The organism is Paenibacillus sp. 01T442, assembly GCF_056398345.1.
The window spans coordinates 1-57671 of sequence record NZ_JBFTPF010000030.1; the positions used below are offsets into that span (position 1 = coordinate 1).

Genomic DNA, 57671 nt, shown 5'->3' on the forward strand with positions numbered 1-57671 from the left:
AGCGCACAAATATTGTGCGCAAGGGAAGTACCTCCGTCGTCCGTCGGACGCTAGCGCACAAATATTGTGCGCAAGGGAAGTACCTCCGTCGTCCGTCGGACGCTAGCGCACAAATATTGTGCGCAAGGGAAGTGCCTCCGTCGTCCGTCGGACGCTAGCGCACAAATATTGTGCGCAAGGGAAGTACCTCCGCCGTCGGACGGACGCTAGCGCACAAATATTGTGCGCAAGGGAAGTACCTCCGTCGTCGGACGGACGCTAGCGCACAAATATTGTGCGCAAGGGAAGTACCTCCGTCGTCCGTCGGACGCTAGCGCACAAATATTGTGCGCAAGGGAAGTACCTCCGTCGTCCGTCGGAAGCTAGCGCACAAATATTGTGCGCAAGGGAAGTACTTCCGTCGTCCGACGGACGCTAGCGCACAAATATTGTGCGCAAGGGAAGTACCTCCGTCGTCCATCGGACGCTAGCACACAAATATTGTGCGCTAGGGAAGTACCTCCGCCGTCGGACGGACGCTAGCACACAAATATTGTGCGCAAGTGGGGTACCTCCGTCGTCCGTCGGACGCTAGCGCACAAATATTGTGCGCAAGGGGGTACCTCCGTCGTCCGACGGACGCTAGCGCACAAATATTGTGCGCAAGGGAAGTACCTCCGTCGTCCGACGGACGCTAGCGCACAAATATTGTGCGCAAGTGGGGTACCTCCGTCGTCCATCGGATGCTAGCGCACAAATGTACGCAACACAAAAGAACCTGAGGCTCTGCCTCAGGTTCTTTCTCATGCTCTTTTATCCAGCAGATGTGTTCTACGGTACTCGCCGGGGGAAGAGCCTGTGCGGTTTTTGAACATGCGATTAAAGGAAGAGATGTTGCGGTAGCCGACTTGGATGCCAATGTCTTGAATGTTGGAGTCGGTATGGACCAGCAGCTCTTGCGCGTAACCCACGCGGCGATCATGCAAATGTTCCATGAAGTTGGCTCCAGTTTTCTCTTTGATATACGTAGAGAGGTAGGAACTGCTCAGCGTTAGTTGATCAGCGAGAACATCAAGTGAAAGATCCTCAGCATACTGATCCTTAATGACGTTAAGCACATAATCAATGATGGGATCATTCGTTTCTTTCTTCTCACGGATGAGCTGCGTGACGATATGGAAATAAGAGGCGAAGCTTTGTTTATACTCGTCCAACGTACAGCATTCCTCTAATTGAAGCAGGATGGACCGCAGCTGCAACGTATCGTCAGCTTGAACTTTGTAATGGTCGAGCACCATTTTGGCCTTATCGGTTACAGCAAGCACCATATGCTTAAACATATTCACAGACGCTTCCTTCAGGTCAAGCTCGTCCAGCCAAGGAAGGAAGAGGTCTAGCGTTTCCTGCTCTTTGCCTGATTTGAGCGCTGCGGTCAGTTCTTGCTCCTGTGTGAGAGTAAGGAAGTACGTAGACCGATCTGAACGATATTCAACGACAATTTGCGTTTCTTCCAGTAAGCGGGCATGCGCAGCTAATTCATTCACCTGTCGGTAGGCATGACCGAACTGCAGAGAATGCTCGAACGCCGAGCTGATGGCGGCCGTCACCAGACAGTAGCGAAGGTCATCGTCTAGAACCAGTTTCAACTCTTTGACCATAAGCAGGATACGCTCCCGCTCATTGCCAGGGAACACCGTTAGAAACTGATGGTGTTCCATTTGCAGCGTATGGGAATCAGGAAACCACTGATAGGTCATTCGTTTGATATGCTCGCCAATCGTTTGCGAAATGTGTTCTCTGCTCATCGGGACATCAATGAAAGCGGGTGAGCGGAACCGAAGCTCGTACAGCACGATGGTGTAGGTCCCCTCGGTGCCTTGAATATGCTGCCAATCATCKGGATCAGGATGGATATTTTTCAGCTTATTCATGAAATGATAGTTGATTAACTCCGATTGTTGATCCTGCAGCTCCTGCTGAATCTCGCCTTTTTCTTGGATCAGTTGTCGGACCGGTTTATGGAGTCGTTTGCTGAAAAATAAAGAGACGAGGAAGGCGATGGCAATAGAGACGCCTAACAGAATCATCATGAGATTGTCCAAACGAAGGATTCTAGATGAAAATTCAGGACTCGTCATCTTCATGACGTAACGCAAACCATCTTCATCTTGATAGTCAATCTCAACCGGCTCTCGAAGCTGGCGGGAATCCTTATTTGTCTCATAGATGACCGTTTGATTCGGTCCTAGTATCGTGATATTCAGATCGGGATTTTCCTTCAGAACTGCGTCACGCAAGCGGTTGCCGTCGATCATCGCAATCATCATATTGTCAGCCAGTGCAGGCTTAATGGAATAAGGAATTAACATTCTTCCTGTTGATTCTCCTGATGGTGAGGGGCTGCCGAATAAAGTCGCCGGATGAAGCACGTAATTGTCACTGCGATCAAATTGCGATTGCCAGTAAGAGAACGGATATTGTGTGCTTTGGTAGATGCTGCTGAACAAATCGACCGTCGTTCCAGGACCTAGTTTACTCAGAGTCAGATTCGTAGATCGGAACATCAGGATCAAATTGTCCACATACAGTTCCGAATCGCTCGCGATGCTTTGCATGTTCAGCACAATAGGACGGGTAGAAAGTGACTCCGGATCCTTCTTTAAAATCACTTGATTGTTAAGTGTAATGACACTCTTATCGGTAAATTGCTTATACAAAGCTTCTCGCACTTTATCCAATTGAAATTGATAGCGCTCCGCCACTTTCTGCAGAGTTAGACGATGCTGTGCCATCATCTCGCTGCGGAGGTGGTTTTTGACGAGCCAGAAAATCAAGAGATTAAAGGAACAGAAGATGAGAATCAAGATCATAAAGCTGGCTAGGATGTTTCGAAATAGGGATCTCTGATTGGAGAAAAGTTTCATAAGTCGCAGGCTCCTTCTGATTGCTCCGCTGCCATGCTTCCGGCGAGTTATATACCTCAATTGTAGATGAAATCTGAAGTGAAGGGTATGGGCTTTTTATTGGAAGTTGGGCGCTTTTATGCTATTTCCCGCTTTATAAAAGCTTAAAAGAAGAATCGTAACAATCGCTCAGGAACGCAAATCATGTGTATAGGCAAGGCGTGGAGGGCTGGATATGATGGGCATGTATCAACGAAGTCGAAGGAAAGGAGACGTCAGCCAAATTTCAAAATGCGTATGTGCAAATGAATGATGAGGGGAATAGGCATGTGTTGAACATTAGAAAAAGCATCGTCGCGTTAGCTTTACTAGTTATCGTATCCCTGACCGCAGCAAGCTCAGTTGGGGCTCATTTCTCTTCGAGTGGTTATTCCGATATCCAAATAGGTTCAAATACGATGGCGTATCATCTATCTCTATTGGAACATGATCTTCTACAAATCTTCCCCGACAAAGCAGATGGGGGCGACAAGATCAGTGATAAGCAATTGGCCAGTTCCTTGGAAGCCATCGGCAAGCTGGTCGATGATGGGATCATCGTTACCGGCGATGGCAAGGTTGGCACAGGTGTCATTGTTAGTGCCAAACATGAGAAGCGGGCCAGTATGGATATGATCGGCATCGATATCCACTATACATTTGCGTCCCCCGTGAAACGATATCTCATGCAGTACAATTTCTTCTGGTACAGCGGGGTTGATCCGAATCATAGCAATTATGCGACCATTCAGGTCGGCGGGCAGACCATTGAGCAGGTCCTTGGCAGTCAGAATTATATTGTACAGATTCAAGGGCCAGGAGCGGTAGCGGGGAATCCGACCCAATCAACAACAGCAGCAAAGCCAGCAGACGATACGTCTTCCACTCCTACTGGATCTTGGCAAAGCACACTTCAGACCTATATTCTCATGGGGATGAAACATATCTGGTCAGGGCTGGATCACATGCTGTTTCTATTTGGACTATTGCTTGCAGCCGAACAAAGAGTTTGGAAAATAGTTAAGCTGATAACGGCATTCACAGTGGGACACTGCATAACCCTTGTTTTGTCTTCCTTACAAGTCGCGTATCTCTCACCTAGCATCGTTGAACCTTTAATCGCGCTTAGTATTCTCTATGTTGCTGCTGAAAATATATGGAAGAGGAAAGAGAGTGCCAGAGTCGTCGTCACGATGTTGTTTGGACTGGTGCACGGCTTTGGGTTCGCCGAGGTGCTAAGAGGGACGCTGTCTGGACATATGGCGCTGCCCTTATTCTCTTTCAATTTAGGTGTGGAGATTGGACAGCTTGTCGTGGTTGGCGTTCTGATTCCGCTACTCGTATTGATACGCCGCGTACCGCTGAAGATCAATTGGAACTTATATGCCTCGGGCATCGTTGGCGTGTTCGGGTTGTACTGGTTCATAGAGCGCATTCTTACTCAATAGATAGCAGTAGAAAATTTGCACCATTTTATAATGAGAGGGCGTTACCATGTTGGTTAAAAAGAGTTTAAAACAATTGATTTCAGGGGTCACCGTAGCTGGCATGATGTTCAGCATGCTGACACCTATGGCTAGTGCCGTTGGCAATGACGTACAGGTTAACGCTGTAGATTATTCGAAAGTACCGAAGCTATTGATAACGGAGCTTGTTCCAGATACCGCTAATGTGGGCGGCGCGGATGCTTATGAGTTTATAGAGGTGTATAACAATACGAACAAGGAGATTGAATTTAAAGATTATAACTTGGTCTATCGCAATGCAGGTGTGGATACCGTTTGGCCAGGCATGCATGATACAACCCCCTATGCCACGATGAAAATTCCTGCGCAATCCACGATTACCTTATGGGTAACGAATGCGCAAAATGGAGCTAAAACGGTAGCCGATTTCAATACGAACTTCAATACGAATCTGCAAGAATATGTGAACCTTTTCCGTGTGGATGGCGGTGGAGGCATGGCAAATACGAGTCCAAGAGCCCTCGTCATTCAAGAGAAATCTGGCAGTGATATCTCGATCGCAAGCTACCAAACTAGCGCCGTAAACGGGGTTTCGAAACCGGATAAAGGTATCCTATATCGCTATCCGTCAGACAGTACGAAGAATATGACGATGTATTCTGTCGGGGAAAATGCTGCAACGCCAGGGATTGTCGATCCCGCACAAGTTCCTCCCGTACCGCTGAACTTCTCGGAGCCTCCGGTCGTCAGCCATACACCAGTTACGCAAGCAGATCAGAAGAACGATCTCCTCCTGCAAGCGCAAATTGCCAACACAGAGCAGAACGAAACGGTATCCGCAGCGGTGTATTATCAAATGGGGGCACAGACGACCTATGATTCGGTCCCGATGACCGTAACAGGCAGTAACCAGTATCAAGCTGCTATTCCGAAGGCCAAGCTAACCGAGAGCCAACTGACTTATTATGTGCAGGCGGACGATGGTTTTAATACGGTGAGATCGGACGTTTACCGTGTTGATGTGGCACTCGATCATTTTGACTATACGAAGGTACCACCACTTCTTGTAACGGAGGTTGTACCTGATTCTACGAATATAGGCACACCGGATGGTTATGAGTTTATTGAGGTGTACAACAATTCGGATCAACCGATTAATTTCAAAGACTATCAATTGATCTATCGTTATACCGATACGGGACCAGATGCGGATGTTATTTGGCCTGCTGACAAGGAAGACATGGTCATCCCGTCTAAGGGAACGCTCGTCTTCTGGGTTATCAATGCGGGGAACGAGAATGCGACCGAGGCTGACTTCAATGCGAACTACAATTCCCATGTGGTTGAAGGCACCAATATGGTCCGTATTCACAATGATGGTATGGCTAATGGATCCAATAGAGGGATTCTCGTTGCTACAAACACAGGCATCGAAGTGTCATCCGCTTATTACGTAACTGGTGATGCCAAGGCGAATAAAGGGATCCTATATAAGTATCCACAAGACGGCGGTAAGACGATGGTTAAATACAGTGCCGGTCTAGTGGCGGCAACGCCGGGAATTGTGGAGCCAGCTCAAGCACCTGATCACACGATCATTGTGACACCAGATACCATCAAGCCTGTCATAACCGATTTGACCAAAGTGACCAGCATTGCACAATCGAACGATCTCGAAATGATCAGTGATGTCAAAGATGAAACAGCGGTAAAAACGGCAGCACTCTACTATAAGACTGAGAAGCAGTCCACGTTTAACAGAAAGTTTTTGAAAGAGAGTTTCGCGGATACGTTATACCATTACACCATTTTCTCGCCAGAACTCATTGGTAATGCGTATGTAGATTACTACTTTGTTTCTTCCGATGGTCAAAATGAGACGACAACAGCCACCAAGCGGATTGCCATAAATGGTGGTTCAGATCACTCGGCTCTGCGCCTCAATTTCAAGGACGGTGACATTGTTGCCGGGTCCAAAGTGATTAAAGGGACAGGTGAAGGACTTAGCGCAGATGACCTGAAGCTTGCCATCGATGGGAACGAGCTAACAGCTTCTACCTTTCATGCGGTTGAGCATAATGCGTACTTTGCTTTTGAAGTGACAGGCGTGAATTACTATTTCAAAAATGCCGTTACCCAGGGGCAAGATATTCTCTATACGTTTCAAGATACAGTGAATAGCTACACAACGTTGTCGACGCCGATTCAAGCAGACCGTTTGAAGGAAGGCAGCAATCTATTCGCCATTAGAGCGGGTTCGAAAGCTTCGCCTTTCGACGAGAATCCGTTGGAGAATAAAGATAATTTCGATGTGAAGAATGTACGTCTCGTTTTTGACGATGGTACCGTTATTTATGATCCCAAATATAACAATCCGGCCAAAGTGATTAAAATGGGAGATTCGTCCGGGAAACCTCCGGTTGTGGATTTCGATTTCGTTATTCCAGCAGGACTGCTGGCTTCTAAGGCTTATGTCTGGAACACACCAACGATGAATGATGGTGACCATCAGATCACAGTCAGCAATACGAGTGCAGGTACCGTTACCTCGCATGTCATCGTGGATAACTCCGCTCCAAGCATTCAACCGTCTATCGAAGAGGGCAAAATGTACCGAGGTCCCTTCACGCTGGATGCAGAAGTAACCGACCTACTTGCTGGTGTGGACAAGGTTGAGGCAACGCTTGACGAGCAACCGATCACGTTGCCGCTTGCAACGTCATCTGCACAGCTTCAAGGCGGCAAGCATGTATTCAGCCTGAAAGCGACGGATAAAGTCGGAAATGTCTCGACTCAGACGATTAACTTCGAGGTGCCAAATGAAATTCCGGATACACCTGCGCTAGTTGCGCCAACGCAAGGTGCGGCGGGCTTGAATAGCGATACGACACTAACCGTGAAAGTCTCCGATCCGATGAATGACGACTTGAACGTATCCTTCTACGGGGGATTTAAGTACGACGCCAGTACTCCAGGCCAGTTCAAGGGATACCGCAATGCTTCTGATACGGAGCCTCCGAAACAGGAGAAGCCTGATGGAGAGACTGCTTTTACCCAAGAAGATTATGAGAAAGTGAGTAAGCTCGATGGGAATTATCTAATTGATGATTCCGATGAGAAATTCCCTTACCAACGGTTTGAAGTTTCACTAGATCCAACTATCAAAAGTTCGGACAAAGTGGAAATTAACTGGAAAGGGAAATCGCTCGAAGGTCGTAAAGTGACCTTGTATGCCTGGAGTCCAAGCGGGCAATCTTGGAGTCCACTGAAGACGGTTATCGCCGGTACGGAGGATTTTGAGTTGAAGGCTGTGGTTACAGCTGGTGATTATGCAAATAAAGGCAAGATTCAGGTGATGGTACAGGATCAGATAGCCGTCGTTCAAAATAATCAGCCGGTAGAGACATCTGACTACGATTTCTCCTTTGTATGGATGTCCGATACGCAGTATTATTCCAAAAGCTACCCGCACATCTATCAACAAATCGTCAAGTGGATCGCGGATCACAAAGAAGATAATAAGATTAAGTATGTCATCCACACCGGTGACATCGTTGATAACGCGGATCAAGAGTACCAATGGATCGAAGCGGATAAAGACATGAAAGTCTTGGAAGATGCCAACATTCCTTATGGGGTACTGGCGGGTAACCATGACGTAGGTCATCAAGACAACGATTATAGCTACTATGCGAAGTGGTTTGGGGAAGATCGATTCAAGAATCAGCCAACGTACGGCGAATCCTATGATAACAATCGGGGACATTATGACCTCGTTTCCTCGAACGGTAATGATTTTATCATTATTTATATGGGTTGGGGCTATGGGGATAAAGAGATTGATTGGATTAATGGGGTTTTAAAAGAATTCCCGAATCGGAAGGCGATCTTGAACTTCCATGAATTCATGCTCGTTTCCAATAACCGCGCGCCGATGGCGGAGAAAGTGTTCGAACGTGTCATCAAACCGAATAAGAACGTTATCGCTGCTCTTTCCGGCCACTATCATGATGCGCAATTGAAAATTGATGCCATTGATGACGATGGGGACAACCAACCAGACCGCAAAGTCTATCAAATGCTAGCGGACTACCAAGGCGCTCCTGAAGGTGGACTGGGTTATATCAGACTGATGCAGTTCGATATGGCACATGGCAAAATCAACATGAAGACTTATTCACCGTATCTAGATGATTACAATTTCTATGATCCGACCGAACATCCTGGTAAAGATGAGTTCACCATTGACTTGAATCTGCAGCCAGTAACGAAACGAGTGGCTACCGACTATATTGGAGTCAACGTGTATACAGATAAGAAGATTGGAAGCGTTGAGAATGTGTTGAGCGGACAACAAGCATCTGTCGTTTGGCGCGGCCTTGCACGGAATACAGGTTACCAATGGTATGCAGTTGCCGAAGATATGTTCGGAGGCAGGGCGCAGTCGGATATCTGGAAATTCACGACTCTACCGGGAGACACCGATTCTGGTGATAGCGGTAATGGAGGCAGTGGAGGTACAGGTGATCCAGCGAATAACACGGAAACGACCATTCCAACGAATGGCGGAACAGCGACCTTGGGTGGCGTGCAACTTGTTATTCCAAATGGCGCTGTAACGAGTGCTATCAAAGTAACTGTGAATAAACTGCCAGAAGCATCATCTCTACCGATTGAACCAGCATCCAAGCTAGTCAGTGATGTGTATGAGATCAAGAAAGATACAGCTGGTGAGTTCAGCAAAGCGATCCAAATTACCTTACCTTTTGACATAACCAAAGTAGATCTAGATCAATCAGCAGTTAGTCTATACTGGTTTAATGAAACAACGCGCAAGTGGGTGCAACTAGAGAACATTGTGGTGGATAAGGTGAAGGGGACTGTGACGGGATCCGTTACTCACTTCACGAAATTTGCTGTCATGGCTACACCGAAAGATAAGCCTGTAACTGGAAATCCTGGATCAGATGGAGCCAATCTGGCTGATATTAAGGGACATTGGGCAGAGGCTAACATTCGTGAATTGATTGGACAGGGAGCGATCAATGGCTATCCGGATGGAACTTTTAAACCCGAAGGTCGCATTACAAGAGCAGAATTCGTCTCTATCGTGGTCAAATTCTTGAAGCTCAGCGATCAGGGCGGAAGAACATTCAATGATACTACGAACCATTGGGCTAAGAATGCGATTGCTACAGCGGCAGCCAATGGGATCATCTCAGGATACACAGATACGACATTCGGTCCGGATGATACGATTACCCGCGAGCAAATGGCTGTCATAATTGTACGGGCAGCACATATGAATGATAAAGGCGCAGAAGGCATGGAATTCACCGACAACGCATCTATTTCGGAATGGGCACAGGCGGCAGTAGCGGTCTTGACTTCGAAAGAGTTATTGAATGGTTACCAAGACGGCACCTTGAAACCGCAAGGGATATCAACGCGTGCGGAAGCTTCAGCCATCATCTTACGATCATTGAAAAAATAGCAACAAGTAAAGAGGCTCCTCCGTCTATGAAGACGGGGAGCCTTTTACGAATGAGTGGGAGTAGATGAGACTATCTGCGCTTGCGCTTAGCCGTGCCAGATGTGGAGCGGCCTTTGCGTCTTTTACCCGTGCCGGATTTCTTACGGCGTTTGCGTTTCGGACGGAAGACTTCCGTTACCTCGTCAGATGCAACCTTGCCTTTGCCGATAGAGCCAAGGAGTGTTTTCACCATCGGTGCCATTTGCTGAAATGTCGACATGAACTTCTGAACCTTGCCCATCGTGCCGATGATGCCGTCAATACCACCCATCCGCTCAACGAAGCCGGAGATTTGTTTAATATTTAAGCCGCTTAATGGGTTTGAAGAACCTCCAGCGGAACCACCGCCACCGCCAAGGAGATTGCTCAGGAAGTTACCGCCGCCACCGCCACCACCGGTATTGCCTCCGCCACCGCCAAATAAACCACCGCCTGCATTACCGCCGCCACCGCCGCCAAAAAATCCACCACCAGCATTACCACCTGCTGGAGGGCCGCCGAAGAAGCCACCTCCGCCTTCAAAGCCGCCACCACCGAAGGGATTGCCACTGCCTAAGCCTGGGTATTGACCGAAGCCTTCACCTGGAAGGGTTAAGCTCCTTGTTTCCACTTCAGGACGATTTCCGCCATTACCAATAATTTGTTGTCTTGGGTTGCTCACTGGGATTCACGATCCTTTTTATCAGATTTGTCTCCTACAKGATATGTCACTTGCCTACCTTTGGTATGGACGAATGTCACGGGTCATGGGGATTTGTTGCTTTTTAGCCAATTAACGCATAGAAATTTTAACGTTCTGCAATCCTAAAGGAAGGAATTGCTTAGGACGTGTCGAATGATACACAGGAGCTTAGAGAACCATGAAGCCAACATGCTTTTTGACCGGGAGTTGACAGCAGATGCAATTAAAAAAATTAAATGATAAAGCCATAGACCAGCTTTTCGAAGCTGTACTAACGTTGAAGGATATTGAAGAGTGTTACGTCTTTTTTGATGACTTGTGTACGGTGAATGAGATTCAGTCACTGTCGCAGCGCCTTGAAGTGGCTCGTATGCTGCGCAAAGGGTGTACGTATAACCAGATCGAAGCGGAAACAGGGGCTTCTACAGCAACTATTTCGCGGGTCAAAAGGTGCCTGAATTACGGGAACGACGGTTATGTACTGACGTTGGATCGTTTAAATCGTTAAATAATTGTGGGCTTGCAAGGTGCGCTAACACCTCTCCCATACCATAGATTACCTCAGTGGTGATCGGCCGCAGTTGAATGATAATAGACCTCCAAAGCCGCGAAGCTCAAGGGAGGTCTATTTCTTTTGTTAGTAAGTATTACAATAGTGAGCAGCTTCAAATTGACATAGGTGACCACTTTCGTTAGCATAGGAAGATAGGCTTAGTTTGTACGGGTGGGGGAAGTTAGAATGAGGTTGTATGGTGTGCTGGTCATTAGCCATGGATCCCGTGATGAGGGTTGGGTTCAACTGGTGGAAGATGCCGTGAATGCGGTGCGAATGCCTGATGGTATGCCCATTTATGCGTCATATTTGGAGCTCGTCGAGGGTAAATTGATACAAGATGGGATTTATAGTCTAGAGGCGCAGGGCGTGACCGATATTATCGTCGTTCCGCTATTCGTGTCCTCTGGGAGTACACATATAGATGAGATTAGTTACGCTTTAGGAGTCATTCCTGAGCCCGTGCTCGAAACCGACATGGAGCTCTTAGACATACGCGCGCGAATTCACTTCACGTCGCCGATTGATGATCATCCCGATATTGCAGCTATTCTTTATGGCAAAATCGCAGAGCTTTCCGAGTCGCCCCAGGAAGAGATTCTGCTATTGGTGGGGCACGGGAGTAAGGAAGAGGGMTTCCACCAGAAGTGGCGCCAAGGCTTGGAGCAGCTCGCGGAGCGGGTGAAAGTGCTAGGCGGCTTCGCCGAGGCGGATATTACTATGCTTTTGCCGGATCAACTAGCAGAGAAGATGGCTTGGTGGGCTCGTGAGAAACCAACGTATAAGGTGATAGTAGCACCGCTTTTTCTGAGTGAAGGGTATTTTACACAGAAAGTGATTCCTTCCCGATTGGAAGGGTTCGCATATAAGTATCATGGACGGGCCTTGTTGCCTAGTCCGCAAATTTCCAAATGGATTGAGGGGCAGATTGCCTCCGTATTCCCATACGATGAACAGGGGATGACATAGAGTGGTCAAACGAGCACGATTGATCTATAATCCGACTTCAGGCCGGGAAGAAATGAAGAAAAGATTGCCCGAAATCCTTCAGCGCCTAGAGCGCGGCGGGTTCGAGACCTCCGCTCACGCGACCATCGGTGAAGGAGATGCCACACTCGCAGCGGCCGAGGCTGTGAGTCGCGGGTTCGATTTAATCATCGCAGCAGGCGGTGATGGGACGATTTGCGAAGTCGTCAACGGCATGGCCGAAAGAGAAGGCAGACCGCCGCTCGGCATTTTGCCGCTCGGGACGACGAATGATTTTGCGCGTGCGCTCGGTATCCCCAAGAACTTGGAGTATGCCTGCGACCTCATCATTCAGCAGTATTCAACCTCGATCGATGTAGGCAAAATCAACAACCGCTACTTCATCAACATCGCTGGGGGCGGCTCGATGACCGAGCTGACGTATGAAGTCCCGAGCAAGCTCAAAACCATGATCGGCCAGTTGGCCTATTATATGAAGGGACTCGAGAAGCTGCCTAGGCTGAAGCCGATCGAGCTCTATATCAAAGCAGGCGATCGTGAGATGCATGAAGAAGTCATGCTCTTCCTCGTAGGCAACACCAACTCCGTAGGTGGCTTCGAGAAGTTAGCTCCGGAAGCCAACATTAATGATGGCTTGTTCGATGTCATTATTTTGAAGAAGTGCAATCTGGCAGAATTCATCCGTATCGTATCACTGGCGCTGCGAGGCGAGCATTTGAGTGATCCGAATCTGATATATTTTCAGACGAATCATATTGAGATTAACTCCCCGGACTACGTCCAGCTGAATCTCGACGGTGAGTTTGGCGGGACACTGCCTTGCGTGATGACCAATTTGCAGAGCCATTTGCAGGTGATTGTGGATGAGTCGGGCCAGTCGATTTATAAAAAGAAATTTCTTGAGGCTTTGACCACGCCGTTTCATTTGAAGGGGCATGGAAATGGGCATGATGAGGGTGAGTAGGGAAAAGGCGAGTGCAAGTGCCCAACCCTCCCACTTGGAAGGTTAAAAGATGAAGTGAGGTTATTATGAAAACAAAAGGTACATCTGGCTCCGCGCCAGGTAAACATAGAGGTATTGGCAGGTCGGGATCCGCTGAAAGAGCAGGGGGATCGGCAGGGAATAAAGGGAAGAAAGAAGTGCCAGCTTGGATGGCAGGCTTGCCTGTGCAAATCGGACAGCAATACGAGGCTGAGATCATTGGGATCAGCCATGATGGCGAAGGGGTGGGCCGTGTGAACGGCTTTACCCTTTTTGTCGCTGGGGCGCTGCCAGGTGAGCGTGCATTGGTTAGGGTAGGGCATCTGAAAAAGCAGTATGGGTACGCTACTTTGGTGGAACTGATTGAGAAGAGTGCGGATCGTATTGCTCCCGACTGTGTGATTTATGATGAGTGCGGCGGCTGTCAGCTGCAGCATTTGAGTTATGAGGCGCAGCTGCGGGTGAAGCGGCAGCAGGTTGTTGATAATTTGGTGCGGATTGGGAAGTTGGCGGTGGCGGGCGAGCCAGGTGGAGATCCAGATCAAGGAATCGTCGTTCATTCCACGTTGGGGATGAGCGATCCGTGGAGATATCGGAACAAGGCTCAGGTTCCTTTTGGGGAAGAGCGGGGCGGCCTCATCGGCGGATTCTATGCGCAGGGCAGCCATCGCATCATTGATATGGAGGCTTGTCTGATTCAGCACGAGGCGAACGACGAAGTCGTTGCGCGTGTGAAAGAGATCGGCTCGCGCTTAGGCATTCGCGCTTATAGCGAAGAGACAGGGACTGGGTTGCTGCGCCATGTCGTCGTCAAAGTCGGCTTCCGCACGGGTGAGGTCATGGTTGTTCTTGTGACTAATGGTGTTGAGATTCCTCGTGTCGAGGAATGGATTGCTGGCATTCGCGAGGCTCTGCCTGCGGTGAAGAGCATTTGTCATAACATTAATGTGAGACAGACCAATGTTATTTTTGGGGATGAGACGCGTGTCCTGTGGGGCAGCGAGGTCATCTATGACTATATCGGCGAAGTGAAATTTGCTATTTCCGCGCGATCCTTCTTTCAAGTGAACCCCGTCCAGACGGAAGTCTTGTACGGGAAAGCCTTGGAGTACGCCGCGTTGACCGGCGATGAGGTTGTGGTCGATGCCTATTGCGGCATCGGCACGATTTCCCTGTTCCTGGCGCAGCGCGCGGGACAGGTGTACGGTGTCGAGATCGTCGAAGAGGCGATCTCCGATGCACGTAAGAATGCCGAGTTAAACGGCATGACGAACGTGCACTTCGAGGCAGGACCCGCCGAGGTCGTCCTGCCGGAGTGGACACGTCAGGGCGTTCGGCCTGACGTGATCGTGGTCGACCCACCGCGCAAGGGCTGCGACCCTGCGCTGCTGACGACCATCCTCGAGCTGCGGCCGCGGCGCGTGGTGTATGTGTCGTGCTCCGCATCGACACTGGCGCGCGACCTGCGCGTGCTGGTCGATGGCGGTTACGGCGTCGCGGAGGTGACGCCGGTGGATATGTTTCCGTGGACGGTACATGTGGAGTCAGTGGCGGTGCTAGTACGGAATAATATAACCAAATTAGTAACCCGTGACAAAGACAAACAGTAAATTTGTTAAAACTCAACTGTAGCTGAGAAAAAAGATAAGCAGAGAGTTCTACTTGAAATAAATACACTATTTATTGATTTGTTAATTCATATGGGTAAGCTATTTTAATTATAAAAGGGATCTCTAGCTCAATGGAGAGGTCCTTTTTATAATCTTGTCAAACATCGTGCAAATATCATTTATTGTTAATAACGAATGAAGTTCACTTACAGCACGCTCCGGAATTGAATTGATATTTGCAATTGTATGCGTAGCAGCAGTGCGAAAAGCAGTCTCGTCTGCTTTAGAATAGCCTTCGCTAGAAGCTCCATGGTATTCGAAATTTATACTGTTATTCCAATTTCTTGTTTTAAGATGTGCGAAAATAGATTTTAATATATTACCTTCATGAACAAGTTGTAAACGTCTGTCAGGTCGTAGAGATGTAGTTAACCCTATACCAGCTCTAACTGATTCCCAAGGACATTTACCTTTAATTTCTTTATAAAAAGAGTTAACTCTATCGGAATTCTCAAGACGTAAATTAGATAAATGTGTGTTTGAATCAATACTTACTGGTAAAGCATTATTTTGTATAATAATTAAATCTGGGTTTGGTGTTATTAAACTAACAGTTGTACCATGCCCTTGTAGAAACTCTTCTAAAGAATCTAGTGCTTTTTGAGTGTCAGAGCGAAATATCTTGTAAAGTTCGAATACTTTTACATTTGGCATTTTTACTATGTAATACTCAGGGATACCCCTTTCTATTCTGTAATTCCATGCTACGGCTGCAACTATCATTTCAAACCAACTTCCACGAGTATTGGAAAAAGCAGAGTTACTCGGTTGGATCCAGCCCTCTAACCTCACCACATTTCGCACATGTTCTTCTAGGTTATCTAAGATGTCTTTCAATGTTCCCGTAGGAAATGAGTTTTCAAACACTTCTGAAATGGCAATGGTGGGTTTAATTCTCGTTTTTAACTTATTGCCGTCTTTAAACAACTCGACAGAATTACTCTTATTCATTTTTTTCTCCTTCTAATTTGTTCTCAAGTTTAAATAGCTCTCCAGCTATTGTTATTAAAACTTGTTTGCCGCTATCCGATAAATGATGGAATTTATCGAGTAATGAGACAGTAAGTTTATCATCTACTTTTGAAATATCGCTAAGAATAAAACTAGGTGATATTTCTAAGGCTGTGGTTAGTTTTATTAAAGTTTTTATTCGGGTAGATCCTCTTCCTTGTTCAATCTTTTGAATTTGTGCCACAGAGAGGTCTACTTTCTCGGCAAGATCGTCACGTTTAAGGTGACGTAATTTCCTGTACTCCATAATTCGAAGTCCGATATTTTTGGTAAGATCATTTTCATCCATTTATTTGTACCTCCATAAAATTAATAGTAAATCATTTATACCCGGTGTAATAGTCAATTAAAGTAATAATTAGTAAACAAAAGTGATACTAAAATTACCATTAATTATTTTTTTCTTTGATTTAATTGAAGTTTAAACAAATGGTGTAATGATAATGTCTTTGGATAAAATATCTAGGGAATATATGTTCGTTGTTGGGTAGGAAATTAWAGAAAATAGTCGTATAATAAATATAAGTAAACTATTTGAAGTGGAGCAAACATAAAAGTGGATAACAAGCCTAGTATTTTTTCTTTTTTCTCAGGTGCAGGATTTCTAGATATGGGTTTTGAACAAGATTATGAAATCGTCTTTGTAAATGAATATCACGAGCCATTTTTAGAGACATATAAATATTCCAGAAAAAAAATGAATATTGACAAACCTAGATATGGATATCATTGTACCGATATTACAAAATATGTAGATAATCCAGCTCGTAGTGAATTAAAAAAATATATCGATCTTTCTCGTAACGAGCAAAAACTCATTGGCTTTTTAGGAGGCCCACCATGTCCCGATTTCTCCGTAGGGGGAAAGAATCAAGGGAGCGAGGGAGAGAATGGTAAGCTAACAGCAACATATGTTGAGTTAATTTGTCAGCAGCAGCCAGATTTTTTTATTCTTGAAAACGTAAAAGGATTATGGGGAACTAAAAAACATCGTATATTTTATGATTCGATGTTAGAGAAGCTTAAACTTAATGGGTATGTAACAACCGATCGGCTGATAAATGCACTTGAATATGGAGTACCACAAAATAGAGAGAGAATAATATTGTTTGGTGTTAAAAGTAGCAATCTATTGAATCAAAGTATAGAAAGTGATCTAAGTGAGATATTTCCTTGGCAACGACATTTGAAACATACGATGGAAGCAATAAAATTAATTCAGTGGCCAACGCAAGAGCAATTTGTTATCGATGGTACAAGAGAATGTCCTGAGGGGGTAAATAAAGAATTAACAGTAGAGCATTGGTTTGATAAAAATAATGTTGAATCCCACCCAAATCATAGAACATTTACTCCTAAGGCTGGTTTAGTTAAGTTTTTGGTAGTGCCTGAAGGAGATGATTCCAAAAAATCTTACAAGCGACTGCATAGGTGGAGATACTCACCGACAGCTGCATATGGAAATAATGAAGTTCATTTACATCCATATAAAGCCAGGAGGTTAACTATATCTGAGGCTTTAGCAATACAATCTTTGCCAAAAGAGTTTGAATTGCCATTGGACATAACGTTATCAAATGCATTTAAAACAGTAGGAAATGGAGTTCCTTTTCTAGCTGCTAAAGGTATTGCTAATACTGTAATGGATTTTTTGCAATTAATATCAAAAAAGAGACCGTAGATTTAAAATAGCGGTCTCTTTTTTAATTATAGTAATTCAGATGGTAAAGGAGAAAGATGTAATTTGTCGAAAATATATAAGCTCATTAGATTGCGCGGAGGATTTAATCATGTTTAATAACTTGTTACAGTCTTCAGTTAAAAACTCATTCAGTACGCCTATCCCTATACTTTCTTTTTTCACAGGAGCAGGATTTTTAGACATGGGATTCATGCAGGCTGGTTTTCGGACCATTTGGAGTAATGAATATAATGAGAATTTTGCCAAGGGATACTCTTATGCATTTTCTAATATGACTGGTAATGTTCATCAGATTTCGAATACATCTTCAATAGTTGATTTAGGTCCGAATCAAATTGCTAAGGAGGCTTTTTTAAATTTAAGGACTCCAGATATATTCGGAATGATTGGTGGTCCTCCTTGTCCTGATTTCTCTGTTGGCGGAAAAAATAGGGGAAGAGAAGGTGACCACGGAAGGTTATCCCAGGTTTATGTGAGTAGAATAATAGAATTGCAACCAACATTTTTTCTTTTTGAAAATGTCCCAGGATTATTAAGAACTACTAAACATAGAGAATTCTTTGATTATTTAAGGTATCAGTTATCACATGATTATTTAATTGAGTACAAGGTTCTTAACGCATTAGATTTTGGAGTTCCACAAGACAGGGAAAGAGTAATCATGGTAGGAATAAAAAAGAAATGGTTGAAGAAAAAACTTGGCTTGAGGACAATACCGAGAAATTATGTGTGGTTTCATTGGCCTGAAGATCCTAGATACACTAATGCAAAGACCCGTTTCAATTGGCCAGGAGAAGTTCCATTTGGCTCAAATCCTTGTAAACCGATGGATGTCCCTGAAGAATTAATGGTTGGCAGTTACATATGTGATATAGATGAGATTTCTTCGTTACCAAATGGTTTAGAAGGATTTAGTCCAAGAAGTAATAAGTTTACAATCATACCCGAAGGCGATGTTTCAAGAAAGAGCTTCAAAAGGCTTCATCGGTGGAGGTATAGCCCTACTGTCGCATATGGGAACAATGAAGTTCACCTTCATCCGACACAACCAAGACGTCTTTCTGTCCGTGAAGCGTTAAGAATTCAAAGTGTTTCAGATAGTTATATTCTTCCGGAAGACATGGCCCTGACTCATAAATATAAAACTATTGGTAATGGGGTTGCAGTAAAAGTAGCGTATGCAGTAGCTTGTTCAATTCGAAAAATGATTGAGGAGGAGTCCTGAGATGCATTCAGAGATTTTTTTTGATTTTACTCCAGATCCTAGAGTCCTTATTGCTTTGACACATACTCCAATGTTGCCATTGGATGCGCTTTGCGAGCTTATTGATAATGCTATTGACTCGTTTCAACTTGCAAAACTTACAGGTATTAAGATTGATAATCCCTTAATTTCGATTGAATTACCTAAAATGGCGGATCTTAACAAAAATACTGGAAGGGTTAGAATTCGAGATAATGGACCTGGTATGACGTCAAAAATGGCAGAAAATTCTATTAAAGCAGGTTTCTCTGGTAATAATCAATATGATAGCCTAGGTCTATTCGGAATGGGTTTCAATATATCTACTGGAAAGCTGGGGAGAGTAACCCGTTTATTGACTGCACGTAAAGGTGAAGAAAATGCAATTGATGTAATAATAGATTTGGATAATATCAATCAAACTAAGGACTATGAATTACCAGTGTTTATTATTGATAAACCTCAAGAATTATCTCATGGTACTTTGGTTGAAATTAGTGAATGGTGGCCAGAAGGAAATGCAAATAGCCAATTTGTTAAGCGACTTGTTCAATATGGACTCCCAAAAGTAAGAGCCGAATTAGGTAGACGCTATGCTTCAGTTCTTTCAAAAAGAGAGATAAGAATACTTGTTAATGGTGAGCTGTGTGAACCATTCGAACACTGTGTATGGGATGCTTCAAGATATGTAGAACGTAAAGGTAGCGGGAAGATCCAAGCGAGATACGATTTTGATCATATTATTGGTGTTCAAAGAAGGTGTGGTAGCTGTATCGCTCTTGTTCCTAATGATCAGAATGAATGCCCCTCGTGTAAGTCTTCAAGTATCAGAAGTGTTGAAGAACGGGTAAAGGGCTGGGTTGGAATACAAAGGTTTGATGATAGTACTGAATATGGAATAGATTTAATACGTAATGGGCGCTCAATCCGAATTGCTGAAAAGACAGCTTTTTTTGAGTATGTTGATGAGTTCAAAAAGACAATAAAAGATTATCCTATAGATGGTCCCTATGGGCGGATCGTGGGAGAAGTTCATTTGAATCACGTCCCAGTGGATTTTTTGAAACAGGACTTTCAAAGAAGTAGCCCGGAGTGGCAAAGAGCGATGGCTTTTTTAAGAGGGGAAAGTTCCTTGCAGCCCACTCAACCTGGTGCAGATCAAAATGAAAGCTATATTTACAAGCTCTTTCAAGGATATAGAAGAGTAAGGAAACCTGGGAAAACGGATCTATATATGGGATTCTGGGACAAGGAAGCAAATGAACCAAAACGGATTTCTAGAGATGTAGAAAAGGAATATTATGAAAAGTTTCTAAATAAGCTCCCGGGTTACTACGATGATTCAGAGTGGTGGAAAATTTTGGAGACTGCTGATTCTCCACCACTTGAAGAGCTTGTTGAGTGTCCATCATGTACAGCACAAAATTTAAAAGAGCATGATACATGCTCTGTATGCGATTTTGTTCTAATTGGTAAGCCATGTATCAATCCTGAATGTAATAACGAGATTCCGAAATCAGCACATCAATGTCCCCACTGCGGATTGTCACAATCACCAAAGGTGGAAGAGCCTTGGTCATGTCAGATATGTGGAACTAGGAATAGGGCTAGCGATAGAATATGTACATCCTGTGGAGAGGTAAAAGGCAAAGAATTTGCTCTTTCACATGAATATCTTTTGAAAAACGCAAATAAATCTGATGAATTATCTATCCCTGGGTGTTCCATCAAATTGGCCGATGGTACATATAGTTCACCTGTTAATGTTAACGCTTATATTACTCATCAACCAATTATTCCGTTCCAACAAAAAGAAGGAATTCCTCTGATAACATTTAAGGACGAAGAAATAAATGTGTTCATTGACAAGACCCATAAGGTATTTAAATCATTCAGAATTCGTACTGAGCAAATGATTGCTGCTGAGATTGCTCTGTATATCTATGATACGAATAGAAGGCTATCAGTTAAGCAGTTCCAAGGGCAGCATACATTATCCAATATTGAATGGCAGATTTTAAACAGCAGATGGGCAGAAAAATTGGAGGATAGCCCTGAGAAAATTAGAGAAGATACCATTTCATTTGTTGCCCAATTGAAAGAAAAGCTGCCTGGCTTGCTTAAGGAGTTGGCCGTCGACATTTTTAATGAGCTGACGGAAGAACAGAAGAAGAGCTTAATCGATAATATGCTTAACCACGGTGTTGATATAAGCCAACTTGGCGAAATGAAAGAAAACGGAATATTCCTCCTGTATATCGATGAGGAAGCTTTAGTTGACATTTTCCGTAAGTACCCGCATGTATTTTTTGACGGTGGAATATGGGATGTTTCTTACTCACATTCAAGCGAACTGGCAGGTAATATTCTGCTGCAGGCACAAATTAGAATCAGAAATCTATATCTTAATTGTCTGAATGATGCCACGAACTTTATCAAATACCGTACACCAGAGCTGGGTATTGCCCAAAAAACAAGGCTGTCTTTAGAATTCTTACAGCAAAAGGTGATAAAGTGAGTGTATTTATTAGTGAAGAGAATTTGAGGTTTGGCACATGGCAGGCATTTGAACGGGTTGTTTCCAGATTATTGGCACACGAGGGTTTTGAGGGAATAAGGCTTGTTGGTCAATCAGGTGACCGAGGGGCTGATATGCTGGCTCATCGTGCAGGAAAAAGATGGCTGTTTCAAATGAAACACTGGCGGAATAAAGTCGGGTTAGATGTAGCAGATCAAACGCTTGAGGCCATGCGCATATACAGGGCTCAGGTGCCGGTTATAGTGGCATTAAACGGGTTTGACGAAAAAATAAAAGAACATCAGAGAGCGTTAATGAGCAGAGGCATACCCCTACAGTTATGGGATACAAAGTCCTTGATTGCCCGGGCGGAAAAACTCCCTGGAATGTGTGCATTAATCAAAGAGCCAAGAGGATACCAAGAGCACGCAATACGTTCTTTAATTCAGGTGTACAACGAAGAGAAGAAAAAAGCACTTGTTGTTATGGCCACTGGCCTCGGTAAAACGTTCGTAGCATGTGAGACAGTAAAGAGAATTAATACAATTTCTCCGGTGCGGATCCTTGTGATTGCCCATACCAACGAATTGGTATATCAAATTGAAAAATCATTCTGGCCTTTTTTTTCCAAGCACCAAGATTCCGTAGTATGGAATGGCTATGAACAACCAGGTCAAGAGCGGATTGAAAAGGCTGATGCAGTTTTTGCATGTTTAAATACTGTGGCCGATTATGTCCAAAGGGGATACGAACTGCCTAATTTTGATTTAATAATTATAGATGAATGCCATCATGTTGGCGGGCAAATGTATAATGCCATATTACAAGATACACGTGCGGGTTTGGATAAAGGTCCCTTTCTTTTGGGACTGACTGCAACACCATGGAGACCAGATGATGTTGATATAACGGATTATTTCGGGGACCCGTTGGTGCGTGTGGACATTGTTACCGGTCTGAAAAAAGGTTTCTTATCAAATGTAGATTATAGAATGTACACAGATAACATCAACTGGGAAGCGCTAGGGACATTAAAAGGCAAAAATTTCTCTCCGCGGCAGATTAACAGGACGTTGTTTATTACTCAGTGGGATGACGAAGTCGTATTTGAACTAAAGAGAGTATGGCAAGAGCAAGCTAAACCGAGGGCAATTGTCTTTTGCGGCACGATAGATCACGCAGTAACAATGAGGGACCGAATAAATTCTCTTGGTTTTTGTAATGCTTCCGCAATATACTCACAAACTTCTACTGGACGGACAATGGATCCGGCAGAACGCAATAGAATTCTGTGCGATTTTCAGGATGGTGCAATTGATGTCTTGTGTGCGGTTGATATTCTAAATGAAGGTGTTGACGTGCCTGATGTCAACATCATTGTGTTCCAACGGGTAACCCACAGTCGAAGGATATTTGTCCAACAATTAGGCAGAGGACTAAGGCTTTCGAAAGATAAGGATAAAGTAATAGTATTGGACTTTGTATCCGATATTCGAAGATTTGCCGCCGGAATAGATCTTAAGAATGGTCTTTCTGAAGACGGACCGGCACCAGGTAATCCAGTTAGAATTAGTCTTCCACACAAGGTTTCCTTTAGAAAAGTCGGTGGTGAAGATCCCCAAACAGAATCATTTATGAGACAATGGCTGGAAGATGTTGCTGCAGTAGAGGGTGCCGGGGAAGATACAAGTGTTCTTAAATTTCCTCCGGAATTACCGGGAGGTAGAAAATGACATTTGATGAAGTAATTAATGATATTGAGAAGATGGTTGGCCTTGAACTGGAAAGTATTAAAAAAGGCGCCAATTTAAAATTAACCGGGGTCGACAAGGAAAGTAAACGGGTGGAGTTGACCACTTCATCCGGCCAGATCAAAACACGCCCCTTTTCAGAGTTGAAAAAAATATGGGATAAGCTCTGTTCATCCCCTGCCGCACATGTTGATAGTGTGCTTGGTGGTTCGGGTTCAAGCAGAAATCAGCCAGAAACTATTATGGCCAATCTCCCATATATAGAGTGGTTTTTCCTGGACAGCAAAAAACACTTGTCTTTAATGAAAGCACCAACCCATGATTATGGAACGCTTTTAAAAATGGATGAAATAAGAGCAGTTGAAATCAAAGATAGACTTCAGAATATGTACAAAACTGCGTGTGAAGTAGTTGTAATAACTGATGATATAAGATCTGCTGCGTTGACATATGAAGAAATAACTGGTTCGCCTTTAAAACCACTATCACCTGGATTATATGAGCAATACAAGGACAATGTTAGATACATTTTAGTTTCCAAGAGCAGTCTAACTGAACAGGCTGATTCTGGTACATACATTGTTGTAAAAGGAAATGGTAACCCAGGATCCGGACGCCACATAATTATTGATGGGAAAGAATATATTTTATTGCAAAAGAGCGGATTAAATATAATGGTATTGATATCATAACAATTAGAAGAAGCTTGGCTTTTATAATAATCTTTAGGATGTGAATATGTATGCTTGCACGGAAGGGGAGTTTTGAAACTATTGAGGATGTGAATAACTGGATCAACCAATGTGCCAGTATTATTAAATCACATCGGACTAAAGACACAGTTAAGGTTGATTTAAGTCAATTAGGATGGCTGTCCCCTGCGGGCTGTGCTGTACTAATATCAACTTTGGATTTCTTTAATCAAAATTTTTGCCTTGATATAGCTATCCCTGAAAATGGAGAAATTATCGGATATATGGAAAGAATGAACTTTTTTAAAGTATGTCGAAAGGAAATAAGTGATCAGTTTGAGAGTAAGACAGATATGGAGCGTTATTACAATCGAAATCGTAATAATAAAGAAAACAATTTGTTTGAAATAACAAAGTTTACTGATCCGGATGATGTAGATATTTTTTATAATTCAATAATGAAAATTCTCCGGGATAAGTCTTTACCACGGGACCGGGTATCTGATATTGCAAATATTTTTTCTGAACTTGGAAATAATGCACTGGAACATGCAGAGTGTTCACCTTATTCCTGTATACAACATTATGAAGCTTCAAGTACTGTGAGTATTGCAATATGTGATACAGGCTTAGGAATATACAACAGTTTGAAGCATACATTTTCACCTTTTTTAACTTCGCATGCAGTCATAAAAAAAGCTATACTCACCACTGCTTCCTCGCGCGTGAATGAAAATAGGGGGAAGGGCTTAATCGATGTTACATCAAGAGCGTATAATTTCAAAAATGTAAATTTTTATTTAAGGACGCACAATTCAGCTTACATTATAAAAGAAGATAATCTTGTCCTAATATCACAGGATGAATTTTTTTATGGAACATATTTTTATTTAACAATTCAAGTATAGCTTCTATTGACATCGTGGGAATAGTGAAGTAAACTAAAAACAGATTTCGATTTCAAAAATTAAATTGAAATCTATAGAGAGCGGTGTTTTATGGAACGTATACATCTTTTAAGCCCAGAATACAACAAGCGAAACTTTTTACATCGGCCTTCATTACAACAATTGAATTCAAGAATAAAGTCGGAAATTTCTAATGCTTCCAAGGGTACAGTGTTCTTTTACGACATGAGCGAGGTCGATGGCATTAACGTATCGGGTGTTGATGAAATAATAGTAAAGGTTGTTTTATGGATGAGGGATAATGCTAAGACGCACGATAAGTACCTCTTTCTTGACAGTTTGAACTTAGAATATGATCATGAATACAATATTGGGAGTTCTTTGGAAGGCCTCAAAGATTGCATCATGGCGAGGAAAGGTGCCGACCACTTACTTCTCGGCCACTTAGGAAAAGTCCTTAAAGAGGTCTTGGATATCGTATATGAAAAGAAAAAAATAAGTGCAAGGCATCTGTCTGATGAGTATGGGAAAAAGTTAAACCTCGCTAGTACACAGCTGTCTGAATTATATAATCTTCGTCTAATTGCTCGTGATGAAGTTTTACTGGAAGAGGGCGGAAGGCAATATATATATAGAAGTCTTTTTTAAATGGGCTCAGAGAGCTCTTTTTAAAAAAGTTGGTTTCAAAAATAAAATTGAAAACTCATGGAGCTTAAAATGCTCCATTTTAAATAATGTGGTTTCAAAAATAAAATTGAAAACGAAAGGTGTGCTTAAAATGAATAAAAAAAATCAACATGTAACTCCTCATCCAAATGGAGGATGGCAGGTTAAAGGGGCAGGGAATTCTCGGGCAACGGTAAGATCAGAAACACAAGCTGCAGCAATTACAAAGGCTACACAAGTTGCGAAAAATCAGCGTTCTGAAGTGATAATACATCGTCCAAACGGTCAAATCAGAGATAAAAACAGTTATGGGAATGATCCATTCCCACCACGCGGGTAGAGATTTTAAAGAGACATTCGATATTGATCCTCTCGATTCATGCTACAGGAGGAATATGGAAATGGAGTATAGAATAGCTATTTATAAATATGGTCATAAAGTACAAGGAAGATAGCCAATGTCAATTAATAACAAGCGGTTTTTTTATAATTCGAACAATGACTGGGTACCAGTTCACGAGTGGTTTAATTTTTTTATTAAGACCGGCTTCTATTTTTCGACACAATCAGAACAAAATAGAAAATCAGTGATGAGTATTTCTGTTCCGGCTACACATTTTCTCCCGTCTTTACTTGCACTTGGCGTAATAGCTGGAATTATCGAGTCTGTACCCCATGACAGTTTGCTTCATAACCATTTTTCCGCTCTAGTCCAGTTAAAGGTGGGTACGCTGGTACGTTTCCGTGACGGTGGCAGACAAAAAATAGCTAAATTTATGGGTGTTAAAGTAATTAATGATGAAACCCGACTAATTATTCAGTCACAAAACCCTCGTGCTGGTGGGTTAGTAGACTATGTACCCAAAAAACGCGCATTTGATATTAGTGTGAGTAATAATCAACATCTTCAAATACCAAACAATCAGGTCGGAAGAGTAGAAGAAAAAGGGTCTGCTTTCTTAGATTCATTGTTTAATAACGTAGATAAGCAAGTATTTCGGTTTTCAGATCCAAAAGTATGCTTAATTGGTAATAAAGATACTTTGGAGGTCGAAACAAAGGAAACCCCATTTGCAGTAATATCTGGAGATGCTTTTAATATCGGTTACCTTAACGAAATACTGAAAATTCGACAATTTCAGGGAGCAACTGATACTTACCAATCTGAAGTATTTGCTTCACAGTCAAAAAACAGTGATGTAATCTTGCAGCCATGGACGGTAATTATTTATTGCAGTGCGGTCAGCTACTTGAACTGGTCTCATAAATTTCCGGATAATAATTCTATCATTCTTCTTGATCGGTCGGAAACCCAATATCCATTGGCGATTGACGAAATAAATAATAGATATTTAGAGAACATGCACTGTTTGGAAACAGTACGACCGAATTTGTCTGAGATACCTCAGGGGATTGAAATCTTAAATTGGAAGGAAGATCGACGATGAACAAACTGGAAACTATGAACAGTATGTTTGAATTATCACAACGTTACATGCTGAATTTCCATGAAATTTCGTCAAGTTCATTGTCTGTTTTTTCAGTCATGCTGTCGCAGTTTGAACGGATGTTAAATGAGGAAGCTAGGGGAGATGCATGTATCTGCGAACTTGTAAATGATTTAAGGAGGTTCCGCTTTTATGTAACGGCAAGCCCTTTGCCTTTTATAAATTCGCAGGATCAGTTAGATCGTTTAAAGTTAAAGCGTCTTGCAATACAATGTGGTTTATTGTTTCCAAATCTCAAAGAAGCTACGATAAAATTAGTTGATGCTAGTATTGCAGTCATTGAATCCAATGAGAAACCAATTTTGGATTTTCTTAACGATCGGGTACAGGATGGCGTTTACACAGGATTAGTAGTAAAGGTGGCAAAAAACGTAGACTTGGTTAGTCGGATAATACGAGAATCTCTATCATCTTCTGTTACGGTTGTCAGTCCATTAGCTTTGAAGCAAGGCGCATTCTTTGAACAAATAATTATTGTCGGTCCACCTCATTGGTACCCGGAGCATTTGTACAATTGTCCCCGAGCTCGCTCAATTGATACTGTTACTTATGCATGGCAACAATGGAGTCATAATACAAGCCCCCATTTAAGTKGGGGGGACTCCAGGTTATCGACTCTGTATGCCGGCTGTACAGTTACGGAACAAAAAAACATTACTAAGTCCACCAATAAAATAGCAATTGATCAAATAGATAGAAACTACTTGGTACTAGAAGAATCCATTTTGAGAACATCTAGTAACCATGAAAAGCCTAATCAAGTAGCAGCCACTTTGGTGGCTTTAGCAGGTGGTAAGTGTATTTTTTTTGAAAAACATACTATTAGTAATATATGGGTTCTCGCCTTTAATCAGGAGGAGAAAGTTACACGACTCCCCGTACAACAACTGGATACGGAATGCTATTTACTTATTCGTACGGGTACTGAACGGGATGTGATACATCTCATTGCCGATAAACTACTGGGTGTGGAAGCTCCTTCTATTCGTAATAGACATAGTGAATGGAAAAAAGGTTTGCAGAAACTTGTTTATAAGTACGGCCACGATCGAGTTATTCGTGAGTTGCGGAAAAAAGGTTCATCTAGAGCAAACTACATAAATTTACGAAATTGGATGTCTGAGGACAATATCAAACCACGTGACCGTGAAGACTTCTCTGCAATTATCAATATATTAAAATATGGCGAGCGTGAAACGAGCTTATGGAAAGAAGCAGAAATATTGGCGAAGTGTCATCTTCAGGCAGGGACTGCCATCAGACAACAGTTGTTGAAGGTAGTAAACCAGGCAGATCTCTCTAAACTGGAACTTGAACATACTATGGTCTTCCCTTTACCTGGAGCTGAAGAGGCTAGTTTTACATCCTTTAAAGTGGAATATATTTTCAATAAAGATTTTTATGTAGAAGAACATAAAACTCGTATACTTTTAGATTTGGAAGGGGCGTAGGCATTATGAAAACTGAATTACAGAAAAACATGGACAACAGGGATTTACTGTATGATGCGTTGAGAAGGGAATTTATCGGCCCATCAGTAGCAACCAATAGCACGCCGATTAGTTGCCTGTCTGATATATTATTGCAAAATAAACAGGATCTTTACAAGCCGTATAAAAGCAAGGAGACAGGAGAAGAAATCTTACATGAACATCCTACTAGACGATACGGGGCAGCAGTACTTTACCCTAACGGGATTGGTCGAGATGAAAATGAAGATCACCAGGTAAATCCAATGGCAGATTTGGATGCTGTAGAACTCGTAAACTGTAAAGAGCTTGAGATAATTGAAACGCGTAACAATTCTTCTAATAAAGTCGATGAGCAATCGGAACTCGATATTTCTTCTGCTAATGACTATCAACAAAGCAGTATGGCTGTGAGTTTTCGGGCCTTCTTTGAACATGGTTCTGAACTCAGAATCTGTGTGAGCGGCGGACGATATTATCCAGTGAAAGTACGGATAAACGGGGATAAAAGGGATAGAAAATGGTGGGTTCGTTCTCCTGTTAATTTTAAAGTAACATGTGCGGCTGAACAGTTAAATGCAGAAGGTCAAGTTTTGACCACAGGAAATATCATCGAAGCCACCAATACGGATGGGTTAAATCTTCATTTGCAAATACTCTCAAGACCAATTCAAGATGGAAGCCGTCTAGTGACTGTCTGCTTGGTTAACCGCTCAGATTGTGAAGGTAACACAGCGATTGATAGTGTTTGTTTTTACCAATCACAATTTACAGTAAACGTTTTTCATCCAAATAAGTTAAATGAAACAATCGGAATCCTGCCGTATCCTGAAGTAGTGGATTCTATGGTAACTGATGAAGAGGAACAATCATTAGCGTTATTATATCGGTCCATGAAAACATATGCTATAGGACATGGTTGCTCAGCAGATTGGGATGTATCAGGAGATAAAGTTGGAAGCGTACGTAGTGAGTTTCTGCCCTCCCATGAGACAAAAAGTATGACACCCGATATAAAACGTGAGGATGGTTCCGCTATCGAAGTTTCTATGCGGACTCTAGCAGGTTTCGACTCCACAAGTAATTTTGGTTTTAGAGAATTGGAGGAAATAATATCCTTATATAGGGAATGGGTTGAGAAGAAACGAAAAACAATACCAGTGTTGGATAAACATCTACGTGAAGTAGCTGAAAGAAACTTGCGTCTTTGTTGTGAATGCGGGGATAGGATGGAACAAGGGCTCAATTACCTTAAAAATAATTCGGAGGCTTTTAGGGCTTTCCAATTGGCCAACCATGCAATGCTGCTCCAGCAGAAAACTGGTACAGATGTCCGGGAATCAGAAGTTACCGAAAGTGGCATTCTTTTTAGCAGACCTTACATTAATCCGGACATTGTTAACACAGACAAGGGTAAATGGCGTGCATTTCAAATTGCGTTTATTCTGATGTCAATTGAACCCACTGCTAATTTCTTTTCCGATGAGCGCGAAACTGTCGAATTGATTTTTTTTCCGACAGGTGGGGGTAAAACAGAAGCATATCTAGGATTAGCAGCATTCTCCATGTTCTTACGCCGATTGAGAGACCCTTATGATACAGGTGTCCAAGTACTCATGAGATATACATTGCGGTTGCTAACTGCAGACCAATTTCAAAGAGCATCGAGACTTATCTGTTCTATGGATTATATCCGAAAGTTAAATGAGAATGATCTGGGGGAAGCTTCATTTTCAATTGGCATATGGTTGGGAACTGATACAACTCCCAATACGCACAAAAGTGCATTGGTTGATTTAAAAGCATTGAAAAATGGAACAAGCGAAGATAATCCGTTCCTGGTTCGTTCTTGTCCTTGGTGTGGAGCACAAATGGGGAAAATACCGGATAATCGGAAAATTGAGAACGGTCGAAAAAACGAACGAGGTAAGAAAAAAAGCATGCAATACAGCATTAATGGCTATAAAGTATCTGCAGGCCAAGTGGTCATTCACTGTCCAGACCGTGATTGTATCTTCAACAAGGAACTTCCTGTTTATGTAGTGGATGAAGATATTTACTCAAAAAGGCCAACTTTGGTTATTGGTACAGTCGATAAATTTGCATTGCTTGCTTGGAATTCCAAGCCTCGCACCATGTTTGGTATTGGAACGGATGGGGAGCGCTTTTGTTCTCCACCAGGATTAATTATACAAGACGAACTACATTTAATTTCAGGTCCACTGGGATCAATGACTGGTTTGTTTGAAGTATTAGTGGAAGAATTGTGTACGGACTATCGTGCAACAGTACCAGTTCGTCCTAAAATTGTCTGTTCTACTGCAACCATACGAAGTTTTGAAAAACAAGTCAAGGATGTTTATGCTAGAGAGAAAACACGGCTTTTTCCAACTCCCGGACTTGAAGCAGACGATTCATTTTTTGCTCAAAATGCTACCGATAATAACGGCAATCTGATGCCGGGGAGAAAGTATGTCGGAATTAATACACCAGGTTTGGGATCAATGCAAACACTTCAAGTAAGATCTCTTACTGCACTACTACAAGGGCCCATTGAAATGGAAGAGAAGGAACGGGATCCATGGTGGACTTTGTTAGTTTTCTTTAATAGTCTACGGGAACTGGGTACGACTGTCACGTTATTACAGTCAGATATTCCCAACCATCTTAAAGTAATCAAAAATAGAGAAGATATCGGTTATGATAAATTGCGTCGATTGAACCGGATTAAAGAATTAACATCCCGATTAACCAGCGATGAAGTTTCTGCTGCTATCGGTGAACTGAAAACGGATACGAAGCGTGGCACTGCTATTGATGTATGCCTTGCTTCCAGTATTATTGAGGTAGGCATAGATATTGACCGTCTTTCGTTGATGGCAGTGATAGGTCAGCCGAAGACCACAAGCCAATACATCCAGGTCACCGGTCGTGTAGGTCGTCGTTGGTTTGAACGGCCAGGGCTAGTGGTGACATTATACAGTGCTTCGAAGCCGCGTGATCGTTCACACTATGAAAAATTCAGGAGTTATCACGAAAAACTCTATGCTCAGGTAGAACCGACTAGTGTAACACCGTTTTCACCTGCTGTAATAGACCGCTTACTCCATGCTGTGATGGTAGGTTATGTGCGTCAATTGGGCGATACTGCTAAGGTTGACACACCGAGGCCATTGCCAGAGGAGATTTTGAACCAACTAAAAGAAATAGTAATACGGCGTGTAGAACGCACTGATCCCGAGGAACTAGAGAATGTTAAGCGCATCTTTGAAAAAAGACTTGAGCTCTGGAGAAGACTTAGCCCCGTGGATTGGTCGGGGAAAGCCGAAAACGGTAATTATCCGCTGCTACGAGTAGCAGGGGAATACGCTGATGAGCGTTCAAGTAGACTATCCTGGGCCACACCAATGTCCTTAAGGAACGTTGATGCCCAATGCCAAGGGGATATTTCAGTGTTATATAAACTTGAAGAATTGGAGGACTTAGAATAATATGGTTTATCCGATACGTAGAGCACAATTGATAGCCCCATTTGGTACGGGAGCAATGTCTATATCTAAGAATGGAATCTCAGCTATTTGTGGTGGGCTTGACCATTGGTACAAGGATAAAAATGGATCATCGGAACGGGTTGATTTATCGCAGTATATGATCAAAGAGTGGAGATTGGAGCGTTTGTTGGGAGTAGACCATTTTCGTCTCCCGCCTGATTTCCGCTATAGAGGTGAGAGTGATAATAATAAGTTTTTAAATGTACCGTTTTTAAGATTTCCACAGTGGCATTATTGCACATTCTGTGGGGATATGAAGAAGACAGAACTGACAACGAAATCCAGAGAAAAATGCACTTCATGTGAAGCTAAGAATATAAAAAAGTTTATGGTACAAGTACCTTTTATAGCGATATGTGAAAACGGCCATATACAGGATTTCCCATGGAGGGAATGGGTACATCGTTCGGCAAACCCATCTTGTACTGCAACAATGAAGTTGATAAGTACCGGTGGGGGTGCTTTGACAACTATGCAAGTTAAGTGCGGTTGTGGAGTGGAACCCCGTATGCTCAATAAAATAACAACTGCACATCCGGACGGCACGACTGATCTTAGTAAAGAGTTAGTTGGTGGAGAGAACGTATTTTATTGTCAAGGAAAAAGTCCTTGGACTGGTACAGAGGAGGGGGAAACATGTGGGTGCCACCTGCGCGGCTCTCTTCGTAGTGCTTCTAATGTTTATTTCGCTCAGGTCCGAAGTGCCATTTATATACCGGGTGAAGTAAGCAAACAAATCAATAGGTTGATTGAACTTTTCCAAACCCCCCAATATGAGCGTATTTTGAATCTCTCCAAGCGGGGTAACTTAAATGAAGATGAAGTAGTAGATGAACTTCGTGCACAATTTCGGACTGAGTTGGAATCGTATTCTGATACAGAGATAAAGCGTACACTTTTAAGTATAGAACAACGCGAGACTGTAGAAAATGAGGAACTTGAAGAGTCTTGCGGTGCAGAATTGGAAAGAGTACTACGTTTAGAGGAATACAGCGTATTAAGCGAACCTTCTGATCAAGATGAACTTAAAATCCGGCGAATTCCTCTTGAAAAATATAACAGCAGACTGTTTGATATGGAGAAGTATTTTTCCGAGGTGTTTTTGGTGGAAAAATTAAAAGAAACCCGGGTGCTTGCTGGGTTTAACCGGGTATTTAACGATCGGCCTGCAGACTTTCAACAATTGAAACACCAAATGTGGCGTAATGTACCAGATGATGCTTCAGATGATTGGTTACCCGCATACGTTGTTTATGGGGAAGGAATTTTTTTGAAATTCAATCCAGCCCAATTACAACGGTGGGAGGAACAAGACGGTGTGATTTCTAGAATTGAACCGTTGGCTGAACGTTACAGACATTTACTTGTCAATCGGCGTACCCGGGAAAAACAAATTTCACCAAGGTTTGTTATGGCTCATACTTTTGCTCATCTTCTCATGAATCAGCTTACCTTTGAATGTGGATATAGTTCTTCTTCCCTAAGAGAACGATTGTATATATCCGAAGACGAGTCACATCCTATGTATGGAATACTGATATATACAGCAGCTGGTGATTCTGATGGAACTATGGGTGGACTGGTCCGAATGGGTAAACCGGGCTATTTAGAGCAAGTTATCCGAAAATCATTAATAAATGCGGGCTGGTGTTCTTCGGATCCAATTTGTTCCGAAATTGGTGCACAAGGTCCTGATTCTTGTAACCTGGCCGCTTGTCATAGTTGTTCACTTGTACCAGAAACAGCTTGTGAGGAATTTAACCGATTTTTGGATAGAGGTCTGACGGTTGGTTTGCCAGAAGCTCAGCAGATTGCATATTTTTCATAAGATGCTTCTTATATTTCTATAGCAATCGGAAGTTGATATAATTGTTTCAGTTCTTACAGATAACTCGTATGTAGTGCGAAGATATGTTCCTTTTGGAGAAAACTTATTGTAGAAAGTAACCTATTGAGGTGGTTTAATGAAAATATCTAGGGAATTCGAAGATTGGTTAATTAGTAATAGAAACAAGAAAACTGGAAGCACATTAAGTACAAGTTCTGCATAAAAATAATCTCGAGCAATAAGTACAATTTCAGAAGTAATGATCAATATAGGTATACTTGAAAGCAACCTCTTCACGATCACTTCGTTGCACGACCTGAAGAGAATTATTGTATTTATAAAAGAAAATAAGGCCTTTATTAGCAAAAACAATACTGGACACAATATGTATAGTGTAGCACTTGATCATTATCTGAATTTTTTTCAAGATAAAGTATAGAAAGTTAGACCGAAATTGGATGCATTTTGTTTCATACAAACAAAGGGGCATTCCTAAAAAAGGGTGCCTAAACTGGTACTAGCTTCTTTTGATTGGTTAAAAACATTCTTTATACAGTTTTACTCTTGGTCCAATTTTGAATCAATGTAGCAATGTGTCATAACATTAATTTAAGCCTAGCTATAGGATGCTAGGCTTAAATTAATGATTTTAAAACTGTAATACTTCTATTCTATCATCAAGTATTACTGTAAGATATTTGTGATAATTAACGTCATTAGTATAAACACGCCATTTTGTTATTGGTTCCATAATATTGTAATAACTATCTTCATTATTAAATGCTTTAACGACTAACGCCTTTTCACACTCGATGATGACTCCAAATGATGCTGCACCGGCATAAATTATCTTTCCCTTTTGGGGAAGGAATGGAATCTCTTTGATTCGTGAGAAGGGGGATTCTTCCTTTGTCAGCTTCTTTTGTGTATATGTAACATATTCAATTCCATAATTTGCAGTTCGATATATTTTGTTGCCAGCACCCCAGCTGAACACAGAATTATTATTCCCAAAAATTTCCCCCTCGCTGTAGTTATTAAAATAAACAAAATCTCCATTTTTTCTTGAATTGAAGCTAGCAATAAAAGATTGGCCCTTATTTGAAGAACTATATATGCTAGAGAAGTTCCAATTAGCGAATAAAGAATGTTTGTCAGATAGTTTAAATATTCCTTCGTCAACATGATATAAATTATTTTTCTTATTTATGGTTCTTAAGTGTTCATAGACATCATACTCGAAAAGACCATTGTGACCAGCTGATAAAGCTACTCTTCCGTTTTTTTTGATTTTTAATGAATATAATGGGGCATCCCAAAGGCGGTTTATTTCCGTGAAAGAGTTATCTTGAATACCTTGTTGTATTAGCCCTTGGTCCAATACTGCATACATAATGTTATTATGAATTCCAATATCTGCCGGGTATTCATTTAAGGGATTATTTATATGTGAGTAGTGATATTTGTAGAGGTCTTTCTCATCTAATGATATAAAATCCCCTTCATAATCAAAAAGTAGGGAGCTCCAGTTAATAATTACGATTTCATTATTTGCGGTCCATAAATACAAGCACCCATCATAAAGATACGAGTCCCAGTAGTGTCCAGAAATAGTAATCTGTTTTTTAGGGATTATAGACATTCTACACCTTGTTTCAATTTAGATTTTTGCCTTAAGGTAATATGTCCAGAATCGTGCCATTTAGTTGTGACCGAATCAGGGACTTTATGATTAACAACAGTATAATCTATAGGGTGACCATGCCATTCCTTTGATTGTCCGCAATAAAATCGTGCAATATATAAACTTTTTCGCTCAGGTATTGTTCCTATACCTATGGCCTGAAAACCATGGTTGTATTGAAAACCCCATGCTTCTAAATTGTTGTTTTTTATGGCTGTCCAATCTCTTGTTAAGGATTGACAAAAACAATCAATCTCTTCTTGATACGAATTATTCCATACAGATTTATCGTTTGTAGATTGACCACGATGATAACCAATAATTTTATAGGTATTGTATTGATCTATTGGTATAGGTTGATTTATTAATAGTGTCATATAGTTCTCCTTGCTAAAAAATTATTCCAATTTAAAACAATTCTATGTAGATCTATAATTTCCTTCATTCAGGGTATTACCTTTTTCGATCACTTATTAAATTCAGGGAAAAGGAATCCACCGTTCCGGAATCTGTTTGGGGACAAATTGGGGACGAAAGAGGTCAATTGAGGGCAAAATACAACCATAAGAAACCATACTTGAATGGAGAAAACCCTTATAAATCAAGGCTTTAGACCACCGTGGCAAAGGCGAACAAACTAAGCTATGTTCCCGCATACAGTACATGTGTAATCTTTTTAATTGGAAAAAACAAAGAACGACCTCGGAATCTCCGAAGTCGTTCTTTATTTTTTCTGCAGAATATCTTTCGTAATCCTATGTATTAGTTTAATGTCATCAATTGTTCGATCCTCAAGAAATTGTTTATGAACTTCTAAAGCCTCTTTTTTATCAATATCATCCGATGTAATATCAATCTCGTTAAATTTGAAGAAAGCCCCAAGATCTGTATCAAGCGCGGCAACTATCTTTTCCAATGAATCAAGAGAGATGTTTCGGGCGCCTCTTTCGACATCCCCAATATACGAATTCTTTAATTGTGCCAATTCTCCGAGTTTCTCTTGAGAAAGTCCCCTTTGTTTTCGTATCATTCTTATCTGTTTGCCGATTAAGTTCCGTAAGTTCCCCAAACTAACCACCTCATTAATAGAGTAGGTTTTAATTCATATAGCAAACAGACCTACTTGAGTGTATAATGTCAATAATTACACTTATAAGTAATATGTATTATGAATACACCTTTTAGAGTGTACACAAATGATAGGGATTAAACATTATTGATTTAATTAATAAAACTACCGGAGGCGATTCCATGCACCCCATTCAAAACCAATATCAATCCACCATCCAAGAAGAAGCCACACTCACGCAAAGAATTACCCTCTGCAAAGTTTTCATCGATATCCTACTTGAATATATCTCCCACCACGCTGATTCGATTCACATCCTTACCGCTGAGGATATCATCACGACGATCCACACGATGGCTCAGGATCTCGACACAGAGCTGCTCCACGTTAGATTCGAGAAGGGGGTACTCGAGAACAAACTCCACGGGTTGCAGCTGCAAGCCGATCTCCCCACCGCCATGCAATCCAGTTAATCTTTTCAAATCGTGTGGTGGGAGAAAGGTTACATGGTGAGACGACTTATTCTTGACGAAATGAATAGATTAGTTCGAAGAACACCTGATGCCCAAATCAGGTGCTCTTTGCTTTTTATCCAGGCGTTCTCATTACGCATCAATCATTTCAACTACTAATTCTCCACACTCCCCCAATAACCGCCAAATCTCTCCCTTACATTTTCCCTAAACTTTCCCATTTACACAAAATTATCCCCTTTTAACAATCCTCTCACAATCTTTTAACTCTTTGATAACAAAGTTCCAACAACGAACACAATCATGTTCAAATGATCATAATGTTTAACACTTTGAAAACAGACATATGCACTTTCCTGTCGTACCATGGCAATAGACAGATGAACTCAGCAAATTATCGAAGGTGAATATGATGAGCAAGTGGCTCAAATTGTTGGTGAGATTAGGTCTTGTTCTTGTGATTGTAGCCGGTGCGCTTTATTATTGGCTGCGTCCGCTTTTGGTCAGAATCGAAAGCACGACGCTGGCTAGCGGCATACATGTGAAGTTCAAGACCGTAGGAACGAATGTAGAAGAGTACACGAATGAAGCCTGGCAGCCCTATTTTGCCAAGGGAATTAATATGGGGGCGACGATCCCAGGACATTTCCCTGGTGAACTGGTCATTTCAGAGGACGAGTATGAGAGATGGTTTGGGATGATTCAGGACATGGGTGCAAATGTGATTCGGGTGTATACGATCATGATGCCCGAGTTTTACGAGGCGCTTTCCAAATACAACATGAAACATCAGAAAGATCCGCTTTTCTTCCTTCAGGGCGTATGGAGCCCCGAGGAACAGCTGATTGAAGGGCAGGATGCCTTCGATCCTAAGATCAAGACGAAGTTCGAGCAAGAGATTAAAGACGCGGTTTCGGCGGTCTACGGGAAAGCGACACTTACGCCTGAGCCGCATTCGGGAAAAGCAGGGGGCACCTATACCTATAATGCAGGTCCTTATCTCATGGGCTGGATTATTGGGACGGAATGGGATCCGAAGATGGTGAAGGGGACCAACGATTTGCACAAGGACACCCCAGACTATGACGGGAAATATTTCCGGAATAAACCGGGAGCGAGCGCTTTTGAAAAGTGGCTGGCCTTGATGGTCGACACGGCGGCGCAAACGGAAATTCAGTATGGTTGGCAGCATCCCATGGCTTTCGCCAATTGGGTGACGACGGATCCGATTGCACATCCGGGCGAGCCACTCATCGAAGAAGATCTGGTAAGTGTTGATCCAACGCATATAGAGGCGGCGAATTGGGAGGCGGGCTATTTTGCCTCGTATCATGTGTATCCGTATTATCCGGATTTCTTTGCCTTTGATAAGTCGTTTCAGGAAATGACCAACAGCAAAGGAGAAGTCGATAGTTACTACACGTATCTGAATAAATTAAAAGGAGCGCATCCCAATCTGCCAGTCATGATTACGGAATATGGTGTGCCGGCTTCCTTAGGTGTAGCCCACTTGGGTACACTCGGCCGCAATCAAGGCGGTCATAGCGAGAAGCAGCAGGGAGAGATCGATACCGACTTACTGCAGCAGATTCACGGGACCGGCTACTCTGGAGCGATTTTGTTCACATGGCAGGACGAATGGTTTAAGAAGACGTGGAACACGCAACGCTTAGATGAAGCGGATCGCCGAGCGTACTGGTATAACACGTTGACGAATGAGTCCTTCTTCGGGGTACTCGGCATGTTCCCGGGCAAAGACGAAGCGATCCATATTGATGGGGACGCCTCGGATTGGAACAAGTTGAAGGATAAGACGAAGCTCGATGTGCAGGCTCCCGGGTTTGAGGAGATTTGGGCCACACAGGACGAAGGCTACCTGTACTTGCAGGCCAAGCTATCTGAGCCATTTGATCCGTCGAAGGAAAGCATCTATTTCGGGGCAGATACGCTGCCCGGTGGTAATCGCCACGGACCGGAGCTTCACGGCATGACACTTGATGAAGGATTGGAAACATTGATCGAGCTGTCGGATGAAAATAAAAGCCGTTTGACGATCGCTTCTAATTACGATATCCATGCTCGCTTGTATGAGCGTTCCGGGCTGCCGGACATCGATCCGAAGGAAAAGGTGGATGACTCAGGGATTTTTAAACCTTGGAAGCTGGCTGTCAATTATCTGCTGGAACATCCCGACTCCCGGGTTGACCACCCATTCGGGGATGTAGAGGTTGGCCTTTTAGAGAGAGGCTACAGTGATCCGTCGCGTGCTGAATACAATTCGAAGGCGATGTGGCAGGTTCAAGGGCAGGTGCTAGAAATGCGGATCCCATGGATGCTTCTGGGATTCAGCGATCCAAGCTCTCTGAGCGTGATCAACTACAACCAGCCGAGCAAGAATAAATTTGAAATGACGCACGTGAAAGGCGTTCGCTTTGTTCCGTGGATTGTGAAGAATGATGGGGTCGTTGGTCGGGACAACTCGGCTGCGGCGCAGCCGGTTCAAGTGTCCGCGATGCCGCTATACACATGGCAGGGCTGGGAAGATAAGGTGAAATATGTGGAACGGCCGAAACAAAGTTACTACATCATGAAAGAGGCGTTGCATAAGATCAACGGACCCGTTACCCCTACCGTTCCATCGAGCAGTTAAAGAAGAGGAGAGTGCAGGAGTGTACACCAATCTTAATGCAGCCATACAAGCGTTGTATGTCATTTTAGCTTTTAATCTGGTATGTGTGGTTATCATTTATGCCGTCAAGATGAGAAGTATAAGAAGGAAAAAGCTGAACGACCGATTCCAAACGAAGTTTAAGGATTACCTGACGTATGTGCAAGCGAATCTGGATGGGATAGAGCCGTTAAGAGTCCCTCCTTGGACGATGAATCCGGTGGAAAGGGAGGCGATGCAGGAGAAGCTGAATGATATGATGGAAATCTTCTCAGGCGAACAGAGGCACAAGCTGGCTCAGCTTTGCGTAGATCTGGGGCTCGTGCAGTACCATATGGAACGCTTTAATAGCCGAACATACCGGGTAAAGCTGGATGCCGCTTATCATTTGGGATGCATGCGGGTGAAGGAGGCGGTACCGAATTTACTGGACATGTTAAAGGAGCATCCGCTTAATTCGTCTCTGTTTGTGGTAGCCCGAGCAGTCGCCAAGTGTGCCCGCAGCCAGCAGGATCTCGGAGCCATGGTTCAGACGCTGCTTCAGCACAATAAGAAATGCTACGAACTGATTGTGGATATGATCGCCGATTCGGACGTGGATGCAGGTTCCTTGTACACGGGCTATGTGAGTCGTCAGGATCCAGCTTACGTCCGGATTGGGCTGATTGGGCTCAATGTCTACACCGATCCAGCAGCAGCCTCTGCGGTCTACCGTCTCATGGATTCCAAGCATGAAGACATTCAAATCAAAGCGGTGGACTTGTATCTGAAAAGCTCCCGTTTGCTGCCTAGAAACGTTGTTAGCAAGTTACTGAGTCATCCCAATCTGGGCATTCGTCGATTGACGATAGAGGCTTTGGCCGACATCAAAAGTACGGCTTACATCGAGCTGATGACAACCAGTTTGAGCGATGCCGATCAGCGAATCGTGTATGCGTCGGCCAAAGGGCTGCTCCGTATGGGAGAAGAAGGCATGGTGGCGCTTTGTGAGCGCGCAGTAGCGGTTCAAGGTGTCGAACGAGGGCAGTTCATGCAGCAGCTAATTGATGATGAGATTAAGCATCTGTCTATGCAGCTGCACAATTGGGATAAGCTCATGCAATATAACACACTGATGTACACCTATGACAAAGTATTTCACAGGTCTAAACGTATCTATCGTGTCGTATAGGAGGGTTGCGTAAACATGTGGGTTTTCGGATATCAAGTAGTGTTGGATTCATTCCTGCACGGGTTAAGGGAGTTTTTGCTCTATTACAGCTACGTCGCTATCTTTTACGTTATTCTCGTCACACTGCTCTACTATTTTATCTTTGGATTCTCGATTCGGCATATTTTCTCGATTAAACGGGGAATTCAGTACAATCGGATTAATAAGCTATCCAGTTCCAGCCAGCTCCCGCCGGTTTCCCTGTTGGTACCGGCCTATAACGAGGAGTTAACCATTATTGAGAACGTCAGGTCACTGCTGGCGCTCAATTATGCGGAGTATGAGGTGATCGTCGTCAACGACGGTTCACAGGATGGGACCTTGAAGTGCATGATTGAAGAATTCAATCTGGAGCTCCTTCATCCGGTGCTTTCCAGCTCCATTAAGACCGGAAAAGTCAGAGGGGTGTACCATAATTCCGAGTATCCCAATCTTTATTTAGTAGATAAAGAGAATGGAGGGAAGGCGGATTCGTTAAACGCAGGCATCAACCTTTCCCACTATGCGTTGATCTCAACAATTGATGCAGACTCTTTGCTTGAAAAGGATGCCTTAACGCGGATTGCCCGGGTATACATGGAAAACCCCGAAGAGACGGTCGCCGTTGGGGGTAATGTTCGAATTGTTAACAGCTGTACGGTGGAAGATGGCATTGTAAAAGATGTTCAATTTCCTCGTAAGCTGCTGCCTGCACTGCAACACGTCGAATATACGAAAGCCTTCCTAGGCGGCAGGATCGGTTGGAGCGCTGTTAATGGACTCATTATTATTTCGGGAGCCTTCGGTGTGTTTCAAAAGGAAAAGATCATCGCCGTCGGCGGTTACCGAGGTGGCTACCCTGGTGAGGATATGAACATTGTCATTAAGCTTCACCGTTACTGTTTAGACAATAAAATCCCGTACCGGGTAGCATTTTGCCCAGATGCCGTGTGCTGGACACAAGCACCAGATTCGTACCGGATCTTGAGCAGCCAGCGCAAGCGCTGGGGGCGTGGAAATCTGAAAAATATGATTGAAGAAGGTATTCACATGGTGCTGCGTCCGAAATACAAAATATTCGGGCTGCTGACACTTCCCTATAACATTGTGTTTGAAACACTGAATCCGTATTTCCGCCTCAGCGGCCTGTTGGCGATATTGGGTTACTGGATGCTGAATATGACGGATTGGCACACGGTCGTTATCTTTTCGTTAGTCAATTTATTTTCCTGCTTTACCTTAAGCCTGGGGGCCTTATTTATTGAAGAGGCGGCCTTCAGCAGATATCCCAAGCTGCGTGACCTGAACAAAATGCTCTTATATTCGCTCTTGATGTTTGCGGGTTATCGGCAAATTGGTGTTTGGTGGCGGTTAAGCGGACATGTCCAATTCCTGCGTAATAACAACTCATGGGGAACGATGGTCCGTACCAATTTTAATAAATAGCAATCCTAAACAAAGATAAGAGGAGTGGAGAAGATGGCGATACTAGTTCATGATCCGATTCAAGAAGCAATTTTGCAATTAGCAGAAAGAGTTCAGGCTTCCTATGAAAAGGGTGCTCCCTACGGGATGATCCTTGCGCCATGCGCAGCGGTGGGCCAGAAGGTACTGGAACAAATGGAGTCCTATGTGAGCGGCTTTGAGCCGGAGGCACCTCTTCATTGCTTCTACTTGGATCAAAGCGGCCTTCTAGGAATCGTTCAGTCTGGGCAAAAGCTTATCGATACCCATTATGCATCGCTCGTGCTCAAAGAGTTCTTGGAGCAGCAAAGTTTGCTCGAAGGTCAGACGGTCGTCGCCAGCTTCCCAGAGAGTGGGGAGTTGACGGAACAGTCCATGTCACAGCTGCTCCAAACGACGCTGCAAGGGAAAGGGGAGAGCAGAGATATTCACCTGTTCATGAATCATGGGGTTCAGCAGGGAATTACATCGATTCTCATCGCCGATCCGGACGAGGTGAGTAGAGAATTTGTTAAGCTGCGGCTTGAGATCAATGGTTACAAGGTTGAAGAGGCCAAGGACGGGAGTGAAGCGCTCGAGAAATTTGAGAAAACAATGCCGAACTTGGTGATCACGGAGCTGAACCTGCCGATTCTTGACGGGTACCAGTTGATTGACAAAATCAAGAGGGATTATGCCGGCGAAGGACAAGTCATCGTTCTTACGGATAAGCAGCTGCCGAAAAGTATGGACCGTGCCTTTGAATTGGGCGCATCCGATTATGTGACGAAGCCCTTCTCCATTTCGGAGCTGGAGTGGAGAATCAAAAAACTGAGTTCCCGTCTGAGCTAATAAACGAGAAAACACGAGAGGGTGGAATCATAATGAACGCATATAACCAGTTAAAATATAAATTTCAGACAAAAACGGCCGAAATCGGGGTCATCGGTCTCGGCTATGTAGGGCTGCCTTTATGTATGGAGATGGCAAAAGGCGGGTTTACGGTATACGGCATCGATCTCGATTTCCGAAAGATAGAATCACTTCAAAGCGGCCAATCGTATATTCAAGACGTTCCGAACGAAGAAGTGATGAACGCGGTCGAGTCCGGCCGCTTTATTCCGACCGACGACTACCATACGGTTCAAAGGCTGGATGCGATCTCCATCTGTGTACCGACGCCACTCAGTGAGAACCAAGATCCGGATACCTCTTATATTCAGAGTGTCGTCCGGGAAATCAAGAAGAATCTCAAGCGCGGAGCTTTGATTATCTTGGAGAGCACCACCTATCCGGGAACGACGGAGGAGCTTATCCAGTTCGAGCTGGAAGCGCAAGGACTCAAGGTAGGCAAGGATTTCTTCCTCTGCTTCTCGCCTGAGCGGGTCGATCCGGGGAATCCTAAATTCAACACCTTTAATACGCCAAAGGTTATCGGCGGTACGACGGAAGCGTGCATCGACCTCGGCGTAACCCTTTACGGCCATGTGGTGAAGGATGTCGTACCTGTCTCCTCGCCGAAAGTAGCGGAGATGTCCAAGCTGCTAGAGAATACGTTTCGCAGTATTAACATTGCGTTCATTAACGAAATGGCCATGATGTGCGACAAAATGGACATTGACGTGTGGGAAGTCATTAAGGCTGCGTCGACGAAGCCGTTTGGCTTTATGCCGTTCCATCCGGGGCCTGGTATCGGCGGTCACTGCATCCCGCTGGATCCGATGTATTTATCGTGGAAAGCCAAGGAATTCCGCTTCTACAGTAAGTTTATCGAGCTGGCGCAATCCATCAATGATAATATGCCGGAGTATGTCCGGTATAAAGCTTCGCAGATTCTCAATATGTATGCGAAATCCATCCGCAATTCGAAGATTCTTATTCTAGGTATGGCGTATAAGCCGGATGTGGATGATCTCCGTGAATCGCCGGGGCTGGAGTTGTACGAGCTTCTTCGGGAGAGCGGAGCTAAAGTGGACTATTACGATCCGCATGCCGTTTCCTTCCTTGATAAAGAAGGTGATATGGTAAAATCTGTTAACTATGATCTGTCTGCTTTTGCCGAATATGACGGCATGGTGTTGATCACGAATCACCGCTGCTTCAACAACCGTGAACTCGCTGAGCTAGGCGTGCCAATCATAGATACGCGCAACGCTTTTGTAGACATTCAAGGAGACAATATTTATAGATTGGGTACGGGGATTCGCAAGCGAGAAGTGAGGCTTGCCGTAGGCGTATAAACGCATTTTAGAAGAGAGAGGAGAAAACAACGATGTGTGGCATTGTAGGATATATTGGAGGGCGAGATGTACAGCCGATTCTGCTGAACGGATTAAGCAAGCTGGAGTACAGAGGGTATGATTCCGCGGGGATCGCGGTGCTGGTGCAGGATCAGGTCAAGATTAGCAAGGCGGAAGGACGCCTGGCCAACTTAACGCTTCAACTGGATAAGCAGCCGTTGAAAGGATCGATGGGTATCGGGCATACGCGCTGGGCTACGCACGGCCGACCGTCGGATGTCAACTCCCATCCGCATACGGATATGTCGGGTAAATTCACTGTCGTGCATAACGGCATCGTGGAAAACTACATGGAACTGAAGAAAGAGATGGAGGATAACGGAGTCATCTTTGTTTCTGAGACCGACACCGAGGTGATTGCTCATTTGCTTGCCGAGCATTATGAAGGCGACATCTACACCGCCATGCTTGCGGTCATTCAGAGACTGCAAGGGGCTTATTCCCTTGGTGTCATGACGGAGTATGAGCCGGATAAACTTATCGCGGTCAGACAAGCGAGTCCGCTTGTTATTGGTGCGGGTCAGGGAGAGTACTTCATGGCTTCGGACATCTCCGCTCTTATTGAGCATACCCGTGATGTGTATATTTTGGAGGATGGCGATTTGGCTATCCTTACACAGGAGGGTATCTCCATCACGAAGGTCGAGACAGGGGAACCGGCGGCGTGTAAGCTGCTGCATATCGATTGGGACGCAGATCAGGTGGAGAAGGGGCCGTTTGAGCATTTCATGCTGAAGGAAATTCACGAACAGCCGTTAACACTGCGCAATACGATGCTTGGGCGCATCAACGACCAGGACGAAGTGCATTTCCCGGAATTGGCGCACGCAGCAGGGGCGTTCCAACAGGTGGATAAAATTTTTATCGTAGCTTGCGGCACCGCCTATCATGCCGGACTTGTCGGCAGCACGGTCCTTGAGAAGCTAACGCGTATTCCGGTGCAGTGCGATATCGCATCGGAATTCAGATATCGGGACCCGATCATCACAGACCGAACGCTCGTCATCGTCGTGAGCCAATCGGGGGAAACGGCGGATACGCTTGCTGCCCTGCAAGAGAGCAGAAGGCAAGGCGCTAAAGTATTGGCCATTACGAATGTGCCAACCAGTTCGGTTGCGCGAGATGCGGACTACGTCATCGCAACGAAGGCTGGCCCAGAAATTGCCGTGGCATCGACCAAAGCATATACCGCTCAGCTGCTCGCCTTCTATTTGTTCAGCGTGTATGTGGCCCAGGAAAGACAGACGCTGTCTGCCGAGCTTCATACAGAGCTAATCAAAGGGTTGAAGGCACTTCCCATTCAGGTGGAGAAGGTGCTGGAAAACGCCAACGAAGTTAAGCTGTATGCGGAATCAATCAAAGATGCGGACAGCCTATTCTTTATTGGCAGGGGCTTGGACTATGCCGTTGCGCTGGAGGGCTCTCTCAAATTGAAGGAAATCTCTTATATTCATTCGGAGGCTTATGCAGCCGGAGAGCTAAAGCACGGCACATTGGCGCTGATCGAGAAGGATACGCCGGTAATTGCGCTGGCTACACAGATGGATCTGTACGAGAAAACAGTTAGCAATATTAAAGAAGTTAAGGCCCGTGGTGCACATGTCATGGGGATTACGGTGGAAGGCAACGTGGGGCTGCTGAATAGCGTTGATGAAATCTGCTTCATCCCGTCGTCCCTCCAGCTTTTGGCACCGATATTGGCCGTCGTGCCGCTTCAGTTAATCTCCTATTACGCTTCCCTGGCCCTGGATAACGATATTGATAAACCGCGCAACTTGGCCAAAAGCGTGACGGTTGAATAACCATCCAGAGAGGAGCTGAACCACACATGGAAGCATTCGCTATTTTGTTAGCTGCAGGGAAAGGCACACGGATGAAGTCGGAGCTCCCTAAAGTGCTTCATCCCGTTGGAGGCGTACCGATGATTGGCCGTTTGGTGGGTAAGCTGGAAGCGATGCCGATCACTCGGATTGTGGCCGTGATCGGACATCGGGGAGAGCTGGTGAAGAAGTGCTTGGGAACGCGGGTTACCTACGTCCAGCAGGAGAATCAGCTTGGAACGGCACACGCTGTTCATCAGACGGAGCCTCTGCTCCGTAACCGCAGCGGATCGACCTTGGTGCTTACGGGCGATACGCCTCTCATTAGGCAATCGACCATTGAAATGCTGCTGGCGGCCCAGCGGGCAAATACAAACGCTGGTGTGGTGTTGACCGCGATCGTTGCGGATCCTACCGGCTATGGAAGAATTATCAGAGATCCTTTAAGCGGCGAAGTTGTCGATATCATTGAAGAGAAGGATGCAACGCCTGAGCAGAAAGAGATTAACGAAATTAACACGGGGATTTTCTGTTTCGATAATGAAAGCTTGTTTCAAGCGCTCCCAGGCATTACCAATGACAATGCGCAGCAGGAGTACTACTTGACCGATATCGTGAAGGTGATGCGACAGACTGGTATTTCCGGTGGCCAGAAGAAATTCGAGGCGATGATTCTTGACGATCCGACTGAGGTGATGGGGATTAATACCCCTGAACAATTGGAGGAGGCGAATCGGGCCTTTTACGAGCATATGGGGATATTTGCATAAAAAGCGATAGGGAGGAGAGTTGATATGGGAGCTATTTTTGGTACGGATGGCGTTAGAGGGGTTGCCAATCGCGAGTTGACGCCAGAGTTGGCTTTTGAATTAGGGCTTATTGTTGGCTACATGCTGACGCGCAACTGTGAAGGCAAACGGCCAACCGTTGTCATCGGACGGGATACCCGCATCTCCGGGCACATGCTAGAAGCAGCTTTGGCTGCCGGGTTGTTATCGGCTGGGGCGGATGCTGTTAGGCTAGGCGTATTACCGACGCCGGGTGTGGCTTATGTCACACGGCGTTCAGGCATGGATGCAGGGGTGATGATCTCCGCATCTCATAATCCGGTGGAGGACAACGGAATTAAGTTTTTTGGCAGGGATGGCTTCAAAATGCCGGATGCATGGGAAGCGGAAGTAGAAAGCCGTTTGCAGAGTGACGAACATCGGATTTCCCGTCCTACGGGAGCGGGTATTGGTACCTTGCGTGATGATCTGAAGGGCGCACAGGACTATGTGAGCTACTTGAAGTCGACGGTCGCGACACCGCTATCCCACTGCAGAATTGTGCTCGATTGTGCGAACGGGGCGGCTTCCATGCTAGCTCCGCAGCTATTCCCCGAATTGGGTGCGGAGACAATTCTATTGTCTCATCAGCCGGATGGTTTAAATATTAATCAGGATTGCGGCTCAACGCATCCAGAGCATCTTCGTAAGGTAGTGCTGGAACATGGGGCCCATGCGGGGCTCTCGTTCGACGGTGATGCGGACCGGCTGATTGCGGTTGATGAACGGGGCGAGATTCTGGACGGGGATCACATCCTCTATATCCTTGCCGCTCATATGGCCAAGCAGGGACAGCTGAGTCATAACACCGTCGTTTCTACCGTCATGAGCAATCTTGGCTTTCATCAAGCGCTGCAAACCATCGGTCTCGATTCGTTAAAAAGCAAGGTCGGAGACCGGCATGTCATGGAAGTGATGCGCAGTGGTGGGTACAACTTGGGCGGTGAGTCTTCCGGACATATCATTTTCCTGGATCATTCGACGACAGGGGATGGCCTGTTATCGGCCGTTCAGCTGCTGCAAGTCATGCTGCAAGAAGGGAAGCCTCTGTCCGAGCTCGTGTCCCCAATGGTCAAATACCCTCAGTTGATGGTTAATGTACGAGTAATCCATAAATACAAGCTGGAAGGCAATCGTCGAATCGATGCCGTCATCCGTCGGGTGGAAAGTGAGATGGCCGGCCGCGGGCGTGTATTGGTGCGGCCTTCTGGCACGGAGGCCCTGGTGCGTGTGATGGCGGAAGGACCGGATGAAAGGGAGTTGTCCGGTTATGTTGACGGCATTGTAGAGGTGGTAAAGGAAGAGCTTGAATATAGCGTGGTTTAATCCGTTAGTTCCTATGAAAGTCCCATTGAGAAAGACGATTGTTTGCTTGGTTCTTATTCAAATGTTAACAAGTATTCCTTTATTTTTCCCGGTGTACTCTCTTAAAACGGAGCTTGGGGTACAGGTCAACGGGGAGAAGATCACCTTTACGGATACCCAGCCATATATCGATGAAAAGACGGGTAGTACGATGGTGCCGGCAAGAGAAATTGCCGAAAAACTGGGTGCTGAAGTAGCATGGGATCGTTCTTTGGAACAAGTAACCTTTCGCAGTCAGTATGCTACATCATTATTAACCATAGGTCAAAAAGTTGCTTCGGTTGACGGCAAGCAGGTGGAATTAGACGCTCCGGCTGTCCTTAAAAATGACCGAACTATGGTTCCACTGAGAGCTGTTAGTGAGAGCCTCGGGGCCGATGTCGATTGGGCGGGAGAACGAAATTTGGTACTGATAACCTCGGTGGACAAAGCGCAAAAGTCCACTTGGATCTGGGACAGCAAGCTGATTGCGACCGATGGTGATAGCATCCTCCAGTTTGCGGCGAACCAAAAACTGACGGCCATTTATCTGCGCTATGCAGCGTATCCGGGTCAAGACGTGTACCGGAATTTCATCCGCAGAGCGAATGATCTGGGCATCAAGGTTGAGGCGCTGGCCGGCCAATCGGATTGGATCTATGACAATAACCATATCTATATCAAGCAATGGATTGCAGCGGTTACGCAATATAACGCTTCGGCAGGTGCGCTGGAACGCTTCCAAGGCTTTCATTTTGATATTGAACCCTACACATTGGGCATGTGGAAGACGAATCAGACCTGGGTGCTCGAACGATGGATGRATACAATCAGATTCATAGAATCGGAAGTGAAAAACTCGGACCGCAGCATGACGATGGCTTTCGATATTCCCTTTTGGATCAACAGCCTTACCGTTCCGGGATCCAGTTACTCCTTTAGCGCGTGGCTGCTGGAAAAGGCGGACAGTGTTGTCATTATGGCCTATCGGAATACGGCACTCGGCAGCAACGGTATTATTGCCAGCGCCAAATCTATTATTTTAGAAGCAGCTACGTTGAAGAAAAAGGCCGTCATTGCCGTGGATACGTTGCCAAGTAAGGAAGCCGATTATACAACCTTCTATAAGTCTAATTCTTCGCTTATGGAGTCGGAATTGAAACAGGTCAAGGAAAGCCTCTCCCTTTATCCGAGCTATATCGGCATCGCTATCCATGATTACGTGAGATGGATCGAACTATTGAACGCTAATCGCTGAGCGGATTTGATGAATAAGAAGGAGGAGGATGCAAAATGAAAAAAACAGGTTTGGTAATCTCTCTGTTGGCTGGTGCCGCGATCGGTGTCTCAGGAATGGCTTTCGCTGCAGCAGGCGGCCATGAGACGGCTGGAACGGCAGGAACCTTTCAGGAATCGTCTTTACCGGGTGGAGGGCTTGAGGTCCCTCATAATGATCGGATTCATCTTTCTACCGATAAGCAGTGGATCTCCTCGGAAGGCCACTTGTCGGATCTCATTCGACTGCAGTGGACGAAAGACCGAGCGAAGCCGGCCATCTCTTGGTTGGATGAGAAGGGAAAAGACAAGGCGGCTATCGTCGCTCACGCCAAAGCGAATAACCCAGAGCAGCACGATCATAATCATATGTCGTTTGAAACGACGATGGCGCCTGATGGCAAAAACGCGAATGAGCTGTTTACGCGTCTGGAAATTCCATTTGACCAGGATGTGGCTGAAATTCGGACGCATTCCTCTAATTTCAATGTGATGGATGGGATTTTAAGGATTGCCGGAACCGGCGGTGTCAATCGTGATCTGACTTGGGCCAAAGCGGATGCTGGGAACGTGACGACGCCACGCTGGGCAATGCGTGCAGATACCTCCGAGGAAACAGGAGGAAATGCCGGCTCCAATCTGCAAATTATCCGTTATTCGGATGACGGTAAAGCACTGGACAATCCGTTAACGATTAACCGCAGCAGCGGCAATATCGGTCTTGGCAACTCCGATGCCAAGACCAAGCTGGACGTCAGCGATGACAGCATCCGCATCCGGAAATCGATGACACCAGCCTCGTCTACTGCACCCGGAGAAGTGGGGGAGATGGCGTGGGATGGCGGGTATATCTATGTTTGTGTGGCACCTAATACGTGGAAAAGAACGGCACTATCTTCGTGGTAAAATAACTTCTTATGATTGTGGCAGGTTTGAGGTTGGTTTATGCTTTGCGAACGCAAGGTGACTGCTGATTCGTGTTTAAATGTATAAACTACAGCTAATCTGCTCGAATTTGACGTATTTTTGTCATTAGATGGAAAAAGTACATTTAAATTTGTATGAAATTTGAAGAATTGAGCAAATCGAAGGAATTTAACTACAGGAAATACAGTTAATCTTTCGAATTCGAGAAATCCGCTTCAAATAGATGGAGAAAATCCAGTTGAAATGCGAGGGAGGCAAGTTTATTACCTCTCCGGTCATTAACGAAAAAAGAGGCTGTTTCAAAAAGTCTAAACTGACTTTTGAGATAGCTTCTTTTTCTGATAGATAAGCGGAAAATGCCTTGTATGACGCGGGATCTAGCGGCAGCCAACACGCTTCCGAAGCGGCTTTTTGTCACTTTTTGTAAGCGGTGTCATGCGATTCCTATTGTGTAATATAGGCAACACAAGTTCGTATACCCCCTTAAAATGGAAAAAGTTGCAGAAATCTATGAGAGGATCATAGAAAGGTGTGAACCGCTTGTGACTTGGAAAGTGTTGGTTGCGGATGATGACCCGAATGTGAGAGAAATCATCCGACTGTATTTCCGTCAGCAGCTCATCGAAGTAATCGAAGCCCATGACGGCGTCTCGGCCCTGACCATGTTAGCAGAAGTAAAGCCTGATATCGTGATACTAGATGTGATGATGCCCGGGCTCGACGGGTATGAAACGTGCCGGGAGATTACCAAGCGTTCTGATGTGCCGGTCATTATGCTGACGGCGAAGAACGATGAGTTTGATCGGGTGCTTGGCCTTGAGCTTGGCGCCGACGATTATATGACCAAGCCCTTCAGTCCGAGGGAGCTGGTGGCGCGGATTAAAGCGATTTTTCGCAGAATGCAGAAGGGACAGCCGGTTATTGAGGTGGAACCCGTCCAATATGAATTTGATAATTTAGTCATCCATGTGACCCGCCGCGAGGTGCTCGCAGGGAATATGAAAATTGACATGCGCCCCAAGGAGTTTGAACTGCTCGCATTTTTCGCGAAATCTCCGGGCGATGTGTTTACGAGAGAACAACTGCTGGAGCAGGTGTGGGGATATGATTTTTTAGGCGATATGAGAACAGTGGACGTTCATATCAAAAAACTTCGTGAAAGATTAAGCCCGTGTCATCATGTTTGCATTCATACGGTCTGGGGAGTGGGCTATAAATTTGAGGTAGCCGCATGTTCCTAAATGCAAATAAAAGCATACTTCGCAAAATGTTGACCAGCTCCATCGTTACAGTGCTTCTTGGGTTATGTGCGGTGGGGCTCGTTATTTCGTTGTTTGCCAAGGATTATATCGTCGACTCCAAAAGCAATGAGATGATCCGGCAAGCCAAGCAGGTGAATCTCGCCATTCAAAATCAGACGGGACCGAGTGATCGATTTAAGGAGCAGCTGCGCTTTTTTGATGAAGCATTTGATTCACGTATTTGGATATTTGACTTGAATGGAAACATCGTTACTACATCTTCAAAAGATGAGGTGAACGTAGGCAAGGTCATCAGCACGGACGTGGTAAACCAAGTCTTGAATGGTGAACCAACCATATGGAATCAATCCGAAGGTTTTAAGGAAGGTGTACTTTCGGTTGCCGTCCCATGGGGAAAAGATAACGACGTATACGGTGGTATTGTGCTGCATTCGCCACTTAAAGGGATGAATGAGACGATCGCTCAGCTTAGAGAAACCATCCTTTGGGTGACCCTGCTCGGTATCTTCTTTTCATTTGGTGTATCCTTCTATTTATCCTGGTCCATTAGCCGACCTATCCAACAGATCGACAAGGCGGCAGCCAAGATTGCCATCGGAGACTATAGCGAGAGAATTCAAATCGATTCCAAGGATGAGATTGGTGATCTGGCAACGACCATTAATCACATGGTGGAGCAGCTTGCGCGCGTTGATCTGGAAAAGAGGCAGTTGAATCAGCTGCGGCATGACTTTTTGGCAAATGTATCCCATGAGCTGCGAACACCGCTTACCGCGATGCAGGGTTTTCTGGAGGCGCTTCAGGATGATTTAATTGAAGAAGGATCGCGGGATAAATATTACGAGATCATGTATAACGAAACCCTACATATGAACCGGCTAGTCGATGATATTACCGATTTAATGAAGCTGGAAAATAAGGAAATCGATCTTGTGTGGTTGGCGGTCGATGTTCAAGCGATGATGGCCAAGCTGGCCTTTAAATTCCAACAGGAGGCAGAACTTCGCGGGACGGTTATTCACTGCCTGCTGGATGAAAATGCGCCACAGGCTCACGCCGATCCGGATCGACTGGAACAAATTTTAAACAATTTGATCAAAAATGCTGTTAAGTTCACCGAGAACGGAACGATCGAATTGAAGGCGATGGCGGTTCCATCGGAAGGGTGTGTCCTCATCACAGTAACCGATACGGGCATCGGGATAACACCGGAGGATCAAGGGCTTATCTGGGAGCGCTTCTTCAAAGTGGAGAGAGGCAGACCCGTGAAGCATAAAGGCTCATCCGGTTTGGGGCTCGCCATTGTGCGAGAGCTTGTCGAGCTTCATAATGGAAGCATTCGGGTGCGAAGCGAGCTTGGGATCGGAAGCGTCTTTGAGGTCAGAATTCCGCTTTATGACAGCCGTCCGCATGTGCAACCGTTGGTAAATTTAGCTGTTGTTGGATAGCTCATATCCACCTATCGATAGAAAGACCGCAGAGAAGGGAGGTTCCTTTTCTGCGGTTTTCTTTTTTTAAATGCTCCGAATTTTTTTCTACCATGCAGTACGTTTATCCAACCCTGAGAAATTATGGATAGCTGTGATATAATGGTAATAAAAGTTAAGAAGGGAGGGGCAAAATGACATTTGATAAAATAGATTTTTTAAAAAATGAATTAGATAAATTACGCCCTTTACCAGCGGCTGCTGTAAGAAATTTAGAACAAGTGTATCGGGTCGAATGGACATACAATTCTAATGCGATTGAAGGTAATACACTAACACTTTTAGAAACGAAATTGGTTCTTGAAGAAGGTTTAACAATTGGTGGTAAAAAGCTACGTGAACATTTTGAAGTTGTTAACCATTCAGAAGCAATTTATTACGTACAAGATGTAGTACATAGAAACATGGAATTGACTGAGTATGTCATAAAATCAATTCATCATCTAGTACTTAAAAACATTGACGATGAGAACGCAGGGCGATATCGGATGATCAACGTTTTGATATCAGGCTCTGAACATACCCCTCCAAACTTCTCAGTGCTCTCGGAAAAAATGGAACAGTTGATACAATGGTATAATGAACACAAAGATAAATTACACCCAGTTGAACTAGCCTCGGAATTTCATTTCCGTTTCGTTTACATTCATCCTTTTTCGGATGGTAATGGACGGACAGCACGGCTTTTAATGAATGTAGTCTTAATGAAATATGGATTTCCACCAGCCATTGTAAAAGCAGCAAACGATGCACGAATGAAGTATTATGAGACTTTAGAGTTAGCAAGTATGGGAAATGATTTAAAGCCATTCGTGCAATTAATTGCCGACTGTGTTGAAGTTAGTTTGCAAAAGTACATAGCTGCAGTAACGTGACTTGGCATGAATAGGATTCAAATTTGATATTATCGGTAAGTAAAGCAAACCTTAGAAGCACTAGCTTCTAGGGTTTCTTTTATTCACTCTTACTTACGATATCCCAACCAAATCTCACCATACTTTGCCCCGTCCCAAGAATATTCTAAGGAACTTTAATTCATTACGAATAGAATATCTAACCTTCACATGGTTAAAATGAACAAAGGCCCGACTCCCCACATTCTTTTGAACCCTTTCCATCTAGGCGTGACAAAACGGACTTTAGTGTCATATAGTGACTAGTACGTTAAAGAATGTGATGCATGCAGGATTAGCACGACAATATTCGACCTAAAAGTTAGAAATTTAGAGAAAAATACTTTCTTCCACTTTGCATAAAAGCCAGAATCTGATAGTATATAAAGAAAGGCGATAAGTTTAGTAAGAATTAAAAGGAGGCACCTTTCCATGGAAAAACTGATGCTTGATTCTATAGATGAAATGACGCATCTAGATCAACTCGAGGCTGAAGCGATTTATATTATTCGAGAAGTAGCGGCGGAATGTGAAAATCCCGTGATGCTGTATTCGATCGGTAAGGATAGTTCCGTGATGCTGCATTTGGCGCTGAAAGCTTTTTATCCGGAGAAGCCGCCATTTTCTTTCATGCATATTGATACGACGTGGAAGTTCAAAGAAATGATTGAATTCCGCGATCGTAAAGCCAAAGAATTCGGAATTAACATGATTGTTCACTCCAATCAGGAAGGGATTGATCAAGGGATCAACCCGTTCGATCATGGTTCCGCGTATACGGATATTATGAAAACCCAAGCCTTGAAAGAAGGATTGGACAAATACGGATTTACGGCTGCGTTCGGCGGCGGAAGACGTGACGAGGAGAAGTCGCGTGCGAAGGAGCGGATTTTCTCGTTCCGGAATAAGAATCATGCCTGGGATCCGAAAAACCAACGGCCGGAAATGTGGAAACTTTTTAACACAAGAATCAATAAGGGCGAAAGTATCCGTGTTTTCCCAATTTCCAACTGGACGGAAAAAGACATCTGGCAATACATTCGTAGAGAAAACATTGATATTGTGCCTCTTTATTTTGCCAAAGAAAGACCTGTACTTGAACGCGACGGACATCTCATTATGGTGGACGATGAACGCATGAAGCTTGAGCCCCATGAGAAAATTGAAATGAAGAAGATGCGGTTCCGCACACTAGGCTGCTATCCACTTACAGGGGGAGCGGAGTCGGAGGCGGATACGATTGATACCATTATTGAAGAAACGCTTGGTGCGGTCTCATCCGAACGGACAACACGGGTAATTGACCAAGAAGCGGCGGGAAGTATGGAAAGACGTAAACGGKAGGGTTATTTCTAAAATGAAAAGTCTGCTGAAATTTATTACTTGCGGAAGTGTAGACGACGGAAAATCCACCTTAATCGGACATATGCTGTATGAGGCCAAGCTTTTATTCGCCGACCAAGAAAGAGCATTGGAGCTAGATAGTAAACTGGGCAGCCGCGGCGGCAAAATTGACTATTCCTTGCTTCTTGATGGGTTACTGGCGGAGCGCGAACAAGGGATTACGATTGATGTGGCTTATCGGTATTTTACGACGGACCACCGTTCTTTCATTGTAGCGGATACACCTGGACACGAAGAATATACGCGTAACATGGCTGTAGGAGCATCTTTTGCGGATTTGGCTATCATTCTTGTGGATGCTAAGAAAGGGGTTATCACCCAAACCAAGCGCCACACTCGGATTTGCGCACTTATGGGCATTAAACATCTCGTTTTAGCTGTGAATAAAATGGATTTAGTAGGTTTTGATCCTAAGATATTTAATGCGATTAGGCAAGAATTCTTGCAATTGACCGCTGAATTTCACTTTGATAGCATTCAAGTTATCCCTGTTTCGGCCACAGAAGGGGATAACATTACGAAAAAATCGCCAAATACCCCTTGGTACGAAGGCCTTGCCTTGCTGCCATATCTAGAAAATGTGGACGTTCATCAGAACGACAATACGAAGCAATTTATGATGCCGATTCAGCGTGTCTGCCGTCCGGATCATACATTCCGCGGTTTCCAAGGCCAAATTGAGGCGGGATGTATCGCGGTTGGCGATGAGCTGACAACGTTGCCTAGTCATGAGAAGGCGAAAGTGAAACGGATCCTCGTGGGAGACCAAGATCGCGATTATGCCTACACGGGACAGCCCGTAACCATTCAACTGGATCGGGAAGTCGACGTGTCGCGGGGCTGTGTATTCACGAAGGATAGTCAGATTCAAGAAGCGGACAGTTTCTCAGCTACGATTCTTTGGATGGATGATTCTGTGCTGACGCCAGGCAAAAACTATCTGGTCAAAGTAGGAACGAAAGTCCTGCCAGGTACCGTAACGGCGATTAAGCATAAAATCGAAATTAATACGGGAAAAACGGTTCCAACTGATCATATTGTCAAAAATGAATTGGCAACATGTGAGTTTTCGTTATCCGACAGTATTGTTATTGATTCTTTTGAACAAAACAAAAGCATTGGCGGCTTCATTCTGATTGATCGTGTCACGAATATGACATCTGCTTGCGGAGTGATTGAGCAAGTCCTTCAAAGCTCTGACCTTTCTGTACAGTTAGATACGGAAATCACCCGAGATGTTCGTGCTCAGCAAAAAGGTCAGAATCCTTTGACCCTTTGGTTCACGGGTTCGCTTTCGAATCAATCGGCTCTTGCGAAGGAAGTCGAAAAACGTTTGGTATCGACAGGCCACCATACGATGTTACTGGGGAATGGCCAAGGTAAATCGCTGCAGTCATTAGCAGAGGTTGCCAAATTGATGAACGATGCTGGACTGATTGCATTGGTATCGAGTGACTCCTTAAATGGTAACGACCAAGAAACTGCGCGTGGGATCATTGGTAAAGAGTATTTTGAAGTTTATGTGGCAGGCAGCACGAGCACAACTAACATACCTGGGAATCCGGAAATTGTAGTTGATATAAGTAAGTCTACAACCGAAGAAGCTGCAAATGTTGTCGTGAAACGAATTATCAAATATTTAATCAATGAGAGTAGTGTCGGACAATTTCTTAATTTTTAATGGGAACATAACGCGTGTTTGTCTTTGAACAAAAATCCCTACATCACTGTGAATAGTGAAGTAGGGATTTTTTTTTATTAATCGTGCGATGATTCTATTAAGATATTTATATATTATCTGTTTACCCTTATTATAATAATATGTTGGTTAGTGCAAACAAACAATTTAGCGGGGTGCTACTATTAAACATCAGAATATTGAATCGCCCAAGATTGTTGGTCAAACGGTATCTGTAGGTTTTCAAGTCGGTGTTAGGAGGACGTTTCCCATCTCGCCGGAGCAGG

Annotated in this window: 42 protein-coding genes (1 of these 42 running past the window's edge); 35 read left to right on the plus strand and 7 right to left on the minus strand. The window is 44.1% G+C overall.

Features of this window, described 5'->3' with window-relative positions:
- Window positions 1–782: 782 nt before the first annotated feature.
- On the minus strand, window positions 783–2903 hold the full coding sequence (locus AC1DLM_RS20665) for a helix-turn-helix domain-containing protein (protein WP_477571022.1): 2121 nt from the start codon (window positions 2901–2903) through the stop codon (window positions 783–785).
- Window positions 2904–3211: 308 nt separating this feature from the next.
- On the opposite strand from AC1DLM_RS20665, the gene AC1DLM_RS20670 reads away from it, so the two are divergent.
- Window positions 3212–4369 carry a HupE/UreJ family protein gene (locus AC1DLM_RS20670; RefSeq protein ID WP_441990434.1) on the plus strand — a complete coding sequence of 386 codons (1158 nt, stop codon included), beginning with the start codon at window positions 3212–3214 and terminating at the stop codon, window positions 4367–4369.
- 46 nt (window positions 4370–4415) lie between these two features.
- Window positions 4416–9881 (plus strand): S-layer homology domain-containing protein, encoded by a 5466-nt coding sequence (locus AC1DLM_RS20675; protein WP_477571023.1) that lies wholly within the window; start codon window positions 4416–4418, stop codon window positions 9879–9881.
- A gap of 70 nt (window positions 9882–9951) precedes the next feature.
- Here the strand turns inward: AC1DLM_RS20675 and AC1DLM_RS20680 are convergent, their stop codons facing one another.
- A complete protein-coding gene (locus tag AC1DLM_RS20680) occupies window positions 9952–10581 on the minus strand; it encodes an aminotransferase (protein ID WP_441990432.1) in 630 nt (209 codons plus the stop codon).
- 238 nt (window positions 10582–10819) lie between these two features.
- Here AC1DLM_RS20680 and AC1DLM_RS20685 point away from each other — a divergent pair, with 238 nt between their 5' ends.
- The 4 genes from AC1DLM_RS20685 to rlmD all read left to right on the plus strand — a co-directional run bounded on the left by AC1DLM_RS20685 (window position 10820) and on the right by rlmD (window position 14734).
- Window positions 10820–11110 (plus strand): YerC/YecD family TrpR-related protein, encoded by a 291-nt coding sequence (locus AC1DLM_RS20685; protein WP_056612830.1) that lies wholly within the window; start codon window positions 10820–10822, stop codon window positions 11108–11110.
- Between the two features lie 231 nt (window positions 11111–11341).
- The gene (locus AC1DLM_RS20690) at window positions 11342–12124 is read left to right on the plus strand and encodes a sirohydrochlorin chelatase (protein WP_477571024.1); all 783 of its coding nucleotides are present in this window, start codon (window positions 11342–11344) and stop codon (window positions 12122–12124) included.
- Window position 12125: 1 nt separating this feature from the next.
- Complete coding sequence (locus AC1DLM_RS20695) at window positions 12126–13106, plus strand: diacylglycerol kinase (protein WP_477571025.1); 981 nt, start codon at window positions 12126–12128, stop codon at window positions 13104–13106.
- 188 nt (window positions 13107–13294) lie between these two features.
- The gene (rlmD, locus tag AC1DLM_RS20700) at window positions 13295–14734 is read left to right on the plus strand and encodes a 23S rRNA (uracil(1939)-C(5))-methyltransferase RlmD (RefSeq protein WP_477571064.1); all 1440 of its coding nucleotides are present in this window, start codon (window positions 13295–13297) and stop codon (window positions 14732–14734) included.
- 123 nt (window positions 14735–14857) lie between these two features.
- Here rlmD and AC1DLM_RS20705 read toward each other — a convergent pair whose 3' ends face one another.
- Window positions 14858–15745: a Cfr10I/Bse634I family restriction endonuclease gene (locus AC1DLM_RS20705; protein WP_477571026.1), complete on the minus strand. Its 888-nt coding sequence runs from the start codon at window positions 15743–15745 to the stop codon at window positions 14858–14860.
- Complete coding sequence (locus AC1DLM_RS20710) at window positions 15738–16094, minus strand: helix-turn-helix domain-containing protein (RefSeq protein WP_477571027.1); 357 nt, start codon at window positions 16092–16094, stop codon at window positions 15738–15740. Before AC1DLM_RS20710 ends, AC1DLM_RS20705 begins: the two co-directional genes overlap by 8 nt.
- Before the next feature lie 267 nt (window positions 16095–16361).
- On the opposite strand from AC1DLM_RS20710, the gene AC1DLM_RS20715 reads away from it, so the two are divergent.
- From AC1DLM_RS20715 to drmB, 12 genes are all read left to right on the plus strand, one after another.
- Window positions 16362–17486 carry a DNA cytosine methyltransferase gene (locus AC1DLM_RS20715; protein WP_477571028.1) on the plus strand — a complete coding sequence of 375 codons (1125 nt, stop codon included), beginning with the start codon at window positions 16362–16364 and terminating at the stop codon, window positions 17484–17486.
- A 109-nt stretch (window positions 17487–17595) separates the two neighbouring features.
- The gene (locus AC1DLM_RS20720; RefSeq protein ID WP_477571029.1) at window positions 17596–18732 is read left to right on the plus strand and encodes a DNA cytosine methyltransferase; all 1137 of its coding nucleotides are present in this window, start codon (window positions 17596–17598) and stop codon (window positions 18730–18732) included.
- A gap of 1 nt (window position 18733) precedes the next feature.
- A complete protein-coding gene (locus tag AC1DLM_RS20725; protein WP_477571030.1) occupies window positions 18734–21268 on the plus strand; it encodes an ATP-binding protein in 2535 nt (844 codons plus the stop codon).
- Window positions 21265–23001 (plus strand): DEAD/DEAH box helicase family protein, encoded by a 1737-nt coding sequence (locus AC1DLM_RS20730; protein WP_477571031.1) that lies wholly within the window; start codon window positions 21265–21267, stop codon window positions 22999–23001. The genes AC1DLM_RS20725 and AC1DLM_RS20730 overlap by 4 nt, the downstream gene beginning before the upstream one ends.
- Window positions 22998–23711 (plus strand): hypothetical protein, encoded by a 714-nt coding sequence (locus AC1DLM_RS20735; RefSeq protein ID WP_477571032.1) that lies wholly within the window; start codon window positions 22998–23000, stop codon window positions 23709–23711. The genes AC1DLM_RS20730 and AC1DLM_RS20735 overlap by 4 nt, the downstream gene beginning before the upstream one ends.
- A gap of 50 nt (window positions 23712–23761) precedes the next feature.
- The gene (locus AC1DLM_RS20740; RefSeq protein ID WP_477571033.1) at window positions 23762–24619 is read left to right on the plus strand and encodes a hypothetical protein; all 858 of its coding nucleotides are present in this window, start codon (window positions 23762–23764) and stop codon (window positions 24617–24619) included.
- Window positions 24620–24709: 90 nt separating this feature from the next.
- On the plus strand, window positions 24710–25267 hold the full coding sequence (locus AC1DLM_RS20745; protein ID WP_477571034.1) for a hypothetical protein: 558 nt from the start codon (window positions 24710–24712) through the stop codon (window positions 25265–25267).
- Between the two features lie 130 nt (window positions 25268–25397).
- Window positions 25398–25625 carry a DUF2188 domain-containing protein gene (locus tag AC1DLM_RS20750; RefSeq protein ID WP_477571035.1) on the plus strand — a complete coding sequence of 76 codons (228 nt, stop codon included), beginning with the start codon at window positions 25398–25400 and terminating at the stop codon, window positions 25623–25625.
- A gap of 118 nt (window positions 25626–25743) precedes the next feature.
- A complete protein-coding gene (locus AC1DLM_RS20755) occupies window positions 25744–26733 on the plus strand; it encodes a hypothetical protein (RefSeq protein ID WP_477571036.1) in 990 nt (329 codons plus the stop codon).
- The gene (locus tag AC1DLM_RS20760) at window positions 26730–28244 is read left to right on the plus strand and encodes a DISARM anti-phage system protein DrmE domain-containing protein (protein WP_477571037.1); all 1515 of its coding nucleotides are present in this window, start codon (window positions 26730–26732) and stop codon (window positions 28242–28244) included. The genes AC1DLM_RS20755 and AC1DLM_RS20760 overlap by 4 nt, the downstream gene beginning before the upstream one ends.
- A 5-nt stretch (window positions 28245–28249) precedes the next feature.
- Window positions 28250–31753: a helicase-related protein gene (locus AC1DLM_RS20765; protein WP_477571038.1), complete on the plus strand. Its 3504-nt coding sequence runs from the start codon at window positions 28250–28252 to the stop codon at window positions 31751–31753.
- A gap of 1 nt (window position 31754) precedes the next feature.
- Window positions 31755–33641, plus strand: a complete 1887-nt coding sequence (gene drmB / locus AC1DLM_RS20770; RefSeq protein ID WP_477571039.1) for a DrmB family protein — start codon at window positions 31755–31757, stop codon at window positions 33639–33641.
- Between the two features lie 649 nt (window positions 33642–34290).
- On the opposite strand, the gene AC1DLM_RS20775 is transcribed toward drmB, so the two are convergent.
- From AC1DLM_RS20775 to AC1DLM_RS20785, 3 genes are all read right to left on the minus strand, one after another.
- Complete coding sequence (locus AC1DLM_RS20775) at window positions 34291–35283, minus strand: hypothetical protein (RefSeq protein ID WP_477571040.1); 993 nt, start codon at window positions 35281–35283, stop codon at window positions 34291–34293.
- On the minus strand, window positions 35274–35702 hold the full coding sequence (locus AC1DLM_RS20780; protein ID WP_477571041.1) for a hypothetical protein: 429 nt from the start codon (window positions 35700–35702) through the stop codon (window positions 35274–35276). Before AC1DLM_RS20780 ends, AC1DLM_RS20775 begins: the two co-directional genes overlap by 10 nt.
- A 347-nt stretch (window positions 35703–36049) precedes the next feature.
- Complete coding sequence (locus AC1DLM_RS20785; protein ID WP_477571042.1) at window positions 36050–36394, minus strand: helix-turn-helix domain-containing protein; 345 nt, start codon at window positions 36392–36394, stop codon at window positions 36050–36052.
- Window positions 36395–36576: 182 nt separating this feature from the next.
- Here AC1DLM_RS20785 and AC1DLM_RS20790 point away from each other — a divergent pair, with 182 nt between their 5' ends.
- The 17 genes from AC1DLM_RS20790 to AC1DLM_RS20870 form a co-directional block, all read left to right on the plus strand.
- On the plus strand, window positions 36577–36867 hold the full coding sequence (locus AC1DLM_RS20790) for a hypothetical protein (protein WP_477571043.1): 291 nt from the start codon (window positions 36577–36579) through the stop codon (window positions 36865–36867).
- A 409-nt stretch (window positions 36868–37276) separates the two neighbouring features.
- The gene (locus AC1DLM_RS20795) at window positions 37277–39517 is read left to right on the plus strand and encodes a hypothetical protein (protein WP_477571044.1); all 2241 of its coding nucleotides are present in this window, start codon (window positions 37277–37279) and stop codon (window positions 39515–39517) included.
- A 19-nt stretch (window positions 39518–39536) separates the two neighbouring features.
- The gene (locus tag AC1DLM_RS20800) at window positions 39537–40706 is read left to right on the plus strand and encodes a HEAT repeat domain-containing protein (protein WP_477571045.1); all 1170 of its coding nucleotides are present in this window, start codon (window positions 39537–39539) and stop codon (window positions 40704–40706) included.
- 15 nt (window positions 40707–40721) lie between these two features.
- Window positions 40722–42170, plus strand: coding sequence for a glycosyltransferase family 2 protein (locus tag AC1DLM_RS20805; protein WP_171637481.1), 1449 nt, complete (start codon window positions 40722–40724; stop codon window positions 42168–42170).
- Window positions 42171–42203: 33 nt separating this feature from the next.
- Window positions 42204–43019, plus strand: coding sequence for a response regulator (locus tag AC1DLM_RS20810; RefSeq protein WP_477571046.1), 816 nt, complete (start codon window positions 42204–42206; stop codon window positions 43017–43019).
- 32 nt (window positions 43020–43051) lie between these two features.
- The gene (locus AC1DLM_RS20815; protein ID WP_477571047.1) at window positions 43052–44407 is read left to right on the plus strand and encodes a nucleotide sugar dehydrogenase; all 1356 of its coding nucleotides are present in this window, start codon (window positions 43052–43054) and stop codon (window positions 44405–44407) included.
- Window positions 44408–44439: 32 nt separating this feature from the next.
- A complete protein-coding gene (glmS, locus tag AC1DLM_RS20820) occupies window positions 44440–46269 on the plus strand; it encodes a glutamine--fructose-6-phosphate transaminase (isomerizing) (RefSeq protein ID WP_477571048.1) in 1830 nt (609 codons plus the stop codon).
- A gap of 26 nt (window positions 46270–46295) precedes the next feature.
- Window positions 46296–47057: a sugar phosphate nucleotidyltransferase gene (locus AC1DLM_RS20825; RefSeq protein ID WP_477571049.1), complete on the plus strand. Its 762-nt coding sequence runs from the start codon at window positions 46296–46298 to the stop codon at window positions 47055–47057.
- A 24-nt stretch (window positions 47058–47081) separates the two neighbouring features.
- The gene (glmM, locus tag AC1DLM_RS20830) at window positions 47082–48440 is read left to right on the plus strand and encodes a phosphoglucosamine mutase (protein WP_477571050.1); all 1359 of its coding nucleotides are present in this window, start codon (window positions 47082–47084) and stop codon (window positions 48438–48440) included.
- Window positions 48421–49716 carry a copper amine oxidase N-terminal domain-containing protein gene (locus tag AC1DLM_RS20835; RefSeq protein WP_477571051.1) on the plus strand — a complete coding sequence of 432 codons (1296 nt, stop codon included), beginning with the start codon at window positions 48421–48423 and terminating at the stop codon, window positions 49714–49716. Before glmM ends, AC1DLM_RS20835 begins: the two co-directional genes overlap by 20 nt.
- A 35-nt stretch (window positions 49717–49751) precedes the next feature.
- The gene (locus AC1DLM_RS20840) at window positions 49752–50639 is read left to right on the plus strand and encodes a hypothetical protein (protein WP_477571052.1); all 888 of its coding nucleotides are present in this window, start codon (window positions 49752–49754) and stop codon (window positions 50637–50639) included.
- Window positions 50640–51148: 509 nt separating this feature from the next.
- Complete coding sequence (locus AC1DLM_RS20845) at window positions 51149–51901, plus strand: response regulator transcription factor (RefSeq protein ID WP_441992030.1); 753 nt, start codon at window positions 51149–51151, stop codon at window positions 51899–51901.
- Window positions 51892–53370, plus strand: a complete 1479-nt coding sequence (locus AC1DLM_RS20850) for a sensor histidine kinase (RefSeq protein ID WP_477571053.1) — start codon at window positions 51892–51894, stop codon at window positions 53368–53370. The genes AC1DLM_RS20845 and AC1DLM_RS20850 overlap by 10 nt, the downstream gene beginning before the upstream one ends.
- A gap of 173 nt (window positions 53371–53543) precedes the next feature.
- Window positions 53544–54284 carry a Fic family protein gene (locus AC1DLM_RS20855; protein WP_441992028.1) on the plus strand — a complete coding sequence of 247 codons (741 nt, stop codon included), beginning with the start codon at window positions 53544–53546 and terminating at the stop codon, window positions 54282–54284.
- Window positions 54285–54734: 450 nt separating this feature from the next.
- Complete coding sequence (gene cysD, locus AC1DLM_RS20860; protein ID WP_477571054.1) at window positions 54735–55658, plus strand: sulfate adenylyltransferase subunit CysD; 924 nt, start codon at window positions 54735–54737, stop codon at window positions 55656–55658.
- A gap of 1 nt (window position 55659) precedes the next feature.
- The gene (locus tag AC1DLM_RS20865; protein ID WP_477571055.1) at window positions 55660–57387 is read left to right on the plus strand and encodes a GTP-binding protein; all 1728 of its coding nucleotides are present in this window, start codon (window positions 55660–55662) and stop codon (window positions 57385–57387) included.
- A gap of 268 nt (window positions 57388–57655) precedes the next feature.
- A protein-coding gene (locus AC1DLM_RS20870) for an SRPBCC family protein (protein WP_477571065.1) crosses the window boundary here: on the plus strand, window positions 57656–57671 show its 5' portion. The gene runs 359 nt beyond the window's last position; the window shows 16 of its 375 coding nt (coding positions 1–16); the start codon lies at window positions 57656–57658; its stop codon lies off the right edge, out of view.

Coding starts and splice junctions, on each gene's coding strand:
- AC1DLM_RS20705 (WP_477571026.1), bottom strand. CDS start 15,745: ATGAATAAGAGTAATTCTGTCGAGTTGTTTAAAGACGGCAATAAGTTA.
- AC1DLM_RS20840 (WP_477571052.1), top strand. CDS start 49,752: ATGAAAAAAACAGGTTTGGTAATCTCTCTGTTGGCTGGTGCCGCGATC.
- AC1DLM_RS20795 (WP_477571044.1), top strand. CDS start 37,277: ATGATGAGCAAGTGGCTCAAATTGTTGGTGAGATTAGGTCTTGTTCTT.
- AC1DLM_RS20675 (WP_477571023.1), top strand. CDS start 4,416: ATGTTGGTTAAAAAGAGTTTAAAACAATTGATTTCAGGGGTCACCGTA.
- AC1DLM_RS20755 (WP_477571036.1), top strand. CDS start 25,744: ATGTCAATTAATAACAAGCGGTTTTTTTATAATTCGAACAATGACTGG.
- AC1DLM_RS20775 (WP_477571040.1), bottom strand. CDS start 35,283: ATGTCTATAATCCCTAAAAAACAGATTACTATTTCTGGACACTACTGG.
- AC1DLM_RS20845 (WP_441992030.1), top strand. CDS start 51,149: ATGGAAAAAGTTGCAGAAATCTATGAGAGGATCATAGAAAGGTGTGAA.
- AC1DLM_RS20855 (WP_441992028.1), top strand. CDS start 53,544: ATGACATTTGATAAAATAGATTTTTTAAAAAATGAATTAGATAAATTA.
- glmM (WP_477571050.1), top strand. CDS start 47,082: ATGGGAGCTATTTTTGGTACGGATGGCGTTAGAGGGGTTGCCAATCGC.
- glmS (WP_477571048.1), top strand. CDS start 44,440: ATGTGTGGCATTGTAGGATATATTGGAGGGCGAGATGTACAGCCGATT.
- AC1DLM_RS20865 (WP_477571055.1), top strand. CDS start 55,660: ATGAAAAGTCTGCTGAAATTTATTACTTGCGGAAGTGTAGACGACGGA.
- AC1DLM_RS20720 (WP_477571029.1), top strand. CDS start 17,596: ATGTTTAATAACTTGTTACAGTCTTCAGTTAAAAACTCATTCAGTACG.
- AC1DLM_RS20810 (WP_477571046.1), top strand. CDS start 42,204: ATGGCGATACTAGTTCATGATCCGATTCAAGAAGCAATTTTGCAATTA.
- AC1DLM_RS20825 (WP_477571049.1), top strand. CDS start 46,296: ATGGAAGCATTCGCTATTTTGTTAGCTGCAGGGAAAGGCACACGGATG.
- AC1DLM_RS20735 (WP_477571032.1), top strand. CDS start 22,998: ATGACATTTGATGAAGTAATTAATGATATTGAGAAGATGGTTGGCCTT.
- AC1DLM_RS20765 (WP_477571038.1), top strand. CDS start 28,250: ATGAAAACTGAATTACAGAAAAACATGGACAACAGGGATTTACTGTAT.
- AC1DLM_RS20725 (WP_477571030.1), top strand. CDS start 18,734: ATGCATTCAGAGATTTTTTTTGATTTTACTCCAGATCCTAGAGTCCTT.
- AC1DLM_RS20710 (WP_477571027.1), bottom strand. CDS start 16,094: ATGGATGAAAATGATCTTACCAAAAATATCGGACTTCGAATTATGGAG.
- drmB (WP_477571039.1), top strand. CDS start 31,755: ATGGTTTATCCGATACGTAGAGCACAATTGATAGCCCCATTTGGTACG.
- AC1DLM_RS20815 (WP_477571047.1), top strand. CDS start 43,052: ATGAACGCATATAACCAGTTAAAATATAAATTTCAGACAAAAACGGCC.
- AC1DLM_RS20780 (WP_477571041.1), bottom strand. CDS start 35,702: ATGACACTATTAATAAATCAACCTATACCAATAGATCAATACAATACC.
- AC1DLM_RS20745 (WP_477571034.1), top strand. CDS start 24,710: ATGGAACGTATACATCTTTTAAGCCCAGAATACAACAAGCGAAACTTT.
- AC1DLM_RS20685 (WP_056612830.1), top strand. CDS start 10,820: ATGCAATTAAAAAAATTAAATGATAAAGCCATAGACCAGCTTTTCGAA.
- rlmD (WP_477571064.1), top strand. CDS start 13,295: ATGGCAGGCTTGCCTGTGCAAATCGGACAGCAATACGAGGCTGAGATC.
- AC1DLM_RS20850 (WP_477571053.1), top strand. CDS start 51,892: ATGTTCCTAAATGCAAATAAAAGCATACTTCGCAAAATGTTGACCAGC.
- AC1DLM_RS20750 (WP_477571035.1), top strand. CDS start 25,398: ATGAATAAAAAAAATCAACATGTAACTCCTCATCCAAATGGAGGATGG.
- AC1DLM_RS20805 (WP_171637481.1), top strand. CDS start 40,722: ATGTGGGTTTTCGGATATCAAGTAGTGTTGGATTCATTCCTGCACGGG.
- AC1DLM_RS20790 (WP_477571043.1), top strand. CDS start 36,577: ATGCACCCCATTCAAAACCAATATCAATCCACCATCCAAGAAGAAGCC.
- AC1DLM_RS20740 (WP_477571033.1), top strand. CDS start 23,762: ATGCTTGCACGGAAGGGGAGTTTTGAAACTATTGAGGATGTGAATAAC.